Below are 57,187 nucleotides of genomic sequence, written 5' to 3'. Positions count from 1 at the left end.
ACTACTCGATCAAGCAGATCGACTCCGCCCTGAAGAAGACCGGTCAGAAGCTCGACTGCATCCTGTGGCACCAGGGGGAGTCCGACGGCCCGCTGTCGGAACCGGAGGTCTTCCAGCGCCAGTTCGACCGGCTGATCGGCGGCCTGCGCGAGCGGTACGGCCCGGTGCCGTTCATCCTCGGGCAGCTGAGTCCGGAGTACATGAACTTCGGCCCCCCGAAGCTCGCGGGTATCGACGCTGTCCACCAGGACACGCCGAATCGTTGGGACCACGCCCGTTTCGTCCCGTCGCCGCCCGGGATGCTCAACGGTGCGCCCGGCAGTGGCCTCCCCGAGGATCCACATTTCACCGCCGAGGCCGGCCGGATCATCGGTCGTCGGATGTTCGAGGCCTATCAGGGCGTCGATCAGCAGGGGTGACCGCGTCAGGTCAGACCGGCGACATCGCCGTTCTCGCGGCAGCGATCTCGTCGCGGATGCGAACGGTGGACGGATGGTCGTGACCGTCGATGTCGAGCGCATGATCCAGCAGATCGAGGTGGCGCCGGACGGCGTCGACCACGTGGTCGCCGTCGTGCTGTGACGCGGCGGCGGTGACCCCGATCCGGCGGGCGAGCGTGACGGCCCCGGACATCGCGATGGGAGCATCGAGCGCATAGATCCGCACGGACTCGAAGATGTCGTCGATCAGCTCGTCGACCGGGACGCGGACCACCACGAGTCTCAGGACGTCGTCCTGACAGACCCGTCCGAGGAGCGGGGTGGGTCGATCTGCGAGGCGGACCATCCCGGTCGCCAGCTCGTCGAGGGCGTTGCGTGCGGTGAACGGGTCGTTGGTGCTCGGCGACAGCGCGCGTACGGCCATCTCGACGAGTTGTTGGACTGCGAACTGTATGTCGTGCAGCGGAGTTCGCGTGTCCCCCAGATGCACCGCCGAGCAGATGTCGTCGGCGACATCGGCGATCTTCTCCGTCGGATGGACGCGCGCGATCGGTTCGCCCGCGACGACGTGATCGCCCGGACGGACACGCACCTCGATGCGGCAACCGTTCGTCGCTGCCGTCCGCAGCAGCGACACCTCGTCGACGTCGATCACGAATCCCGATGTGGCGCTGTGGATGTTCGCCGGGAGTGCCGGTGTCGAGTCGTGGGCGGGCCGCGCGTTGTCGGGCTGGGTCTCGGGATAGAGGGCGTCCACGACGTCGACCAGTTCGGAGCGGACACGTGCCGACAGCGTGGACACCTGGATGGATCCGGCGATGTGGTTGATGAAGTACACCAACACCAGGACGTCGACGACGGCGAGCAACACGGCGACGTTGACGGCGATGTCGGGGACGAACTGACCCTCGGTGATGGTCTCCGACCGGATCGACCGCAGGACCATCAAGGCGTACAGGAACGTGGCCCCGAACATCCCGAGGACGAACTGGTTGCCGCGGTCGTTCATGAAGTTGCGCACCAGGCGGGGACCGTAGGTCGAGCTGGCGGTGGCGAGGACGGACACGGTGATCGAGAAGGAGGTCGCGGCGACAGCCAACATCGATCCGCCGATCGCACCCAGGATGTCGCGGCTGCCGCTGGCCCCGACGCGGTAGAGCAGGCGTCCCCACACGCCGAAGTCGGCGTCGTCGAGCGCGCGGTCCACCGAGATCAGCGATTGCGCCAGAACCAGCGCCGTGACCCCCAATACCGTGGGTACCAACCAGAACAACTCGGCGAGACGGGCGAGCCTGGATCTCACAGAGTGTTCCCCATCCGGTCCGGCACGCACCCGGTGCGGCTATTGTCGGATTCATGCTACGTCGGGTGGGAGTGGCCGCAGCGCTGATCGCGATGACGTCGGTGGCGGCATGCGGAGAGGACACCGCGTCGGGGTCGAGCAATCGCGGAAGCGGCACCGACACCAACCCGATCTCTGTCGAAGACGCGTTCATCGTCCCGCGGTCGATCAACGGGTTCTGTTCACTTCAGGTGGGTGACAGCGCGTCCATGCGGTACGCCGTGTCCAACTCGTCGACCACCGCCGGGGACCAGTTGGTGGGCATCCGGACCGACGAGGCCGCCCGCGTCGAGACGACACCGAGCCTCCCCATCGCGGTGGGGGTCGGCGCCATCGTCAGATCCGATGTCGGTGCCGGCGCACAGCTCTCGACCCGGCTGGTCGGTCTCACGAACAGTGCTCGTCCGGGTATCTCGTTCGACGTGACCTTCCGTTTCGCCACCGCCGGTGACGTCGTGGTGCGGGTACCGGTGGAGGCGTGTCCCGCTAGCTGATCCGCCTCGGCCGACGTCGAGATCTCACCCGTCCGGTCGTGCCCCGGTGTACGGGTCGGGGTCGGGTTGCTCGTGCAGCATCATCGCGACCGGTGTGTCGGTGGCGCTGTGCGCTGCGATGGACAGCACGACGGTGACCGCGACGAGCGCGAGCACCTGGTCGGCGCCCTCGATGCCGGAGCTCAGCACGAGCAGGCCGTAGGCGACGCTGGCGAATCCCTTCGGCCCGAACCACGCCGCCGACAACCGTTCTCGACGGGGCAGCCTGCTGCCGGCGAGCGCGACCATGACGGGTAGTGGGCGGCCGACGAGGAGGACGAGCGCGGCGAACACCCAACCGACCACCCCCACCGAACCCAGCAGCTCTGCTGTGATCAGCGCCCCGAACGCCAGCAGCGCACCGTTCTTCGACAGTTCGCTGACGAGCTCCCCGACGGGCGCGAACGCCTCGGATGCGCGGGGGCTGACGGTCGCCGTCGTGATGCCGGCGACGAAGGCGGCGATGAACGGGTTGGCGTGGATGGTCTCGGCCAGGACGTAGAGCAGTACCGCGACCGCGAGCGGACCCACGGTGGCGGCGCGATCGGTCACGCCGAGGACGGGCAGGCGCACCAGACCCGCCGCTGCGACCGGGACAGCCACGCCCACCACCACACCGACGGCGATCTCGAGCACAAGCGGACCCAGAGATGTGCTCTCGCCGCTGATCTCGCCGCCCAACGTGCCGACCAACACGAGGACGACGGGTAGCGCGATCCCGTCGTTGAGTCCGCTCTCGATGTTGAGCAGGCTGCGCAGGCGCGCCGGGACGTCGTCGCGTCCGACGAGCGCGGCGGCGAAGACGGGATCGGTCGGCGCCAGGATCGCGCCGATCAGCATCGCCGTGGTCCAGTCGAGTCCGATCAGCAGGTGCGCCAGCAGGCTGACCACGGCGAACGTGAGGGGCATCCCGATGAGCAGGGCGCGGGCCGGGTCGTGCCACTGCCGACGGAGGTCGGAGAACGGCGCTCGTTGACCGTCGGAGAAGAGGACCGCGAACAGGGTCACCGATGCGATTTCGCGGACGACCTCAGCGGAGAGATGGTCGGCGTCGAGGACGAGGGGACCGGCCACGAGCCCGGCGAGCAGGAAGATGCCCGACGTCGACAGCGGGCTGCGTGCGGACAGTCGGGACAGCAGCACCGCGGCGAGCAGGGCGATCCCGAAGGTGGTCGCGAACGCTGTCATCGGCCGGTGACCGTGTGCGATCGTGGGTGCATGGCTGTCGATCCCCGTGGTGCCGATCTGAAACGTCTGCTGGCCGAGGATCCCGGGGGTCCGGTCGTCATGCTCAACCTCCTGCGATACGCCGACGGTGGCCGAGAACTCTACGAGCGCTACGCCGAGGCGTTGCGCACGACCTTCCTGCCACGGTACGGAGGCGAGGTCCTGTACGTCGGCGATGGGGGCACGGCACTCGTCGCTGAGGACGGTCAGGCGTGGGACACGGTGTTGTTGGTGCGCTACCCGACACGCCAGGCGTTCTGCGACATGGTGGCCGACCCCGACTACCACGAGGTGACCGCCTGGCGCACCGATGCGCTCGTCGAAGCCGTCCTGCAACCTACGACGCAGTGGACGACGGCGTCCTGATCCCTGGACGACGCCGAGTCCGGTGCGACCAGCTTTTCAGTGCCGACAGCGGCTCTCGCTCGAGCTGACCGCCGGCCGTGCGACGGCTCACACTGTGGAGTTGTCAAGGTGCTGTTGCGGTCCTGACCGGTGGTCAGGTGCGGGGAATGTGCTGTTGCTGGTCGGTTCTCAGGCGGCGATGGTGTCGAGTCGCAGGGTGCGTCGGTTGTAGGCGGGTTGCAGTTCGCGTCGGGGGTCGACCGTGGCGGGTGGTCGGATCCAGGGGTGGCGGTCAGGTCCCATGACGATGTCCCAGCCGTGCTGGTGCACCGCCACATGACAGGTTCGGCACAGCAGGCACCCGTTGTCGCAGGTGGTGGGACCGCCGTCGGAGTGGAAGACGATGTGGTGGACGTCGGTCCACGAGGCGGGGTTGCCGCACATGACGCACGACTGGTCGCGGGCGACGATGGCTTTGCGGGTGCGGCCGGTGAACAAGCGGGCTGTGGGTGAGATGTCGACCGGCGCCTGTTCGACGTCGACGGCGATGCGGGTGACCGAGGCATCACACGACAACAACGAGACGGCCTCGTCGGTGACGGTGCCCATCCACTGCAGATGCGCCGGCCCCGCCGGGGTGATTCCGCAGCAGTCGGTGTCGTGTGCGGGGACGGTCAGCAGGATCTCGGTCTTCGCCGGCGCCACCAGACCATCCGTGCCGAGCGCCCGGGATGCGGCTTCGACGACTTGTGCGAACGCGTCGGCTCGGCGTTGCGGCGCCGACCGCGGATCCGGCGAACCATCCGGCAGTGGTCGTGGGCGCGATGCCACATCCAGATTCGCGATGAGGCGTTCCCCGGTCACGACGTCGAGGTCGAACGTTCCCGCCAGTCGGCCGTCGTCGCGTTGCGCCCAGGTCACCTCGTTGAGCGTGGTGTCCTCCGCGACCGGCGTCGCCGGCTCGCCGTCGTCGACCGCGGGTTCGTGCTCGAGTGCGATCGCCCGGGCCCGGTCGTCGATCTCGACCGGCGAGCGTCCGGCAAGCGCGTGTCCGATCAACGCCGCCTCGGTTTCGACCGCGAGGTCCGATCCGAGCGGTGAGCATGTGCGTATCGCGACGTGGCGGACTCCGCGGGCGACGGCGTCGGCGAACTCCGCCGACAGCGACCCGTCCCGCAGATGTCGGGCCAGTGCGGGCAGGTGCCCGATCGCCCTACCGAGCCGGATCGCCCGCGACGCCACCACCGGCACACACCCATTACGGCGCAGGAGTTCGCGCACGGAGAACCCCAGGCGCTTCGCGGTGCCCCGGCACTCGATCTCCCCGGTCAGCCGGGCCAGCAAACCATCCGCGGCGTTACGCGCAGCCACCGCCGCCCGCACCCCCGCCAGCAACACATCATCGTCGGCGGGCACCTCGCACTCGCGGACGGCATCGGCGAGGCGGTCAGCCGCCTCCAGCACGTCGTCGAACATGTGTACGACACTAGCCAGGCCCACCGACAACTCCGGCCGAGAACGCCCGCAACCGGTCGAGGTGTGGACGCAGGCCGATCTGTGGACAACCGATCGTGTCGGACCGTCCCGCTACCTTTCGGACATCTCGGATCCGCACTCGGCGAATCCCGTTGTCTCGGAGGTCATCATGTCGGTCTGTGCGCGTTTCGTCTCTGTCCTCGTCCTGTCCGTCGCGCTGCTCACGGGCGGCGTCGGGGTCGCCGGCGCGGTGGTGACGGACTCCTACGACTCCGCCCGGCAGGTGATGTGCTCGGCGACGGGCGCGGCCGTCGACGTCTCGTACACGAACACGTACGGGAACACGACGTCGCGGGAGAACGTGTCGCTGCGGGGCCGCCCCATCGGTGGCGGGCACACGTGCATCAGCGTCGACTCCCGGTCCGGCGAGTACGGCGACTCCATCGGCACATCGATCTCCGACGAGAGTGGCGGCTACGTCTACTGCGCGATCTACGTGAACGGCCGCAAGGTGGCGGAGTCCGAGGACGACAGCTCGTACTACAGCAGCGCATTCTGTATGTGACCTGCGGTGTGTCCGGACCGTTGCCGACGTACGGCATCATCGTGCGGGTGCGACGAGGGACTCGATGGTGGACGGCGGCGGTCGTCGGGCTCTCCGCAGTCGGCCTGATCGCCGTCCCGGCGCCGGCCGTCGCCAAGAACTCGCAGTGCGCACCCGCCGTGGTGATGCCGATTCGGGGGAGTGGCGACGGTAGCGTCGGCGCCAAGCGCTACGGCGACATGGTCACCGAGGGCTGGGAGGGTGCGACGCTCAGCCACCTGCTGACCGAGACCTACCGCGACCAGCCGTCCATCCGCGCGGTGCCGGTGCTCTCGGTCGGTCGCGGCTATCAGGCGGTCGGCACCGAGGACGGGATCCGGCACCGGAGTTTCGGCCGGTCGATCGCGTCGGGTGTCTCGACGGCGGTCGCCGCCTACGACTCGGCGCGGTCGAAGGGCAGCCCCGGATGTGCACCGATGGTCGTCCTCGTCGGCTTCTCGCAGGGCGCCGCCGTGGCACGCGGGGTGGCCGTCGAGCTCGCGAAGCGGTCGGTGGTCGCCGCCGCAGTGCTGATGGGTGACCCGTTGCAGAAGCCGGAGGCCGACGGCGTGATGGGCACCGGCGACCGGGGACAGGGCATCTGGCGCAACCCTTTCGGAGCACTGGCCAGCGGAGTCGACGCTAAGGGAATCGACGCCTACTACTCGTTGCCGGGGATCCGGCGGATGTCCGTCTGCCACGTCGGTGATCCGGTGTGCGACTTCCGCCTCGGCACCGACATCTCCGGCCACCCGCACACCACGTATCTCGCCGACTCGACGAGGTTCCAGACGGCCTCCGGCGCGACACCGCTGGGACCGTCAGAACTCGACGTCCTCGCCGCGACACTCCGGGGTGACATTCTCTGGGCCGCTGAGCAGTACACGCCGGCGAGCGAGTCCTGGACGGGCTTCGAGCGGACCTGATCGCCATGGAGAGCGTGTCGGTGGTTGCGCTCGGTCGTCAACGGTGGTCGTCGAGCAAGCGAAGCCCCCGCCGCGGGCCGGACAGTGGCGCGGCCAACGATGGGCGAGGTATCGGGTGGTTCGACCGGCTTTCGAACGTGCGGTCGTGGATCCGGGGCCACAAGTCGATCTGAACCATGAAGTCGACAGTCGATCGCGCCCATAATCCGCGTTATGGGCGGGTCTATCGGGTGACTGAGAAATGCATCGGCGCCATCGCCGGTATTGTCTCCGGCATGGCGAGGGCGCGGACACGAGACGACGAGCGGACAGGTGAAGGCTCACCTACCGCGTCGGACGCGCCCCGATTCGCCACCGACGACGAGTTTGACCGCGCCTATGGGGCAGAGAAGCCGCGGTGGGCGGAGCTGGCCGAGCGACTGAAGTGAGCGCGGTCTACCTCACGGTGGACCAAATCATCGCCATCAACGCTGACCAAGACGGTGGCGTGGGGGTTCGTGATCACGACGGAGTCGAGAGTGCGGCGCACCGGCCGGCGACAGAGCACTTCGGTGTGGAGGCATTCCCCAGCATCTGGTTGAAGGCCGCGGCGTACGCGCACGGGATCGCCGGCACACAGCACTTCTACGACGGCAACAAGCGCACAGCGTGGTTCACTGCGGTGACGTTTCTACGAATGAACGCGTTCGCGCTGCCAGACGTCCCCACGATCGAGGCTGAACTCTTCATCAACTCGGTGGCGTTGGATGCGTGGCGGGCAGACGGCCCGAACGCCACCGTCGAGAAGGCGGCGGAATGGTTCGAGACGAAGTGGCGCTCGCGGACCGTCGGGCCGACGCGGTCCGACGAGCTCGAGTACGTGTTTTTGGCGGCAGAGGTGATCGAGACCGGGCGTGACAACACGGCGACGGTCCACCGCTTGGGATTGAGTGGGATCAGTGTGCCGAGCGATGCCCGCTATCCCGTCGACTGTCAGTTTCATGTGGTCGCTCGCTTCCACCCGGCCGGCGACGATGGGCACGGCCACCACATCATGGCGCAAATCCGACCAGAGGTATCTGTGATGAAGCCGCCGCGGCACTTCGTGTCCGTTGACGAAATTCCCTCCGCGCTGCCGACCGATCACCCGCAGCATCACAGAACAAGGCTGCTCCCGCTGCTGTTCACCTTGGGTCTCAGCCCGTCGTTCTACGAGGCCGGGCCCTACCGAGTCGAGGTGTTCATCGACGGCGCGCAGGTTGCAGAGCTGCCGTTTGTCGTGGTTGACGAAGAGGCGGTACCCGACTCCCCGGCAGGGCTCTTTTGAACGGGGCTCGAGGACAAGTCCGCCCTGGGTGGCCTTCGCCAAGCGCGGCGCCTCGACGGGGTGGGGCGGCACCAATATCTCCTGGGCGTCGTCAGTGACGCCGTAGATTCCAAAGGTGCCGTCCACGTCGCTCGCGGTCCGTTGGGTGGTCACGGCGCACCGAAGTGCGACCGCACTTGCTGGAGAGCTATTGATTCTGCTGCCTTCGCGCCTCATTTTCGTCGGGAACGCCGGGGCATAAGCCGCGTCGAGTACCGCTGTTGGCAGCTCCTTCGAGCACGACCTCGTGGTGCATCCTTGTGTCATGACGACGAGGTGGGGGACCGGTGTCGGCGCCGTGATCGCAGCGGTGGTCGTCGCTGCGTCGGGCCTGATCGCGACGGGAGGGACGGCCGGGGCGGTGACGCCGACGAGCGGCTGTCCGGCCACTGTGGTGATCCCGGCGCGGGGGAGCGGGGATCCCGCGGTGGCCCCGCAGCAGTACGGGGCCGGTCGCAGCGACGGCTACGAGGGTCCGCTCCTCTCGCGGCTGCTCACCGCGACCTACCGGGACGATCGCTCCATCGCCGCGGTGCCCGTCGTCACCACCGGGCCCGGATACCGCGCAGTGTCGGTGCCGGAGGGGACAGCCAACCACTCGTTCGGCGCGTCGATCGCCTCCGGCGTCGCAGCGGTGATCGCCCGCTACGACGCGGCGGCCGCGGCGGGTGGTCCAGGCTGCCGACCGAAGGCGGTTCTCATCGGGTACTCACAGGGCGCGGCCGTGGTCCGCGCGGCTGCGGTCGTGCTCGCCCCGCGTCGGGTGGTGAGCGCGGTGATGTTGTTCGGCGACCCTCAGCAGCGGCCGTCCGCGCCCGGTGTCGTCGGTGCGGGATCCACCGGCAGCGGAGTCTGGCGCGACCCGGCCGTCGCGCTGGCGTCGGGTGTGTCGACGGTCGGCATCGAGACCTACTACCAGCTCCCCGGACTGCAGCGCTGGTCGCTGTGTCACGACCGGGATCCTGTGTGCGACTTCGGCCCCGACGCCGACTTCGCCGGCGATCCGCACTTGACCTATCTCCAACCGAACCAGCAGTTCGTTCCGGCGGCGGGGCAGGCGGCGTCGTCACAGACCGAACTGCAGATGGCCGTCGCCACGCTCCGCGGGTTCATCGCCACCGCGACTCGACGCTGATCGCGCACAGCCGACGTCGGCCGTCGGCCTGGACCGGCGGTACAGCACGTGTGCCACGATGGACGGATGACCGTCCACCCGCTGGTGCGTGAGAACAGATCGACTGCATGGCGGTGACGGACCGGTCGATGACGGTCGAGGACGCGGTGACGACGCGGCGCAGCGTGCGGGCGTTTCGTGACACACCGGTCCCCCGGGAGACGGTCGAACGCCTGCTGGGTCTCGCAGCGAGGTCGGCGAGCAACTCGAATTCGCAGCCGTGGCATGTGCACGTCGTCACCGGCGGGGCCAAGGACAGTCTGACGCGCGCTCTCTGGGCGGCTCTCGACGACGGGCGGTTCGGCACCGATCCGCGGTACCCGTATCAGCCGGCGCCGGACGACTGGGTGGAGCCCTACCGCAGCCGTCGGTCGGCGTTCGGCCGCGCGCTGTACCAGGACACCCTCGGCATCGACCGCGGCGACCGGGACGCGCGTGCGGGACACCACCGACGCAACTATGCGTTCTTCGGTGCGCCGGTCGGGCTGATCCTCACGGTCGGTGCCGACCTGGGGTGCGGTGCGTTCGTTGACGCAGGCCTGTTCCTCCAGGCGCTCATGCTCCTCGCCCGAGCCGACGGCCTGGACACGTGTGCGCAGGCGTCGTTCGTCGACTTCGATCTGGTGATCCGACACGAACTGTCGATCCCCGACGACCGGATCGTCATCTGCGGGATGTCACTCGGCTACGCGGACGAAGCGGAGCGTGTCAACGCTTTTCGCTCCCGACGTGAGCCGCTCGAAGCCATCGCCACGTTCGTCGACGGGTAGCCGCTACCGCGGCTTCACCCGTCGACGCGGTCGGCGACGAGGGACACCAGCTTGCAGAAGTCGTCGGGGACGGCCGCTTCGGGCCGGGGGAGGGCGCTGCTGAGCTGGCCGACGGCCGTGCGGCCCTGGACGTACGCGGTGAGCGCCGTCGTGTCCGATTGCGACGCGGGGCCGGTGTACCGCGTGGTCGAGCGGATCACCAGCGCAGCCGACGGACAGCTCGGCGGCGCGGGAAGTATCGACGACGACGAGGTGTAGGCCTCGGTGGCGGTGCGTTGGCGGTAGTCGGGACACCGCCGGGCGACCTCGCGTGTCTGCTCGACGGATTCACCGTCGGTGACGAGCGACTGGGCGTATGTCGGCAGCGTCGTGTCCGGCGGCTCGGCGAGCACGCCGACCGTCGCCGCCCGCAGCTGCCGGTCGGCCTGCTCGGCGATCACGGGCCCGCAGTCCGCCGGCACCGTCGAGCCGCCGATGCCCGGCGGCGCGGTGTTCGACAGCCGCGACACCTGATACCCCGACGGGAAGTCGTCGGCGGTCAGGTACGGGCTGTCCGTGTCACCGCCCGATGGATTGCTCACCCGGTAGACCACGAACCCCACCGCGAGGATCACCACCGCGACGACGACGACCATGACCCGACGCCGCATAGTCGCCGTCCTTCCCGTCGATCGACCAGATGATCGTTCCAGTGTCCCAGGGTGGGGTGGAGCGACGACGACCCGTGCCTCAGCAGAGAGATCCTGAACGCAGGGCGTGGTCGCGTCCCCGGTCGCCCATTTGCTCGGCGGTTGGCGAATGCGTTCTGAAGTACTCAAATCAGTTGCAGAGCAACGCTCTACACCGCAATCACTTCGCGGTCACGGGAGGTGAACAGCTGTGCCGATACCACGCCCCTCCAGTTCGCAAGCCTCACTCGATAGTTCGTATGGCACAGGAAGTTCGAGAAAGAACCTTCCTCCCAGGCTCTGTCCACTGAACATGTGATTGATCGTCACGAGAGGGTCTCGTTACGGTCACTGGGCAGGCCGCTCGGGGGCGGGCGAGATCGACCGTGGGAGACGGAGTGGCCGAGATGAACTGTGCCAGTTGCAATGCGGAAGTTCGCGATGGTGCACCGTTCTGCGACACCTGCGGCACGCCGGTGCACGGTCGCGTCGTCACCGCGCCGCCACCGTCATCGACCGTGTTGCCGGTCGACGAGCCGTCGGCCGACGAGAGCCACGAGTCTCCCTCGCCCACAGGGGAGACCATTCCCGCCGGGGTGGGGGTTCGGATCGTCTGTGCCGCCATCGACGCCGGTGTACCACTGGCAGCCGGTGGGTTGGTCATCGTCGCGGGAGCGGCAACGGGGATCGCGGGACTGGGCTGGATCGTCGCACCCCTGGTCATGCTCGCCCTGGGGATCTGGAACCTGGCGTTCGCGGCGCTCACCGGGGCGAGTTACGGCCGTGCCGCCATGGGGACGAGGGTCGTCACGGGCGATCCGGACGCGCCTGCGCCCGGGTTCTCGCGCGTGTGGGTCCGTGCGCTGGTCGCTTCCCTCACGGGTGGCCTCGCGTGCTTCGGTGTCCTCGGCGATGCGCGTCGGCGAGGATGGCACGATCGCGCCGCGGGAGTCGAGGTCATCGACATCCTCAACGGGCCGAACCCGTTCGGCGAACGACCGGCCGCACCCGTTCTCCGACGTGCCCGGCGTGGTCTGGTCGACGTCTCCTCGCCGATCTCACGCCCCCTGCCGGTCGTCGACCCCGTCGACCAGCCGGCGACGACGTGAGGCTCGCCCTGGCGGTGCGCGGCGTCGACGAGTCGCTGGTGCGCGTCGCTGCGACGACCGACGCCACCGCGACGGTGCAGGATCTCGCCTTCGCCCTCCGCGACGGCGACCCTCGGGGAAGCGTGGACACGGAGTCGGTCACCGTCCGCCTGTGGCGGGACGGTCGCCCACAGTCCACCCTCCCGCCCGGGATGGCACTGGTGGAGAGCGGTATCCGCTCGGGTGCCACGCTCGAGGTCGTCGCAGCGCCCGCCGACGACCTCGTCGAGGGCACCGTGCGTGGTCGGTCGGTCGCCATGGTTCGGGTCGTCTCGGGGCCCGACGGCGGCAGGGAGTTCCTCGTGCCGTCGGGTGTCAGCACCGTCGGCTCGGCAGCCACCGATCACGTCCGCGTCGTCGACCCGGCCGTGGGCCCCGCACGCATGGTGCTGAACGTGGGCGAGACCATCGAGATCGTCGCCGGCGACCCGATCCGTCTGGGCACGCGGACCGTCACCCGGGCGCTGATCCGCCCCGACGACGTCGTCGGCGTCGGCGGCACGACGTTCGTGGTCCTCCCGACCCACCGCTCGGGCCTCGCCGGGGACGACAGCGGCATCGAGATCAACCGGTCGCCCCGCGTGGTCGCACGTTTCGCCGGGATGACGCTGCGTGCCCCCGAACCCCCGAAGCCGCCGCAACCGCAACGCTTTCCCCTCGTATCGATGCTGGCGCCGCTCGCGATGGGACTGGTGTTGTTGGCCGCCACAGGCAGCGTGCTCTCCGTGGTCTTCGTGGCGCTCAGTCCACTCCTGATGCTCGGGATGTGGCTCGACGGTCGCATGCAGGAGTCCAAGGCCCGGCGGGTCGGCGCCGAACGCTTCACTGCCGCGGCCGCCGCGTTCCGTGCAGACCTGGAGAAGCACTCCCGTGTCGAACGGGCGGTCCGGCTGTCGGAGTCGCCGTCGGCGCAGGACGCGATCACCGCGATCCACAGACACGGCCCGCTCCTGTGGACTCACCGGCCCGAACACTCGGGCTATCTCACTGTCCGACTCGGCCTGGGAGAGTGCGCCTCCCGCACTGTCGTGGAGCTCCCTGAACGGGGCGAGGCCGAAGAGTCGCACTGGACGACCCTCGTCGACCTCGCCGCGGAGTACCGCACCATCACCGACGTCCCCGTCGTGGCCGACCTGCGGTCGTCGGGCGCACTCGGCGTCTGCGGCCCGCGGTCGCTTGCCGACGGTGTCGCGCGCGCAGTGCTGGTCCAGCTCGTCGGGCTCCACTCGCCCGCTGAGATGGCCGTTGCCGCCGTCGTGTCCGAGGACCGTGTGGCCGTGTGGGACTGGTTGGAATGGCTTCCGCACATGGGATCGGTTCACAGCCCGCTCGAGGGCGAGCACGCGGCATCGACTCCGTCGGGGTGTGCGTCCCTCATCGCCCGGCTCGACGAGCTGGTCCGTCGGCGCCGCCAGGAGCGTGACCAGCGCGGTGTCGACCGCGGTGCGACGTCCCAGGCCGACACCGCGATGCCGCTCGTCGCGAAGCCGGTCGGAGCGGTGCCTGCGATCGTCGTTCTCGTCGACGACGCTGCACCCATCGATCGCGCGCGGGCGATCCGTCTGGCCGAGACCGGTCCGGACGTCGGTGTGCATCTCATCTGGGTGGCGTCGCAGCTGTCGGGGCTGCCGGCAGCATGCCGGTCATTCGTGCTCGTGGAAGACGCGGCGTCGGGGTCGACCGCGGGATCGGTGCGCGTCGGCACCCACACGTTCCCCATGGAGACCGAGTCGGTCGGGGTCGAGGCCGCCCAGGACATAGCGATCCTCCTGGCCCCGTTGGTCGACGTCGGTGTCGCCGCCGACGACCGAACCGACCTGCCGTCCTCGCTGCACCTCCTGTCACTCACCGGGGACGGGATCGCGACGGACCCGTCGGCGGTCGTCGCCCGCTGGGAGGCCACCGACTCGGTGATCGATCGCAGCGGTCGCCGTCGCCGTCGCTCGGTTGCGACCGGTCTGCGCGCGCCGGTCGGCTCCAGCGGTGCGGACACATTTTGGCTCGACCTGCGCCGGGACGGGCCGCACGCCCTCCTCGGTGGGACGACGGGTTCGGGCAAGAGCGAGTTCCTGCAGTCGTGGATCCTCGGGATGGCCGCCGAGCACAGTCCCGACCGCGTCTCGTTTCTCTTCGTCGACTACAAGGGTGGTACGGCGTTCGCGGACTGTGTGCGTCTGCCGCACACCGTCGGCCTCGTCACCGATCTGTCTGCCCACCTCGTCGACCGGGCGCTCGCATCGCTCCGCGCAGAACTGCGCTTCCGCGAGCACCTGTTGAACGTGAAACGCGTCAAAGACCATCGGACGCTCGAGGAGTCGGGTGATCCCGACACGCCGCCCAGCCTGGTCGTGGTCGTCGACGAGTTCGCCGCGCTCGCCCACGACGTCCCCGAGTTCGTCGACGGCATGGTCGATCTCGCGGCCCGCGGTCGCTCGTTGGGTCTGCACGTCATCCTCGCCACACAGCGACCCGCCGGTGTCATCAAGGAGAACCTGCGGGCGAACGCGAACCTGCGGATCGCGCTGCGCATGGCGGATGCGGACGACTCGGTCGACATCCTCAACGCGCCTGATGCGGCGCACTTCCCGGCCCATGTCCCCGGCCGCGCAGCGGCCAAGATCGGCAATGCGCCCCTGCGGTCGTTCCAGGGTGGGTACAGCGGCGGGTGGAGCGCCGGCCGCGGCTCTACGGCCCCCGTCGACATCACACCTCTCGCCCTCGGTGACGGACGACCCTGGGCGCCTGCGCGGTCCGACGACGTCGTCGACGACGACCTCGGCGCGCCCGACATGGTCCTCGTCGTCGACACGGTGATCGCCGCTGCGGAACGGCTGGGGATCCCGTCGCCCCGCAAACCGTGGCTGCCCGAACTACCACCGGCCTGCGACGTCCGTGAGCTCGCCGCGGACCTCCCGGGCTCCTACTCGATCGGGGTGCTGGACCTGCCCGAGCAGCAGCGCCAGCCGGTCGCGGTCTACACACCCGAGAAGGACGGAACCATGCTGGTGCTCGGCACCGGCGGGTCGGGCAAGTCCGCCGCCCTGCGCACCGTCGCGGTGTCCGCGACCCTCGCCGAGCCCCTCGGAGTCGAGATCTACGGGATCGACTGCGGGTCCGGCGGTCTGCGGATGCTGGAGCCTCTGCCGACAGTGGGCGCGGTGATCGCGCTCGACGACGAGGAGCGGATCGGTCGACTGTTGCGGAGGGTCTGGGCTCTCATCGAGTCACGGATCGCGGCGTTCGGCACGGCGGTGTCGGGGCTCGCAGAACACCGGGCGGCCGTTCCGTCGTCGACGGAGCGCCGGGTCCTGCTTCTCGTCGACCAGATCGGGGCGTTCCGTGACGCATACGAGGTGTCGACCACTGCGCCCTTCGTCGACCTGCTCACCCGCATCGCCGCGAACGGTCGTGCCGTCGGTGTCCACGTGATCGCATCCGCCGACAGGCCCAACGCCGTACCCCCGGCCCTGGCCGCCGTCGTCACCCACCGGATCACGTTGCGCCTGGCGGACGAGACGGCCTACACGCTCGCCGGCGTCCGGCCGGGTGCCCTCGACTCCTCCGCGCCACCCGGGCGCGGCATCGTCGACGGGGTGGAGATGCAGTTCGCCACCGCGGGCGGCTCGCAGGACGTCGGACGGCAGTCCACCGCACTGCGCGAGATCGTCGACGGTCTCGACGTGTCGGCACCGGCGCCGGGCGTCGAGCGGCTCTCCGAGATGATCTGGCTGGACGAGCTGCCCACCGAGAGCGCGGGAGAGGCGGTGGTGGGCGTCCGCGACCTGGACCTGCAACCCGCGACCATCTCGCCGTCCGGGGTTCTCATGGTCACCGGTCCGCCCGGCAGCGGTCGGTCGACCGCGCTGACGACGATCGTGGCGGCGGCGCGCCGTGCCCGACCCGGCCTCAAGACCATCCTCATCGCGCCGTTCCGGACGCCTCTTGCCGGCTCCGACGTCTGGGATGCGGTGGCCGTCGGCGACGAGGCACTCGTGGAACGTGCCGACATGTTCATCGCCGCTGCCGAATCCGCTCCCGCCGGCGATCTTCTCGCGGTGGTCGAGTCGGCGACCTCGATCCGCGGTGCGGCGGAATCCGAGCTGGCACGCGTGCTCAAGGTCCTCGTCGACCGGGACCACGGTGTCATCGGTGAGGCCGAGGTCTCGACCTGGAACTCGGCGTTCACCATCGGACCGATCTTCAAGGCCGCACGGCGCGGTCTGCTCCTGCACCCGGGCGATCTCGACGGCGACTCGCTGTTCGGGACACCGGTGCGCCGGCCCCAGACGGGCCCCATGATCCCGGGCCGCGGTTATCTCGTCGAACGAGGCTCCGCGACACGTGTGCAGTTGGCGATCGTCGGCAACTGACCTCCTCGAGAAAGGTTCTCTCCCATGGCTTTCATCGGCAACGATCCCGGTCAGCTGCGCAACCTCGCGGCTCAGCTGAACGGCAACGCGGACCAGATCCAGAACATCCTCACCCAGCTGACATCGCAACTGAACAACGTCCAGTGGCAGGGCGCGGACGCGGCACGGTTCCGCTCCGAATGGACGGGCCAGCACACGGCGCAGCTGCGCTCGGTCATCAACGCCCTCCACGACGCCTCGCGCACCGCGACCACCAACGCATCCCAGCAGGAGACGGCGAGCGCCTGATAGCGATTGATCCGAAGGGACGACCATGACATTCGACGGCGCGGACACCGCTGCTCTCACGACACTCGCCGGCCAGATGGGCCGCGCCGCAGACGACCTCGATCACGTCGGCGCATCGATGGGGTCGACCCTCGGATCGACGCAGTGGACGGGCGCGGACGCCGCGCGATTCCGCTCGGCCTGGGACTCGGACTCGGCCCGTGCTCTGCGCGCGGCGAGCAGCGCCCTTCGCGACGCCGGTCACCGACTGGTCGCCGAGGCCCGACAACAGGACCAGGCCAGCGCCGCTGACGGGGGATCCTCGAGCGGAGCGGTCACAGGGGGCGGCGGGGCCTTCATCGGCGGAGCAGCGAACGGACTCATCGATGCCTTCGACAAGGCCGTTCCCGGTGGCCTGGCGAACCTCGGCTCCCTGGGACTCTCCGCATCGGCGATGGGGCTCGACAAGGCGTTCGATCTCGTCACCAAGGATCTCAACATCAGCGCCGGCCTGAGCGCGGCGACCTCCGCATGGCATCTGGGCGAGGCCGCCGGTGCCCTCGCATCGGGCGACTACATGGGTGCTCTGGATTCGGGCCTCCACTCGGCGGCGGACGGTCTCAAGGCAGCGCCGAACCCGACGCTGAACCTCGCCGGCTCGGCGCTGGGGATCTGGACCTTCGTCGGCGAGGAGGCGGTGAAGGCGGACTTCCCGAACACGTGGGGCCCGACCATGGACTACATCCGCACCAACCCGATGGACGCCCTGGGTGGTGCGTTCGACGGGATAAACAATTCGTGGACCTCGATCGCCGGAGCTGTCTTGTGACGAATCTCGCCTTCACCCATGACGAGGTCGTCGCAGTCGCGTCTCTGCGCGACAGCGGATGGCCGACGCGGATCGACCTGAGCGACATCGGGACCCCGACAGCCGCCGACGCCGCGGCCCGCCGTGGCGCCCGCTCGTTGCTCGCCCGGGGATTGCTCGGCATGACCGTTGGACGGGCAGAGCTGTCGCACGAAGTGACGATGCCTCTCGAGCGCATGTCCGACCTACGCCACGTCGTGGTGTACCCGGCGCGCAGCTCCGATCCGACAGATGCGCTGTATCCCCTGCTCTACGTCCATCCGTCCGTCGACGGCGAGGTGGTCGTCGAACTCGACTCCGGTGACGGGATCCGCGGTGTCACGACGATGTCGAATGCCACTGTGGCCGATCACCTGACCACAACGGCGAGATCGGTCTTCCGGCGGGAGCAGTCCGGTGACCGCCCGGTGCTCCACCTCGCCCGGGTACATCCCGACGGCGTGGAACTCACCGTCGTCTCACCGGGAGAGATCGTCGTCTCGACGATCGAGTCCGACGGGTCCGCCACACCGTCCGCGGTCACCCCTTTCTTCGACACAGCGATCATCCGGGCCCTGCTTGAACCGCTGGGCCTCGAGCAGGAAGAGCAATCGGCATGAGCGAAACGCCCCCCGTCCCCGTCCCGACCGCGGCAGCAGCACGTCGTCGCCGGACGGTGATCCTGTCGTCCCTGGCAGGCTTCCTCGCTGTGGTCGTCATCGCGGCGACGGTCATGGTCGTCACCATGAGGTCGGACTCCGCGGGAGCGGATCCACAGGTCGATCTCGCGTCCGTGTCGAGTGTGGGTCCGAACCCGTTCGCCGCGTTGACCAATGCCACCGCGACACCGGTAGATGCGGTCCGCGTCGACACCTCGCTCGCCAAGCCGGTCTCCGGAGCGGCGCAGCTCGCCGGGACCACCCCCGGTCTCTACGCAGGAGGTGAGGAAGGACGGTGTGACCCGGCCGCTCTGGCTCGCTACCTGGGCTCGGACTTCACCCGCGCCCAAGGATGGGCCGGTGTCTTCGGCATCACCGCCGACCAGATCCCGTACTTCCTGAACAGCCTGACCCCAGTCACGCTCACCGCGGACACCTGGGTGACCAACCACTCGTGGGAAGACGGCGTCGCGCGGCCGTTCCAGTCGGTCCTGCAGGCCGGCACGCCGGTTCTCGTCGACTCCGAGGGCGTGCCCCGCGTCCGATGTGCCTGCGGCAATCCGCTGGGGCCGCCGGCGAGTGCCCCGCTGTCCGGGTTCCGGACGTCGGGCGTCGCGTGGCCGGGATATCAGACCACTCGCGTGGTGCACGTGCAGACTGCCGCGCCCGCTCAGGCATCGGCACCAGGCCTGGTGCAGGCGGCGGCGCCCGCGACACTCACGGTCCGCAACCCGTCGACCGGTGACCTCGTGCAGCAGGTGTTCAGCGCACTGCTCAACGTCGCTTCGCTACCGCCGTTGGCCAAACCGCTTCCCACGGCGGCGTCGATGAACGTGCCTTTCCGGTCGTCGGATCCCGCTGTCGCCGAGTCGAACGGAGTCACGACACAGGGAGTCGCACTCCCAGAGATGACCCGCGCCGCCGCGGCAGCGACGGTGACGGAGACCTCCACCTCGGCACCCGAGTCCTCTGCTCCCTCCACGGTCGCGGCGGCACCGGCGACGTCGACTCCGCCGTCCTCGATGGCACCGGCAGTGGTCGAGCCGCCGGCTGCACTGGCGGCACCTGTCGCCCCGCCGGTGGAGTCGTCGGCTGCTCTGTTGCCTCCGCCGGTCGAGTCGTCCGCACCGGTCGCCGAACCGGCGCCGACGAGTGAACCGCCGAGCACCTCGGTGGGCCCGGTGCCCACGAAGTTCACCGGGACGGGTTCCGGCATCACGGGATTCACCTACGCCGACACCTCCGGTTCGCCGGTCCAGTGTTCGGTGCAGGCCGTCCCGGCGTCGACGCCGACCGAGGTAGCGCCGACCTCGACCGACCCGTCGGCGTCGGACACCCCCGCGCCGGCACCGGAGACGACCGAGTCGACACCGACAGACGCCACGATCAGCTGCTCGAACGGATCGTCGACGACGGTTTCGCTCGACAGCCTCTCGCAATCGTCGGTCCAGTCGGCGACCGATTCACAGGGGATCTGGACCGTGAGCCTGGGCGGTGCATCCGTCCCGGTCACGGAGGCGACCTGGGGCTGACGGCCCGCTCGGCGAACGCCGCCCACACCCGATGTCGGGTGTGGGCGGTGCCGTGTCCACGGGACGCCGAGTTCCCGACGCGGAGTGTCGGGGGGACCGCTGTTCAAGCGAGGCTGACTGGATAACCACCGCGTCTGCGAGGAATGACCGTTCCCGTGGTCGTCGTACGGCGACGCTGTGCTCCGCCGTATGCGTTAGCGTCCGATCATGTTCTCGGAGATCGCGGTCGTCTACCCCCGCGGGCTGCGTACCGGAGGTCCGGAAGCGCTGCACCAGCTCGTCGACAGTCTGAGGCGGCGCGGCCAGGAGGCGTACCTGGTCCCGAGCGACGACACGGTGGGCCCGGACCGGGTCGCGGAATACGCCGTCTACGACGCGCCTGAGCGGCCCACCCTGCCAAGGGGCCATGACTCGGCGGTCGTCGTCGCCGAGACGGCGCCGGCGCCCGACCGCGGTGACGCGGTGGTGTTCCGGTGGTGGCTCAGCATCGACAACCACTCCGCTGAGAACGGACACATCCGGCGCCTCGAATACGGGCTGGGAATGCGTGGCGAATGGCAGGAGATGCCACGTCACCATCGTGTGGGGACCGCGTTCAAGCAAGCATTGAGGAACTTCAGCGCACCCCCGGAGCTGCCCCCCGAGATCGATCTCGCGCAGTCGCAGTACGCGTGGGCTCACCTGTTCGGCAGGACACGTCGGCCGCCGAGCATGCTCGGCGACTACACACCCTCGCCGGACGCGTTGATCGCCGCCGCTGTTCCGGTGGCACGGCGCAGGAGAGCAGTCTGCTTCAACCCGAAGAAGTCAGGGAGCCTCGCGCGCGAGGTGTCGGCCGGGTTTCCCGACGTGGAATTCGTCCCGATCGAGAACATGTCGCGCGCCGAGGTCACGCGGAGTCTCGGTGAATGCGCGGTGTACCTCGATCTCGGCAGTCACCCGGGGAAGGATCGGATTCCCCGCGAGGCGGTGCTGGCCGGCGCGGTGGTGGTGACCGCGATGCGTGGGTCGGCGGCATTTCACGTCGATGTACCGATACCCCTGCACCACAAGGTCCCGTCGGACGGCGACGTGGTCGCATCCGCACGTGCTGTCCTGTCGGACGTGTTCGCGGACCTCCCGTCGGCATACGCCCTGCAGGATTCTTATCGCGACGTCATCAGCGGCGAGCGCGAGGTGTTCGACGCGCAGGTGCAGGCGGTGTTCACACGGGGCATGCGCGGTTTCGACCCGAGCTACCCGATCGTCGCCGACATGGCACGCTTCGCCGACGAGTGACGGACATCGCGCACGCCGGCGATCAGCGACGCGACCGCACCCGAAGGACGGTCCAGGCGGCGACGAGTACGGCTGCGACGGAAAGCAGATCGGACTCGGTGACCCCGTGTACCGGTGTGAGTGTCAGCAGGATGGAGCCCTCGATCGGTTTGTTCCAGATGACCCAGGCGATCGCGACCACCACGCAGATGACGGCGGCCACGATGCTGGGGCGCAACATCGCCCACAGGGCGGAGGCGAACAACAGATTCATCAGCACGAGGGCATGGAGCATGCTGGGATCACGCACGTCACAACCTCTTTCGTGGTCCGCTCACGGTGGTGGCTGCGATCGTGATCAGGGAGGTCCGCATCTCGCTCCGGCGACGATCGTCTGGGCGGGACGGGTCAGCGGCTGGGTGGCCATCGTGACGGGCAGACCAGAGCGCGGCTCGGAGAGATCGAACTGTACCGTGACCGGGGTCTGGGGTGGCAATGTCGCGACAGCAACGGTCACGGGATGGCCCAGCTCGGATCCGGTGCCGAACCCCACAGGTTGACCGTTGACCGATACGCGGGTCACCGACGACCCCCACGACGAGTGGAGGTACACCGACACCTTGTTGTCGCCGCGGGGGATGGACCCCGAACCAGGCAGGTACGTGCCGAGCACCTCTGGCGACAATCTCGTGATCGACTGGGCCGGAACGGTGTTCGTGAGCGTGACGTCCACCCGCACGGCCTGGCGTTCGTCGGTGCAGAGGCCGTACCGGTAGTCGATGTCCCGGTCGAGGTAGTAGTCGAGCTTGCTACCGTAGGCGTTGTTCACGACGATGGCGGCGTACGGGGTGGGCGAGTAGGGCGTCACATGGGCGAGGGTGGTGGCCGCCAGATCGACCTGCTCGTCGGGGCGCGCGCTCCACACGGCGACCCGCGACTGCGCGACCGCGTCCCGCACCGCCCCCGCGAGCCCACCGAGCTCGAGCCGTCCCGACAGGACCCGCGACAACGCTCGTTCGGCGACCTCGCCCAGATAGCCCTTGCGTCCCGACCGGTTGTCATCGAAACGCGCGTACACATCGGACTCCGTAAGTCGGACGACATTCTCCGCCGTCACGACGGTGCCGTCGGATGTCGAGATCGGCCCGATCGACGCCAGCACTCCGGCGAGGACCTGGGGGTCGACACCGACGACGATGTCCGGGCGGAGGCCGGTCTGCTGCACGGCAAGGCTCTGCCAGATCCGCGCGGCATACGGGAAATGGGGACTGAGGTTCGAGTTCTGCCAGATGCTCGTCGGCTCGAAATCCCCGTATAGCTGCGAGTACGGCGCCCCGAGGTCGACCGGGCGGGACGGCGGGACGGCCAGATCGGTCAGTGTCCGCTGCTCCGTGATCCGGCCGTTCTCGGCGGTGAGGACGACGACGGCTCCTGGCAGACCGCCTGTGGCGCGCGCCTCGGCCGGGTTCTGGACGACCACGGCGATGGTGCGGCGACCGTCGTCCCCGAGCATGGCCGGCAGCAGGCGCACGGCACGCTGCGCCGACAACAGGATGGAGCGCAGCGTGTCCAGGTCTCGTCGGAATCCGGCCGCGGCCGAGTTCACCTGCGACAGCCACGTGTCGTCGCGGACTCGGCGTACGCGGTCATCGACCTCGCCCGCCGAGGTCAACGCGCTCTGCAGTGGTCGATCTGCGGACTGCAGGGCGCGCAGGTCGACACGACCGTCCGTCACCAAGGGCTGCGCCAGCACATCCCGAGCGGCGCCGGCCGCAGGGGGTAGGACAGTGCGCGACAGCTCGTCGGCGGCGACGGAGAGGTCACGAACAGTGACCACCGGGGCACCCGCCCACGGCACCGCCGACGCCCACCGCAGGGGCAACCGGTCCCCGGCTGCGACGGCGCTGCTGGACGAGGTGCGGACCTCCTCGATCGCGCGATCGATCGCCGCCTGGTCGCCGGATTGGATCGCGTCCTGCACCGCGATCGTCTGCGTCTGCGCGGTCAGCAGGTCATCGCGCACAGTTCTGAAGTCGACGACGACCCAGATGACGAATCCCGCTGCCACCAGCAGCACGGTGAGGACGCCCCACCGGGCCGCCTCCGCGATGCGGGAACGCACACGCCTGCGATCGGACGGCCCGCGCGAATCCGTCATCACACTGCTCGATCCTCGTCCGCCCTGCTCCGCGTCCCCGGGTCCGGTCGCCCCAAGGTCGGCCGTCCGCACCACACGCTGCGGTACGATTCAAAGTCAGCGCACCCGCGATTGAATGTAGTAAATCACGACGAGGACATGACGATGCCGGATCAGACCCGCTCGCGGAGCGGACGCCGTACGCGGGTCGGCGTGGTCACCGCTGCGATCGGTGTCGCCGTGTCCGGTGTCCTGGTCGCGACACCTGCGTCCGCCGCCCCGTACCCGCCGGTGCCCCCCACGGTTCCGGTCGGGAGTGGCGGCATCCCGGTCGTGGTGCCCGGCGCGCAGCCGGTCGTTACCGGTGGCGCCGTACCGGTCGTGCAGCCGTACCGCGGCGGCATCGCCGTCGACCCGGCCTCCTTCCCCGTGCAGGCGCAGACCGGATCGGGTCCGGGGCGCGAGTCGGTCGACGTCGCCGTCCCTCTCGGGCTCGGGCTCGCCGGGCTCGGGGCGGCCGCAACTGTTGCGGCGGGCGTCGCGGTGTCGCGTCGTCGACGCGCCTGACATCGCCGTCCGTGGTCACGAAGATCGTCGCGGCGCTCATCTCGTCGGTGTTCGTCGTCCTTGCGGCAGCGTGCTCGGCAGCCGCACCATCGGCGGTCAGGCCGTATCCCGAGGGGAATCCCACTGCAGCGTCCCGGTCGCTGAGCCCGTCCGCGTCGTCCGTGGTCCCGACGATTCGTCGTCCACTCACCCCGGGGCACATCGTCATCCCCGACATCGGGGTGAACGCATCCGTGGTCGCGCTCGGCACCACGGTCGCCCCGGCACCCTTCCTCGGTGGGCGGCAGGTCTCCAGCTTCGAGGTCCCGGCGGATCTGTCGACCGTCGGCTGGTGGCGTGACGGTGTGCGACTGGGGCGAGGTGGGATGGCCGTGTTGCTCGGACACAGTCAGGTGGGTGGTGGGTATGCGGTGTTCAACCGCATCGGAGAACTCCGCCCGCCGGACGAGATCGTCGTCGAGACGTCGGACGGTCGGCAGCGCGCGACAGCTGTGGTCACCAAGGTCGTGACGGGCATCCCCAAGGACGACGCGACGGCGCTGCAGACCACTCTGGCGAGCAACGCGCCCTCCTCGGATCTGGCGCTCATCACATGCAGCGGACCGTTCGACACCGGCCGGTCGGAGAGTGAGCAGAACACCGCCGTGTTCGCGCGACTCCGGTGACGATCGTCAGGACGCCCGCAGCCGGGCGACGACAGGCTTGGGTGACCAGTCGAAGTGATAGAGACCGAAGTTCAGCTCGCTGACGGACGGGTCGGGTGACCAGTCTTTGCTCGTGAAGAGGAACACCGGTCCGATGCCCGGCTGTCGTCGGAGATACCGCACTCCGTCGACGATGATGTCGGCCTGGCGTTCCGGGGTCACCGATGTCGCCCCCGTGCCGGTCGACTGGCCCCATTCCGTGACCCACATCGTCTTGTCGGACTGCCCGTTGTCCACCATCACCGACCGCAGGGCGCCGATGGCCGCTGAATGGCCCCGCGGATCCGCGTCCAGAGGATACGGGTACGTGTAGGGATGGATACCGATGGCAGATAACGACTTTCCCCCGCCCGCAGCGTAGATGCCGCGAGCGAATGCGGCCACGCCGACACCGCCCGGCCCCGTCGACAGTCCGCCCACCACGACCGTCGCCGTCGGTTGCACCCGTCGGATGGACCGGAACGCCGCGGACAGTGTCGCCGTGTACCGAGAGGGGTCCGGCGTCGACCAGAACTGGGGTAGGTTCGGCTCGTTCCAGATCTCCCAGTGTGAGACGGATCGCGAATACCGTTGTGTGGCAGTTGCGGCGAAGGTCGCGAAGTGAGCGGGATCGGCCGGCGGCGCCGAGGCCGGTGGTGCGCCGGGGTTCTCCCAGGCCGGCGCCGGCCCGCTGAGCAGCGCGAGAATTGACAGCCCGTGGGCACGGGCCGAGGTCACTGCCGCGTCGATGCGCCCCCAGTCGAAGACGCCGGGAGCGACCTCGATCTCGTTCCAGTTCATCACGGTCCGGATCCATGTCGCTCCCACGCCTCGGATCGCATCGTTCTCGACGTCGTACCCCTGGCTGGTGCGGTCGGTCAGTGTGGCGATGCTGGCGACGCCCAGCACCGGCGGTGTCTCGGCACGGACGGGCGCGCACGCCCCGACGGCGACCGTGACGACGAGGGCGGCGAGTGTCCGCGACCACCTGTTCACGACATCACCTCCGTGGACGGCTCCCGCGGTGCCCGCACGACGGGACGGGCGAACCGGACCAGCATCACCATCGTGGTGACCTGCGTGAGGACGGGAGCCACCCAGAGCCAGCCACCGTTCAGCATGGTCCCGCAGACGAGCAGCACCGACAACCCGACGACAGCGCCGGCGATGATCGCCGACGCCGAGAGGGAGGCCTTCCCGACGGCCAGGAGCACTGAGTTCGCGGCCTGTCCGAATGCTGCGATCCCGGCCGCGACGACGGTTGCGAACACGAGTCCGACCGCATCGGCGTACTGCGCGCCTGCGGCGCCGACGACCAGCATTGCGGCCGGCCACGCGGCGACGACGACGACACCGAGATATGCGGCAGAGATCCGCATGGAGAACCGGTAGAGCGCCGCGAAGTCCGCGGGGTCGTCGGCGCGTCGGGCGAGTTCGGGAACGAGGACGGCCGACAGGGATGCCGTCAACAGCGTGATCGGTCCGATCACCCGCGTCGCGAGCGAGAACTCGCCGACGACCTCGGGAACGGTGACGAGGGCGAGGAGGGGGATCTGCAGTTGCGGGATCACCGCCGCGAGCGAGTACACCCAGTACCCGGAGGACCCGCGGAAGGCATCGTGTCGTCGCCGCCAGGCCGCGCGGCTCGCGTCCGCGATCGGGGCGAACACGCCCAGGGCGACGGGAACCGTGTAGGCGACGATGAGGATGTCGTAGTCGACCCGGCCGCTGATGGCGATGGACGCGGCGACGGCCACCACGGGTGGCAGCCGGTGCGACAGCACGAGAAGGTTCGCCGCCCACTGTCGGTCTCGAGCCGTCAGGTGGGCCTGCGCGTAGTTCTGGACGGTGTCGCCGATCGCGAAGACGACGCCGACGAGCACGACGGTGCCCGCTCCGGAGATCGCGACCGTGACGCACGCGATCACGGACACCACGGTCACCAGGAATGTGTGCACCGCGAAGAGTCCGCCGGCGAGTTCGGAATCGCGGACGCCGATCTGCAGGATCCGGGTGGGAGCCCCGAACCCGACGGCGAGTCCGACGATGATCCCGACCGTGTATGCGGTCATGAAGTGACCGAACCCGTCGACCGTGGTTCCCCGGGCGATCAGCAGCAATGAGACGCCCAGCATCAATGAACTCACGACGCGCGAACCCACCCGACCGAGGGCGAGCGAGGCGACCCTGCGGGTCCCCGCGGCCCCGACGGTCACCGGCTCTCGCGTCGGACGATGCGGCGTAGACGCCGGTAGGTGTCGGTCAGCTGGATGCGGAACGTCACCGCGTACGCGATGTGCAGCCCTGTGAGCCCGACCGTCCGAACGCGGGCGGCCAGGGTGTCGGAGTGGGCCATTCGGACGCGATGGCTCTCCCTCACGAACTGTGGCCAGAGGGTCGCGGACTTCGACGAGTCGTGGAACCGCAGGGCACCCACCGGATGGTCGACGACCACCTGCCGCGGAGAGTGTCGGGCCAGGCGCAGCTGGAGCTCGAGGTCCATGACGGTGTTCAGTGCGTCGTCGAACCCTCCGACCTCCCTGAGGAGCGCGGTGCGCATGAGGATCGAACCGGAGAAAGCGGTGCAACCGCGGCGCAGGATGGCGTCCACGCTGACAGCCCGCCCCGGGTACACATCGATCACGTCGCCGTTCTCGCGCAGCATCTGATGTGCCCCCACGACCAGGTCGACGGACGGATCGGCATCGATCGCGGCCCGCACGGCGTCGATCCCGCCGTCGACGACGATGTCGTCGGCGTTCAGCCACAGCACGAATTCGCCCGTCGCGCGGCCGAGGGCACGGTTGAGGGCGTCGGACTGTCCGTCGTCGCGTTCGGAGACGACGGACAGTCGCGGGTCGCCCTCGCCGACCCGTGCGAACACCGCGGCGGAACCGTCTGTCGAGCAGGCGTCCTGTACGACGACCTCGTCCCCGGGACCGAGCTGCGACAGGACACTGGTCAGTGCGGTCTCGAGGTGGTCACCAGCGTTGAAGCAGGGCATCGTCACGGAGATACGGGGCGACGTGGTCACGGTGACTCGTCGCCGTGTCGGACCGACCGGTGCGCACGGTTCTGATCGTCCTCGACCGAGGACGGCGAGAACTGCCACGAACCGCTCTCGCGACGGTGCCGACGCGGACTGTCCTCGATCGGCCGGAGGAGACCGGACGGATCGGTGAGGTCTTCCCATCCGGGTCTGTCGGTCGCCGGAGGCGGTGGCGTGGGTCTCGGGCGGGCCAGTGGGGGTACCTGCTCGCGGCGGAGACCATTGGTCGGCACCGGCCGGCCGGGACGTGTCGAAGTGTCCAGGGTGTCGAACGTCGTCCAGTTGGGGTGTCGGTCGGCGTCGGCGGGGGAGGCGCCTTTGAACGAGGCGCCGTGCTCGCGCAGCGACGGTTCTGTGGCGTCGGGTGCGACTCCGTTGACCCCAGTCGGACTCGACGGGTCGTCGCGGCCGATCGAGTCGGGTGTGTCGCGGGCACCGGTCGGCGCGGCGGCGACAGTCGGTACCGATGTGCCCGTAGCCGGATCCGGCGTGACGGCGTGGCTGTCGGCGGCGTCGCCGCGGGTCGTGATGTCGGTGTCGGTCGCCGTGCCGCGGTTGCGACGACGGAGTCGGAAACGTCCCGGGACGAGGATCGCGATCACGGCGCCGACCACGAGACCGGCGACGCCGAACAGCGCGAGTTGCGTCGGTACCACTCTGGGCACCTTGGAGATCCCGGCGTCGGCGGGTTGAAGGATCAGCAGCCCCAGGGAGGGGCTGCCGCCGCGCAGTGGCCGCTCGGCCTGCGAAACCAGGGTCACCAGTTCCTGGGACACCGCGTCGGACAGTGCCGCCGCCTCCTGCGGTGTCCCCGCGGTGGCAGCGATGTCGAGGAGAACCGTGTCGGGGGGAGTGGACACAGAGATCCGCTGCGCGAGAGCCCCTTCGCTGATCGACACCCCAGACCTCTGCGCCGCGCGCGCCAGCAGTTCAGGCCCCATCGCGAGCAGGGCGTAGGAGCGCACACGCGACTGCGCCGCGAGATTCCCCTGGTTCGCCGCGGTCACGTCCTGTGCCGCGGTCGCGACAAAAAGCCTCGCCGTCGCGCGGTAGGAATCTGGTGACGTCGTGGCCAGGGCCGCCGGCACGGCTGCCGCGATGAGACCGCACACGACGATGAACACGAGTCGTCGGCGTATGAGGTCGAGGATCTCGCTCATGATCGACTCCCGACGATGGTGGTTGCTTCGACCTGATCCGTGGTGTGACGACGCGAGATTCGGCGTCGACGACGCCGCGGGACGAGCAGACGGCCGGGCCCGAGCATCAGCGCGAGGACGGGGGTCGCGGGGAGGATGCCGAGGAAGTAGGGCGTCATCAGGCTCTCCAGAGTCGAGATCCCCAGGAGCCCACAGAGGAAGACGATCAGCGTCGAACGTTCCTCACCGTGCACGAGGAAGACCTTCAGCGCGAGCGCGATCACGATGACGACGACGCCGGCCACGCCGACGGACACGGTCATGTCCAGCCATCCGTTGTGTGGCGAGTAGTTCGCGTCGTAGACCGAGTTGGCGCCGAGACGCTCCCATGCCGCCGGACCCTCGCCGAGGACGAGGTTCCGGGCGATGAGTTCCTTCGCCTGGTTCCACAGGGTCCCGCGGAAGCTGAACGCCTCGTCGCCGTAGGACAGGAGAACCGGCAGGAGCGACAGCATCAGGGACCCGACGAGTCCGAGCGTGAGCACCGCGCGACGCGAGGGCGTGACACGCAGGCCGACGGTCATCGCGACGACGATGACGACACCGATCATGGCTGTCCGGCTACCTGCGAGTTCTCCGATGGCCAGGACGGCCACGACGAGTGAGACAGCCTGCGGCCAGCGGCGGTTCACGAGCGCGAACGGGAGCAGCAAGGCGACCGAGAGCCCCAGGATGTTGCCGTTGCCGGCGAACGCCGAGGTGAGAGCCACTCCTGCCGTCCCGCACTTGTCGGTACGGCAGTTCCCCACGCCGCCGGGCACCACCGTGGCGGTCGCGAGGACGGTGAGCGCGATGACGAGAAGGCTGGTCCGCGACGCCCAGGCCAGCGCCGGCAGACCTACGCGCTCGCGCTTGAGCAGGGGGATCGCGAGCAGCACGGCGCCGAGCGCCCACCGCTGCAGCTCGCTGAACGTCCCGCCGTCGAGCAGCAACGGGGCCAGCGCGAGTACCGAGACCGCTGCGGCGAGCGCGACCGGGAGGTCGACGCGAAATGCCCCGGACTCGAACGCTCGCCGCATCATCAGCACCGCCATCGCGGCCCCCGGGAGATACCAGACCGCGGGGAAGAGAGGGGATGCCGGGGTCCCGACGACGACCGGTCCGAGCACGAAGGTCCAGACCATCGGCCACGCGGTCACCAGGACCACCGCGATCGCCGCCCACCGGTCCTCGTCCCCGAGGGCCCGGAACTCGCCGCGGCGAACAGCTGCGAAGGCGACCGCGGCGACAGCGACGAGTGCGTAGGCGATCGCGATCATCGGACTGTCTCCGACGTGCCGTCCAGCTCGACGGGCGTGTGGACGACGTCGCGGTCGAACCACGCCCACCCGCTGATGTCCTTGCATGCCCTCGCCGGGGTTCCCGCGTAGAGCTGACCCGGCGGGTCGCCCGCGGCCGTCCGGGTGCGCGTGGATCCCGAGGCGAGCAGTGACCGGTCGGGGAGGTAGGAGTTCTGCAGCATCTGCACCCCGGTGGCCGTGAAGCACCGATCGCCGACGACGATGTCGCCGGCGCGCGCTCGGTTGTCGACGAGGTCGAGCTCATGGGTCTGGAAGACCGATCGGACTCCGGCGATCATCGAGAACGTGCCGACCATGAACCGTCCGGAACAGTCGACGTAGTGACGATTGGTCATCCCGGCGCCCGGCGACAGGTGGAGGAGGCCGAAGGCGGGGTCGTGGGCGCGGTAATCGGGGACGGCGGTGATTTGGTTGAGGTTGCCGATGTAGGCGTCCTCGTCGAGGCGTACTTCTCGCAGCGCCCGGAAGACGTTGAGGGAACCGATCGACGCGCCGTCGGCGAGGACGAAGCGGACGTGCCCGAGAACGAGATTGGGCCCGAGTCGTACGCCTGAACCGACGCTGTCGCCGAGGAGGCGGAGGAGCGCGTTCTTGAACGGACCCGGCGGCAGCAACCAGACGATCACGCGGAGCGCGCCCAGAACGGCGGTCATGCCGCGACCCTGTCGCCGGTGCGCACGCGTGTCGTCGCCAGGGACAGCAGGAACCCGCCGACGAGTCCGAGCACCCCGTAGAGGCCGATGACCTCGCCCGTCCCCTTGTTGTCGGGCCGCGTCGGTGTCATCGCGCTGTCGACGACGGTGACGCGGACCGGGAGCAGACTCTCTCGCTCCGAGATCACCCGCGCGAGGGTCTCCGCCGCAGCGTTCGCGAACGACGCGGCGGACGCGGGATCCGTTGCACGGACAGTGGTCTCGATGAGGGAACTCATCTTCGGCGCAGTGACCGAAAGGTTGTCGCCCAGTTGGTCCCGACTGAGCGGGAGCCGGAAGGTGGCGATGACCCGTTGCAGGAATGAGTCGGTCGTGCCGAATGCCGCGTATTCGGGGACTCGCGACTGGATGAACACCGACTGCGCGAACCCGCCCGGATCCGAGGTTCCGCCACCGACGGCGGGCAGGATGGTCGCCGTCGCGGAGTAGTGCAAGGTCTGGTGCGCGGCGACGTTCCATCCGATGCCCGCCCCGACGGCGACGCCGAGCAGCAGCACGACCGCGCGGGTCAGCAGCAGGTGGCGGAGGTCGGCGATCGTCATCCGGCATCCTCCCTCGGTCGGGACGTGCACTCGTCGTAGATCGCCTCCAGTGTGGCGGCGACAGCTCCGACCGAGTAGTCCTTTCGCACCCGTTCGCGCCCGCGGACGCCGCGACGCGTGGCGTCGCCGGGGTCGGCGAGGAGTGCGGCGACCGCGTCCCGCAGCGCGTCGTCGGAATGGTCGGTCACCACGCCGCACCCGCAGTCGTCGATCACCGGCGCGAGTCCGCAGGACGCGGTGACGACGACGGGGACACCCACCGACATCGCTTCGAGCACGGTCATCGGGAAGGGTTCGTCGACCGACGGCAGCACGTAGATCGATGCGCGGCGCATCCGGTCCGCGACGTCGTCGGACTCGATCGCGGGCTCGCGGTGGATCGCGTCAGCGCGGCCGGACGCAGCGATCGCGGCGTCGACGTCGGCAGCCTGCCCACCGTCGGGTCCGATGAGTGTGAAACGCGCTCGGACACCCCGGGAGAGCAGCGTGGCCGCCGCCCGTACGAAGTGGAGCGGTCGTTTGCGTTCGTCGAGGCGAGCGAGGAAGAGCACCTCCGGTGGATCGGAGGGAACGCGGTTGGCTGCCGTGGAGGGCACCCCGTTGACGACCCGACGGAACGGCAGCGCTCGTCCGGCGACGGCGGTGAGGCCGGTCTCTTCGGTGTCGGTGAGGGTGAGGACGCGCGCGGCGCCGGTCAGCACGGGCACTGTCGCGTATCGGTCCAGGGGCCCCGCCAGCACCTTCGACGTCGGGTCCACCATGCCGTGGCACTGAACGACGTACGGCACACCAGATCGTCGGATCGCCCGTGCCGCAGGGATGGTCACGAGGTCTCGGGCGAGGTGGATGTGTGCGACGTCGAAGTCACGGACGTGCGATGCCACGAACCGCGTGACGGAGGGGCTGCGCAGGCCCGCGATGCCGATCCCCGGTACCGATCGCTGCGCAGGGAAGAAGCGGCACTCGATGTCGGGTGGCAGCTCGGTGTCCGTGTGCCATCCGCGGCCAGCGCCCGTGACGGTCACGCAGTGCCCGCGACGGGCGAGTCCGGCCGCCTGGTGCACGGCCACCCGGGTGGGTCCGCCGAACTCGCCGGTGGGGGTGAACAGAGTCGCGACGTGCAGGATCCTCATGGACACGCACCCGCTGGCGTCTGACCGGCGAACCGCTGGCCGACCCACTGGAGGTCGGAGGCGTCGAGGAGGGCGTCGGCGTGGCCCTTCCCGGGTACCGCTCGCGGATACACCGCGCTGCCCATCGCGCAGGCCTGCGCGATGGGTGCGGTCACCCACGCCGGGGGGATCAATGTGTCGTCGAGTCCGTAGACCACCCGCACCGGGACGGCGGAGCGTCGCTGGGGGAGCGCCTCGCGTCGCAGTTGTGTGGTGTACGCGTCGACCGCATCGGCACGCGGTGCCAGTCCTGCTGAACCGAGCGCGTCGACCGTCCGCTGACGCGCGGCGACGTCGCAGCCGACGAGATCGCGCAACTGGGCGGCCGAGACGTCGGGCAGCAGACTGCCCAGGGTGAGAGAGCCGTTCGACGCGCGCGCGGCGCCCTGCGCCACCAGAGCCGCGACCTCACGCTGCTGCGCCGAGAGCGCCTTTCGCTCCGCGAGGTCGGCGAAGGCCGTGATGTTCGCGGCCGGCTTGGTCGCGAGCGCGCCGACCATGGTCATCCCGGCACCGTATGTCGAGTCGAGCTCGGCGGCAGACCACACGGCCTGACCGCCCTGCGAGTCGCCGTAGGCGAGCCACCGCGTCGAGGCCGCGGGCGCGAGTCGTCGCAGGGCGCGAGCCGCGTCGATCACGTCGTAGGCGGCCGAGGCCGGATCGAGGTAGAGGTGCACCCCGTCGGGTCCCAGCCCGCGGTAGTCGGTGACCGCGACCGCGAAGCCGCCTGTGAGCAGACCGGCAATGGCACCTGCGTACCCGCGCAGGTCGGCCGACCCCGACAGCCCGCATCCGTTGGTGGCGCCGGTGGTGCCGTGGGCGAACGAGATGACGGGCCAGCCAGCGGGGGGAGGTGGGGTGCGCGGGACGAAGAACGTCCCCGTCACCCGTACCGGCTCGGTCGTCCGCGGATCGGTGGACACATATGTGCCGCGCACTGCCTTCGATGACGCGGCGAGCAGCGTGGGCTGTGCGTCCGAAAGTGGCTCGACGGAGACCAGCGCGCCCCGCGACGCGGAGTCGGGAACGGCCTGCACCGTCTCGGGGATGGGGTCACGAACGATGTCGGGCGACGGGGCGGGGTCGCCGGAGCACCCGGCAACGATCACCGCGGCGACCACCCCGATCGATGCTGCGACGATCGACCGTCCCGTCACAGAGCGTCGGCCGGTTCCAGGAGGGCCTCGCGGATCGCCGATCCGATCGTGGTGGCGTCGTGGTACCCGTCGAAGAACCGCGCGGTGACAAAGAGGCGGTCGTCGACGCGGGTGTAGACGAGGTCGATCTCGTCGCTGCGGTTGCACAGCGTCGCGATGCCGAACGTCCGCGGGTGGACGGAGTCGGGGTTCCAGCGTGTGGTCGGTATCGCCGGACTGCCGGACAGATCGGAGACCACGAGGCGCACGGTGCGATCGTGCACGGCGCGCTTGTGGTGCGGTTCGCGCATCCGCTCGGGCCGCACGGCACCCAATGCGTCCGAGAGTGCTTGGTGGACGACGAGATCCGTGGAACGCAGCCGCGCCTGGACCGCTTGTGTCATCTCCTGCGGGGACGTCGTCGGGGCGGTCACCGCCCCGACGAAGTTACCCGTGCATGCCGTCCCGGCGGGGAGATGGCGGCGCAGGTTGACCATCATCGACAGGGTCGGCGCGAGGGGGAGGCCGGCGCCGCGCAGGTGGCGGTCGATCGTCCACGACAGCGTGGCTGCCGCGGTGGCCCCGGGGAAGCGGTCGTCGCGCAGTCGGCGCAGGCGGTCGGCGAATCCCGGCTCACTGCCGATCACCACCGTCTGTCTCCGCGCGTCGGGGGCCAGGGAGGTCTGAGGTCCGGCCGCACCGGCGGTGCCGTGGACGACGGACCGCATGGACCGCGCCGTCGACCCGGGGTGCCGTCGGATCGCCGACGCGAGAGCCCGCACCGACGGATGGCGCGTGACGGTGTCGCCGGCGACGACGTGGCGGGGGAACGGTCCCGCGGTCACCCGGGTCAGGGCGGGCAGCAGTTCGGTGACGAACACGCCGTCGCCGATGCCGTGGTCGACGGTGGCGAAGAGATGGTCGTCGACGAGCGCGATGTCGATCGGGGCGGTGGCGGTGTCGTTCGCGAGTTCCATCATCGTTCCGATGTCGTCGACGCGTCCCCAGTCCGGTTCCCGTACCGCGACTGCGCGTGTGACGTCATGGTCCCACCGGGCGGCGGTCGGGTGGGGGATCAGCCCGATCCGCGTGTGCCGACCCTGTCCGGCGATGGCCAGGAGGCGGTCGCGCACTCCGGGCGCGCCGCCGACGACGTCGACGGGTCCGATGGCCGCGGTGTACCGCCCACCGGCGAACCGCCGGTCCCCGATGTTCTGACGGAGCGTGGTCATGCTGCTCCGCCGACCAGGTCGCGACACCACAGCGCGTACGCGTCGAGTGCACGGTCGGCGCCCAGGAAGTCGGCTGCGTATCGTCCTCCGTTGCGGGCGAGCGTCTCGCGCCGATCGGTGTCTGTCGCGAGGTCGAGAATCGCCTCGACCATCGCGGCCGGGTCACCGGGTGGCACCATCACGCCGGCCTTCGATCGTGCGATCTCGTCGGCCGTCGCGCCTTCCGGGTCGACGGCGGCGAGAACCGGTCGACCACTCGCGAAGTAGCTCGTGAGCTTGCTCGGCATCGCCATGTCGGCGACGCCGTGACGCTCGTTGACCAGGAGAACGTCCGCTGCGGCGAGCATCGCCATGTAGGCGTCTTCGGGTACCGGGTCCAGGAACGTCAGACGATCGACGCCCTGTGCCATCGCCTCGAGGCTCCGTCGTTGATTGCCGTCGCCGACGAGGACGAAGCGCACCGGCGCGTTGGTCTCGTCGGCGAGGCGAGCGGCCTCGACGACGCTCTCCAGGCCCTGCTTGACCCCCATGTTCCCGGAATGCAGGGCGACCACCTCGGTGGGAGACCACCCGAAGGCGGCGCGTGTGCGGATTCGTCCGTTCGGGTCGGCCTTGACCACGTGCGTCCAGTTCTGGATGGTCGCCATCCGAGCGTGGAAGATCCCGAGGCGCTCGACGGATCGGGCAAACCTGTCGTGGATCACGACCACGGAGGTCGCGTTGCGGAGTGACCACGCCTCGATGCGGGCGATCAGCGCGCTGGTGCGTCCGCGTGCGAGACCGGTCTCGATGGCGCCGAGGCTGTAGAGGTCCTGCACGACGAGTCCGACGGGGACGCGCAGCAATTTCCCGTACAGGGTCATCGCGGCAGCCGCGATGAGCGGCGGACTGACGCAGACGATCGCGTCGGGCCGTCCGAGACCCGCCGCGATGGATCTGATCGCGAAGCTGAGCTCCATGCGAGCACGTCGAGACGCGGTGACGATGGGCGGTACGTAGTGGTTGACACGAGTGACCGCCAGGGAACCTCCCGCCGCGTTCGGGACGACAGCTTCGGCGGGCGGTGCGACGGATTTACGCCACTGCGGGTAGTGCGGGACACCGGTGTGCACGGAGACCGCGAAGCCTCTGTCCGACAGCCCCGACGCAAGGCCGGCCGTGTAGGGGCCGATGCCCGTGACCTCTGGGGCGTAGTTGATGCCGATGATCGCGACGGAACCGGAGGCACTCGACGCCGTCACCGCGGGGCGCTGCACCTGATATGCCGTCATCGGGCCACCTCGAACTCTGTTCAACGCCCCGAAAACACACCCTGCGTGCGTTGTTTCACATCATAGGTTCACGATGCCGAATTTTGTACGAGTCAGGCGTCCGATTTCCCTCGCACGGTGGTCTCGGCCGGCAGGGAGCGTGCGATCACTGCGCCTGCGCCGACAGTCGACCGGTCACCGATCGACACCCCACGGAGGACGACGGCCCGGGCGGCGATCCAGACCGCGTCGCCGATGACGATGGGCGCGTTGTCGAACTCGAAGGTCGGGGACCGGCGGTCATGACTGCCCGTGCAGAGCAGGGCTTCCTGGGAGACGACGGTGTCGTGTCCGATGCGGATGGGCTCGAGGTTGAGCAACCACGCCCCCTCGCCGATCCAGCAATCGTCACCGATGACGAGCTTCCACGGCCAGTGGACGCGGACCCGATGACGGATGAGTACCCCGGACCCGATCTCGGCGCCGAACGCACGCAAGAGTGCAACCCGCATGCGCGCTGGGCACCACCATTTAACGAAGACGAGGTTGAGGCAGGCGAACCACGCGACCTGCACCCCCGGCGATCGGCCCTTGTCGTATCCGCGACCGGTGAATCCCGAAAGTCGCCGACCTGCCCCGGGGGCAGTCACAGCGCGCCAGGTCGCATGTAGACGGCGTCGACCTGCATCATCCGGCCGGTCGTGAGGTCGGTGAATCCGGGGAAGATGCTGACCGTCTCGAAGCCGAATCTCGCGGCGAAGTCGTCACCGTCCTGCAGCGACATCCCCTCGCTGTACATCGGCACCAACGACAGCTCGAGCTGAACGCCGAGGCACCGATCCCGGATGAGGCTCTCCGCTCCGGCGACGACGCGGCCCTCGAACCCCTGCGTGTCGACTTTGAGGAAGCACTGACTGTCGGCCGGGAGGACATCCTTCGCCAGGTCGTCGAGCCGACGCACCTCGACAGACTCCTCGCCCACGAGCGTGATGCCGGGCGCCGCGCGCCGATGCTCGTCGCGCATGGACAGCAGCGAGCTGCTCTCGCCCGCGTTGCTGGCGATCTGCATGGTGGCGGTCGCCGACTCGTCGCCGAGGGCGAACTGGTGCGCCGTCCACAGCGCGTCACCGTCGGCGGCGGCGTGCAGGCGCGTGAACGGTTCGGACAGCGGCTCGAAGGACACGATGGGTCCGGACCAGCCGACCTCGCGGATCTCCTCACCGAAGCGGCCGCCGTTCGCGCCGGCGTCGATGACGACGTCCACCCCGGCAGCGTGCAGCATCTTGACCAACATCACCGGGGGTCCATATCCCGGGTACCGGACGACGTCGAGACCTCGACGGCGCAGTGCTCGGCGCACGGAGGACACGATCGGCATGAGCCATCTTAGGACGCACTGATCGCGCTCACGGGCAAGGACGGGTTGCGGTGCGTTCATTCATGCTCTCGAACTGCGAGACCGTTCGACGTCGCAGATAATCACGCAGTGTTGACGAACGCAGAGTCATACCGCAGCCTCGCGACAACTGGTCGATTCCTTGCTGCCAATCCCTCGCAGTTGCGTTACCTACCGCGCTGGCTGAGGGAGCGCCGCGTCGAGACGCTGGAACTGCGGCAACCGTGGTGGCCATACGCGGTGGCGGAGCACGTCGAGGCTCACCTCCCAGCGCATCCTCGGGTGTTCGAGTACGGGGGCGGCGGGTCCTCGCTATGGCTGGTTGACCGCGGAGCGGACCTGACCGTGGTCGAGCATCACCCCGAGTGGGCGGCCGAGCTCCGGGCGAAGCTGCCGTCGCAGGTCGAGGTCCTCGAGGTGTCGAAGTCGACGACCGGGACGGCTGACAGTCCCGTTGAGGACGGGTACTTCGATGACTACGCCGCATCGATCAGCCGTTACCCGAACGACGGCTTCGATCTCGTGATCGTTGATGGAAGGGTACGAGTGAGTTGCGTTGAGCACTCAGTGAACAAGGTGAAGCCAGGTGGGATGCTGTTGCTTGATGATTCGACCCGTCCGCGCTATCAACTTGCTCATGAGATGCTGTCGAACTGGGTAAAAACTTCGCTCATCGGGCTCAAGATCGGCTATTCGACGCCAACAACCACGACCGTGTGGCAGCGCGTGAATGCCAGCAATTAGAACCGTTTCCGGCGCACATTTGGTCTGTATTCGGGCAAGCTGGCAGATGCTCGAGAGGGTGGTTCCGTCGGACCAGTTCAAGTCGGGAAGGGTAATGCCTAGACTCAGCGCAGCCCGGCATCAGCCAGCATCTCTGCAAAAGCCGGACTGATCTCAGTTGCGTAGGCAGGACTCATGTGTACAAGATCGATCTTCGTCGGAGTTTTGCCCACGAAGGCGGGACAAATGCCCTGTGCGGTGCAGAACAGCGGCCTAGTGTCCAAATACTGCCCATCATGGTAGGTCTCCATGAGACCGCGGTCTGCCGCCGCGCGCTCGGCCCACCTCGTCGAGACTCGTGATGCGCACGTGTTTGGGCTGTTGACCCGCGCGTAACAAGACGCGATCGCAACATCGGCAGGCGGTGGCGACGCGAGTAAGAGCCTTCCGGTGTCTGGTGCGATTCGGTCGGTTAGGCGGCGGACCCCCCGCTCCCACGCCTGCTGCGAATACTGCGGGAACTGGTCGGAATTCACGATCATCACCGCATCCGGCTTTTCTCGACGAATCAACTCAATGTTGTCGTCAATGCGATGGGGACACGCTGCACCTATCGCGGACGATGGGTCACGGGTTTGTATGTCGACGAAAGGACACCCGAACATCGAGCGAACCTGAACCTTCCACCGACCGTCGCTCGCATCTGCAAAACGCTCAAGCGGGCGCGCGAATGTCATGGCGATCGAGTCACCCACGAGGACGATGGTTCGAGGCGCCGAAGCCGTTCCGAAAGTGCAGTCGGCCACAGGAAGCGCCACGACGTCCCCGCACTCGATGAACCGGCTCGGAACTTGCTCGCCATTTCGGATCATCCGGTCGACGGCCGAGTCGAATGGGGGCCAGCGCGTCGCATCGGCTGCTGAGGTGATCTCGCCTTGCAGCGACTTCAATGCTGTCCCGGACACCGCGGTGGCGAACCCAGACTGTGCCGACGCCGACGCCGACTCCGGCCGGGAGTGCGCGGTGTACACCAAGAACGACGAGCTTAGAACGAGAGCTGCGACTACGGCGGAAACGAGCAGCCGCGGGGACGAAGGTGGCCCCTTGATGTCGGTGTACGTCTTCTTGCCGAGCTTACGGAACGGCTCCTCGACGAACCGAAAAGACCATGCCGACAGAGCAAGAGTTGTCACCAACATCGCAGCTTGAACAGGCAGCGTCGGCGAACACGAAGCGGTGACGAAAACGACGATCGGCCAATGCCAGAGGTACAGCGAGTACGAGATGTTTCCGACATATGTCATGACACGGTTGTCGAGGACCCGGGTGAGAAATGCTGCGGGCGAGCCAAAGCCGCTCGCGATGACAGCGGCCGTCCCCATGACCGGCAGCGCGGCGAGCGGTCCTGGGAATCGAGAACTGCCGGCAGCAGTCTCGACAGCAGAAAACGCCACCAACGCCAGTCCGCCCACGAGAAGGGCCGAACAGAGAGGAGATCCGAGGCGATGAGAGATGATCTTTTCGCGCGTTGCCGAAGGAACGGTTGCGAGCACCGCGCCCGTTGCGAACTCGAACACTCGCGACGACGTTGCAAAGTAGGCGAAGTTGCTGTTTGACGCGGTCTGGTAGATGGCGAGAAGGAAGCTTGCTGCGGCGATAGCGGTTATCAGTCCGGGGGTCAGCCACTGACGACGACGTGACTGTCCGGCGCGGCGATCAATCATAACCACGAGCACGATGGCCAGTGGCCAGAAAAGATAGAACTGCTCTTCCACCGCCAGTGACCAATAGTGTTGAAAGGGTGACTGATAACCGATCGGCGAGAAGTAGTCGACACCGGCGGTAGCGAATTTCCAGTTGATGGCAAAGACCATCGAGAACAGCGCGTCGATCGCTGATTGGTTGGCGCGCGACGGGAAGAATATTGCGTAGGAGAGCGCGACGGTGACCGCGGCAACAAAGATCGACATCGGTAATATCCGCCGGGCGCGATGGGTATAGAAGCGCCGAAAGCTGATGCGGCCGCCATCGGTCTGTTGCTTGAGCAGCTGCGACGTGATCAAGTAGCCGGATATCACGAAGAAGATGTCTACGCCGACGTATCCGCCGTGGGGGCGATGGAAGACGTGGTCTGCGATCACGAGGCCGACGGCAACTGCCCGCAAGCCCTGTATATCGGGCCGCTTGCCCGTGCGGGTCGGCGAATTTGTCATACGAGTAGATGACACTGATGACAAGCTCCGCTCGCCTTCTCTGAGTTCTTGGTTGTTCAACCCCGACGAAGAGTAAGTGACGGCTATCCGAAGCGCATCTTCACGGTCGACGATCGTACGGCCAGGAATCTTCCATTCCTTCTACACCGAATTTGTAGGTGTTTCGGGTTCACCGCGTCTAAACGACGTGATGCCGGTACCACTCCACGGTGCTCGCCACTCCGTCACGCAACGAGATGCGCGGGCGCCATCCGCTGTTCGAGAGTGTGCTGACGTCGGTCAACTTTCGAGGCGTGCCGTCGGGCTTGGTGGTGTCCCAATGGACATCGCCGGTGTAGCCGACTGCTTCGGCCACCATCTCGGCGATCTCGGCGATGGTGTGGTCGACGCCGCTCCCGACGTTGACCTGCTGGGGCCCGTCGAAGTGGTCCAACAGGTGTAGGCAGGCGGTTGCCATGTCGTCCACGTGCAGGAATTCTCGCCTCGGCGTTCCTGATCCCCAGTTGGTCACCGAGGACGCGCCCTCTCGGCGGGCGGTCTCATAGCGTCGGATCAGTGCCGGCAGAACGTGACTCGTTTCCGGCGAGAAGTTGTCGCCGGGTCCATAGAGGTTGGTGGGCATGGCCGAGATCCAGGGCAACCCGTACTGGCGTCGGACGGACTGGACGTGCAGGATGCCTGCGATCTTGGCGATCGCGTAGGCGTCGTTGGTCGGCTCCAGAGGGCCGGTCAGCAACGCGTCCTCGCGGATGGGTTGTGGGGCGAATTTTGGATAGATGCAGGTGGATCCGAGGAAGAGCAATCGCTCGATACCGTACTCGAGCGCGGCATCGAGCACGTTCACCTGGATCTGCAGGTTCTGGCTGATGAAGTCGACGGGATGGGCGTTGTTCGCGGCGATGCCACCAACTTTCGCCGCGGCGAGGATGACGGCCTGGGGACGTGTCTCGGCAAAGAAGGCGAACACCGCAGGTCGATCGGTGAGGTCGAGCTCGGCGTGGGTGCGTCCGATGACGGTGGTGAAGCCTTCGGCTGCGAGGGTCCGCGCGATTGCCGAACCCACAAGACCGCGGTGGCCTGCGAGATAGACGGTGGCGGAGCGATTCAGTGGGCGTGGCGTGGCCGTGCTCATCGTGGTGAGGTCCACCCGGGCAATGCCGGTCTGTCGATCCATGGCGTGCCGGCGCATTCCAATGCTGCGACGTCGGCATCGACCATGATCCGCGCCAGGTCCGATGCCGTCACCGTTGCGCTCCACCCGAGAACGGACCCCGCCCGTGTGGCGTCACCGACCAACGCGTCGACCTCCGTCGGTCGGAGGTAACGCTCGTCGAACCGTACGTGCTTCTCCCAATCCAGGCCGGCATGGTCGAAGGACGTCTGCAGGAACTCTTTGACGGTGCAGGGTGTCCCGGTCGCGAGCACAAGGTCCTCGGGCTCGTCTACCTGCAACATGCGCCACATGCCCTCGACGTATTCGGGCGCGTACCCCCAGTCGCGGACGGCGTCGAGGTTGCCGATGTAGAGGAGTTGCTCGATGCCGGCCTTGATGCGGGCGACCGCGCGGGTGATCTTGCGAGTCACGAAAGTCTCACCGCGACGGGGTGACTCGTGGTTGAACAGGATCCCGTTGACCGCGAACAGTCCGTACGCCTCGCGATAGTTCCGGGTGACCCAATAGCTGTACACCTTGGCGGCGCCGTAGGGCGAGCGAGGGTAGAACAGGGTGTCCTCGTTCTGCGGGGGCGGTGACGCCCCGAACATCTCCGACGACGACGCCTGATAGAACCGGCATTTGACGCCCGCGACGCGGACGGCCTCGAGGAGTCGGATGGAGCCGATCCCCGTGGTGTCCCCGGTGTGCTCGGGTTCGTCGAAGCTCACTCGAACGTGCGACTGAGCGGCGAGGTTGTAGACCTCGTCGGGGTCGATCCGGGCGAGCAAGGTGACCAGCCGCGCGCCGTCGGACAGGTCTCCGAAGTGCAGGAAGAGTCGAGCGTCTTCCTCGTGCGGGTCCTGATAGAGATGGTCGATCCGGCTGGTGTTGAACGACGACGAACGGCGGACCAGCCCGTGGACCTCGTATCCCTTCGTGAGCAGCAGTTCGGCCAGGTAGGACCCGTCCTGTCCTGTGATCCCGGTGATGAGTGCACGCTTCATGGGTTCTGCTCCCGTCGCTTTCCTGCACCCATTACACATGCCGCGACGCACTTCTCCCCGTGATCCGTCGGGACCGCGGGGAGAAGTGACCGAGCTGCTGCCCTCAGGCCGGCGTCAGCGCGAGGACGTTCCCGCCGATCCGTTCGCCCCCGGGGTCGACGAGCCGGAGGTGCCCTGTGCGGACCCACCCGCCCCGCCGGTGCCGACGTCGCCTGACTTCGTCGCGTTGCCCCCGTTGCCGCCGCTGCCACCGACCGCGGTACCCCCGACTGCGGAACCTCCGGACCCGCCACTACCGGCGGTGCTGCTGCCGGACACGTTGCGCGGGTTGCTGGTGTTGCCGCCGGTGCCGCCGGTGCCACCAGAGGCTGTCCCCGACGGGTCGCTGGTTGCGGCATTGCCACCGTTACCGCCGTTGCCGCCGGCCAGTCCGGTCTGCCCTGTCGTCGGGTTGGTGTTGCCGACCTCGCCGACGGTGGAGCGTCCGTCTCCGCCGTTTCCGCCGTTTCCGCCGGTGGCATCACCGTGCTCGACAGTCACGCTGCCGCCGTTACCTCCGTTTCCGCCGACGAACAGCGTGCTGTCACCACCGTTTCCACCGTTTCCGCCGGTTCCGTTCGTGCCGTTGGACCCGGCGCTGCCGGCCGTCCCCGTTCCGGAGGCTCCCCCGGTCCCGGCGCTGCCGCCGGCCCCGCCGGCACCACCGCTCGCCCCGTTTCCGCCGTTTCCGCCGTTTCCGCCGGCACCGGTGTAGGTGGTGCCGCCGAGCTTCTGCGAGGTCGCGTCGCCACCGTTCCCACCGTCGCCGCCGCTACCGCCGTCGCCACCTGCGGCGCCGTTGCCGCCGTTGCCGTTGGCGCCTGCAGTGCCGTTGGTGGAGCCGGTACCAGCCGCTCCGCCGCCACCCCCGTTGCCACCGTTGCCGCCGTTGCCGCCGACCGTTCCTATCCCACCGGCAGCTCCGTTCTTGCCAGCGACGGTGAGGTCGTTCACCGACGTGGCACCGGGCGTCTTCGTGCCGTTGGCGCCGTCGGCGCCATCGGCGCCGTTCGTGCCCGCGGTGCCCGCTGCCCCGTTGCCGCCCTGCGCGCCGATGCCCCCGTTGCCTCCGGCGCCCTGCATGCCCGCAGTTCCACCGCTGCCGATCGTGCCCGCGGAACCACCGGCCCCGCCGTTGCCACCCTCGCCGCCCTTGCCGCCGTCCTGGCCGTCGGCAGAGGGAACAGCACCGTTCGCACCCGCGACGCCGTTCCCGCCGTTCCCTCCGGCGCCGCCGGTGCCGCCGCTGCCGTTGGAGCCGGTGGCACCGACCGACCCGAGGAGCACGCCGCCCCCTCCTCCGGCGTTTCCTCCGTTCCCGCCTTTGCCTCCGTCAGTACCCCCGACGCCCGAACTGCCCGGGCTGGTTCCGTCGGCGCCGTTCGTGCCGGCGGCACCGGTGCCGCCGATCCCGCCGTTGCCGCCCGCGCCGCCGATGCCGAGGATCCCGCCACCTCCGCCTCCGCCGCCGTTGCCGCCGCTGCCACCGGCAGGGTCGTTCACGCCGGGCTGACCGGTCGCACCGGCGGCTCCGTTGCCGCCGTTGCCGCCCTTGCTGAGCAGGAGGCCTCCGAAACCGCCTGTGCCACCGCTTCCTCCGTCGGCCACGCCGTTGCCGCCGTTGCCGCCCTTGCCGATCAGGAGCGCGCCGGCTCCTCCGGCTCCGCCGTTTCCGCCGGTGGTCGAGCCGTTACCGCCGTTGCCGCCCTTGCCGAACAGCAGGCCGCCGAAACCGCCGGCGCCTCCGTCCCCTCCGTTGACACCGTCGCCGCCGTTGCCTCCCTGGCCGTAGATCAAGCCGCCGTGCCCGCCGGATCCGCCGTTGGCGCCGTTGCCACCCTTTCCGAAGAGCAGTCCGGCGTTTCCTCCGTTGCAGGCCGCGCCGGTGCAGTCCGGCGCCGCCGACACACCGTCGCCGATGAAGATCGCGATGAGGCTTCCGAGTCCGCCGCCATTGGGTGTGGCCGGCACCAGGGCATAGGCGGATGGGGTGGTGGTCACCGTCGCGATGCGTGGTGCGAACTTGGTGCTCACGGTGGTTGTGCCCGACGGCGTCACCGTGGTCCACGCCGGGGACGGTGGGAACGCGCTGAACAAGGTCGTGGCGAGATTCGGCACGATCGACGTCGACGGGCTCGTGGTGGAGGACGGACCACCCTGCTTGCCGACGCCGGTGAGCGTCGGGGACGCGGTCGCAGAGGACGATCCGCGCACGGCGAGGATGGCTGGGGGAACGCTGGTCGGAGCCGCGTTGGGAGGGAGAACCTTCGGCGGGAGCAAAGACGCGACGAGGTTCGCGCTCGATTTGACTCCCTCGTCATAGGCGACCGGCTTCGATGGCGCTGCGGCGGCCGGAGCCGCCACGAGCGCGAACCCTGCAGTCGCGAAGAGCGCTGCGACCGCAGCGACAGTAGCGGCGGTGGTGAGTTCGATGGGATGTGATGCCGGTCGTGCGGGGCTGTGCTTGCCCATGCGCATGCTCCAAGGTGTCGATTGTGTGCCCGGAGCATATGTGCAGTTGGCGTTCCTTCGCCGTCCACCAACCGGACGACCACGGGCCAAATCTATTTCCTTGCCGCAACTTTCGTCCTGGCCGAGGTCAAGTCGGGGACCAGCTGCCCGATCACCACCCCTGCCACCGATCCGAGGACCGCACCTGTTGCCCCGAACATCGGAACCGACACCACCGCCGAGCCCATGCTGACAATCGCCATCGCGACCACACACCATGCCTGCCAACGCAGCTCCGACGGTGTCGTCAGGAGTGAGCCTGTGGGGAGGTGGACGCTCTGGACGAGGAGCAGCAGCCCGTATGCGGTGGCCAACCCCGTCGGGATGGTCACCTCCCCACCGGAGACGATGGTCGCAACCCATGGGGCGGCGAGGGTGAACACCACACCGATCGCCGCGCCGGTTGTGCTGAACCACAACAGGCTTGCTCGCCACAATCGCAGTGTTCGCCGCGGATCCACGCGTCGCCGGACGAATATCGGCCACATCGCCGTGCCGGCGGTCGAGATCACCATCCATCCCATTCCATAGAGCTGGGCGGCGAGACCGTAGGATGCGAGATCTGCGGCATCGCCGGAGTGCGCGACGACGAGACGACCCCACTGCAGGCCGACGGGCAGTCCGATGGAGATGACGAACATCGACGCCGAACCCGCCAGCAATCGCTCGGGCAGGACGGGTCGACCGCCATCGGCGGCAGCGGTCCCGGTCTGTCGGACGATGTGCGCCGCGACCACGAGGGCGACGAACCCGGACAGGGCGAGTCCGATGACGGGGGGGACGGCGTAGAGCAACCCATGCGCGTCGACGCCGACGAGGAGTGCTGTTGCCATCACCGTGAACGCCGCCGCGCTGAGTGAGACACCGACGGCGATGTGGTTGCGTCCCAATCCCGTCAGGAGTCGAAGGCCTGCGCTGAGCGGCACGGCCAGTCCGAACACTGCCAGCGCGATCGACAATGGTGTGCTCTCGGATCTGCTGATGCTGTCCCCGAAGAGCAGTCCCCATCCGTCGAAAGCCCATGCGGCTGTTGCCAGCGTCCATATCCCGACGGTCACGGAGGCCAGCACCGAGCCGGCGCGCCGCAGCACACGGAGGTAGTGCGCCCGGGTGATGGCCCCGTCCGTCCACTGCGCGCTGGCGGTGGTGACCGCCGCCCCCACGCCCAGGTCGGCGAAGGGGAACAACAGCGCGACCGCTGCGACCGTGCTGACCACGCCGAAGGTCCGCGCGTCGGTGTGGTGGATGACGAGCGCGGTGTTCAGCAGACCCAGCAAGCCGACGGCTGGGGTGCCGACCGCGCGTATGACGACCCCGAGGACGAGTGAACGTCGTTCGGCGGCGTCGAGGCCGTGGCCACCACGCCTCGGTGCGACTCCGCCTGAGGATGTCATCGCGTGCGCACACGCATTCGCAGACGCGCGTACGCCATGTGGCTCCTCGCCTCGACGATGTAGGAGCGCGCCAGGTGGGCCAGACGCGCCGACGCGGACATCTCGATGTGAGCGCGCGCGGCACGACGCATGTCGACGAAATGAGGATGGACACCGCGGGTCGACCCTGCGCCGGAGATGTCGAAGTCACAAAGGATCTCGTCGATGACGATGGGTGGTCGGCGCAGAGCTGCGCGCAGCATGAACTCCTGGTCTGCGGCGAGTCCGACCGAGAGGTCATGCACGCCGATCTCGTCGAAGAGGGCGCGATGGAAGAAGGTGGCCTGGTGGGGGATGGCCACGCCGCCGGCAGCGAAGCGGGCGAGGTTGAACTCCTTCTGTCCCATCAGGCCGCGGGAGCGGCCGGCGCGATCGACGAGTCGCGCCATCCCGTGTGCCCACCACCCGGCAGAGGGTGCACCCACCGCGCCTATCGCCGTCGAGATCGACTGCGGAGAGGCGAACGTGTCACCGGAGTGCATGAACCAGATGATGCTCCCGGTCGCGTGGGCGAGTCCGATGTTCATCGCGTCGTATCGTCCGCCGTCGCGCTGCGACTGCCAGTACGCCATGTTCGGCGTTGCCTCGAGCATGGCTCGGACCTCGGGTCCCGAGCCCCCGTCGATCACGATGTGTTCGACCGCCTCGTGATCCTGCGCGCTGACGCCGGCGATGGTGTGTCGCAGTCCCCGAATGTCGTCGAGGCTGATCGTGACCACGGACACCAGGGGAGTGGTCACCGGGGCGCCTTCCTCCGGGAGATCGACGATCGCACCACTGCGCGCGTGTGCTCGATGACTGCCCGTTCGAGCGCGTGACGGGAAGGACGTCCCACATGGACGGCTTCGCGGATGAGGGCTCTGATCCGACGGTGATCGGCGAGGTCGACAGCTCTGGTGACCGGGAAGGTGAGGAGGAAGTCGGCCAGCAGATCCGGCCGGTCCGCGAGGCGCGTCCTGCCGAAGCGGACGCTCTTGTCGACGGCGAAACTGTGTGAGATCCCGTTGTCCGAGGCGGCGTAGGCGACCAACGGCTCGGATGTCTGCAGGATCGGCGCGGTGGGAAACGCGTCGCGGAAGTCGAGCATCCAGGCGAAATCGTCGTGGATTCCCGTCGACGGGTCGAACCGGACAGCGTCGCGTCCGATCCAGCGGGGGAACAGCATCGTGGACGTCTGGAGAAAGCTCCCGCCCATACGCACCGAACGGAGCCGGAACATGTACTCGGCGTAATCCTCGTGTGCGGTGATCACTCTGCGGGGCCACACCTTCGTGCGCCCGTGCGTGGTGACCGTCGTCGAGGTGGCCGACACCCACGGGTGCGACCCATGGAGGTCCACCCGCATCGCGGCGTGGCGCAATTGGCAGGCGATCTTGTCGGCACGCCAGACGTCATCGTCGTCGAGAAGGGCGATCACGTCACCGGAAGAGGCATCGATTCCGCACTGCCGTGCTGCATTCGCACCCGCGCCAGGACCCACCCGGAGACGACGAACTCGGTTGTCGGCCGCCAACTCGGGGATCACCACGCTGTCCGAGACCACGATCAACTCGAGTTCGCCGTCGAACCGTTGCGCCAGAACGGAATCGATCGCGGTCGACAACGACGCTCGACCGATGGTGGGGATGACGACCGATACCTTCATGCACCGACTCCGCGGTTGTCCGCCGAGGGACTCGTCGTGCACCGCGGCTCCCCGGTACGCCGCTCGGCCAGAGCGCGGCACCACGCCTCATAGGCGTCGATCGCCTCGGTCTCGCCGAGAATGCGGCGGGCATGATCGGGACCGCGCAGCGCCGCCTGCCGGACGAGGGATTCGTCGGCAGCGGCGGTGACAAGCGCGTCGAGGAGACCGGCCGGATCGCCTGGCGCGACGACCATCCCGGCACCCGAGGACCTGATCTCGTCGGCGGCGACGCTCTCCTCCGGCGTCGCGGCGACGATCGGGCGCCCCACGACGAGATAGGACGTGATCTTGCTCGGCAGGGCCATCTCGGTGAGACCCGCTGTCTCACTGACGAGCAGGACGTCGGCCGCCGCGAGGACGGACACGTACTCGCGTTCGTGCAAAGTGGGTGTGAACTCGACGCGATCGATCGCATGCGCGAGTCGTTGCAACGACGCACGTTGATTCCCGTCGCCGATCAGGACGAAGCGGACGCGCGAGCGTCGACGATCTGCGAGACGTGCCGCCTCCACGACCGTCTCGAGGGCCTGTTTGCGGCCCATGTTCCCCGCATGGACGACGACGACGTCATCAGGCCCCCACCCCCGTTCTGCCCGCGTCGCCTCTCGTGCGGCCGCGGCGTCGGCGGAGACGTGAGACCAGTTACGCACCACCGACACCGCGTCGCGCTCCACTCCCGCGCGGGTGAGGGTGTCGATGAATCGGTCGTGGATGGCGACGACGCCGTCCGCCCCGGCGAGCGTGCGCCGTTCCAGTGACTGCAGTGCAGCCTGTGCCGGGCCGTGCAGGACCCCCATCTCGGCGGCACCGGTGGTGTAGATGTCCTGGACCACGACACCCACCGGGATCCGGGCTTTCCGTGCCCGCGCGGTGACGGCGGCTGCGGAGAGCAGTGCCGGGCTCACCGCGATGACCACGTCGGGGCGGTGCCATCTCGCGGTCATCGCGCGAAGGGCGAACACCGCCTCCATCCTGATGCGACCCAGAGTTCCCGGCGACCGGGGGACGGGGTGGCTGACGCGGTGGACCCGCACGCCGTCGTCGGTCATGAATCGACGCGGCCCGGAGCGGTCGGCCCGCCACTGGGGGTAGTGCGGGACACCGGTGATGACGGTGACGCCGTGACCGCGTCGCGCGAGGCCGGCGGCGAGGGCGGTGGTGTACGGGGCCACACCCGTGACCTCCGGGGTGAAGTTGATGCCGATGATCGTCAGCCGCATGTCAACTCGCCCACATCGACGTGATCGCAGCAGGGGTGACACCCGGACGGGGCTCGTAGAGCTCCCATGTCGCCCACCTCCCTGTCCATGCGCCGACCCGGGGATCGGCCACGCTCGACCGGCGCCCGTCGGGGAGGGTGACGGTGAGCACCGACCCCGTGCGGTTGATCTCGAATGCGACGGGACCATCCCCGCCGTCCGGCCTGGTCCACTCGCCGCGGGCGATGGTGTTGGCTCCGATCTCGGGATCGAAGACGCCCAGATCCCACGTGTGGTCGTCGGCGACGAAGTGGATCCCCGCATACGGGAACGTCCGGCGCGCGGCCATCGCGTCGACGACGGATCCGTCGAATGCGACGGCGGCGACGAAGCCCCCGGTGCGCGGGAACGCGGCGGTCAGTCCGAGCCGCGTCACCGGCCGCGGCAAGGGTAACTCGATGTAGCTCGCGGCGTCGGTTCCCGTCGGGTTCCCATGACGGAGCGCGCCCTGCTCGACGGCCATGGGTCTGCTGTTGCGGCCGCTCTCCAGGGTTCGCGCCGCAGGGACGTCGCGGAGCGATCGCGTCGTCGCGAAGTCGACCACGACGGCGGCGCCGGTCGGGCCGGGCGGCGGCCCGATGCTCGGAGACGGGATCGAGACGGCGTCCGTGGGACCCTCAGCGGCGTCGTTGTCGTGATCGTCCACGACGATCCATGTCCCGGCAACGAGAAGCACGACAGCGAGCAGGGATCCCACGGTCCACAGCACGCGACGGCGCGCGCGGAAATCCGGGCTCATCGCTATGCTGCGGCCGCGCCGATGGGGCTGCCCTGGTCGATCATGGGGTCATTCTGGGGCACCGCACGCAGTGTGGTCCCTGTGAGCGCCGGTCGTGTGGTCTCTTCGGAGTACCTTCCTCTGCCGCAGCCTCGACCGCCCTCTTTTCGGTGGGCGATGCAGCCATCGTGCTAGTACCGTTCCGCCATGGCCGCCGGTACGAGCGCGCCGAGTCATGCGGCCCGGACGGGTTCGCCCGGGGGAGGGGGAGTTCGGTGGAGGCGTCTGACGTCGATCCGGCCCTGGGTTCTCTTCGTGTGGCCTGCGTCGCGCTCGACGACCTCAGAGCAGCATGACTGCAGCCGTTTCGGCCGGGGGCGAACGGTTTCTTCTGACCGACGCCTCGTCCGCCGAACCGGTGCCGCGATCGTCGATCCGGAGCCCAGCCCTCGCGCTCACGGGCGCGACATCAGCTCTCCCGCTGATGACGTTCACGGTCACCGGCTTCTCGCTGGTCTGTTTCGTCTTCGCTGTGAGTGCGATCCATCAGTGGGTGCGCCGTGAGCTTGCCCTGCCGCTGCTCTTGTGCCTCGCAGGATCGCTTGCCTACCTGGTGTCGGCTCTGATCAACGAGACCTCGTTGTCGGCAATCGACGTCCCGGCATTCCCCGCTGTCGCCCTCTACATCGCAGGGATCGCCGTTCTCGCCCGTGATGTCCCGGATCTGATGGCACTGTTGGCCGGCATCTCGGCGGGCACCATCGCCTTCTACCTCGCCGTCGGCACCGCGCTCACCGCCGGCGGGTCCACGGCCGATCTGTGGAAGTACGGTCTCGCACCGTCGGTCACTGCCCTGGCTCTGATCGCGGTCGCGCGCCGCAGGCGAGCCCATCCCGCGGCGGGCTGCGTGGTGCTGATCCTGCTCGCATCGGTGAGCATCGCCTTGAACTTCCGCTCGCACGCGCTGATCTGTCTCGCTGCGGCGCTGTTGGTGACGGTGGATACGCTCCGCGGACGGCCACTACCGCTGGCAGCAAAGGCCGGGGTCGTCGCGGCGCTGGGTGTCGGTTCGTCCGCGGCGCTGTCGGCGGCGGCGAACACCGGACTTCTCGGCAGCGCGTTGACCGCGAAGGTGGAGATGCAGTCCGCGCAGCATGTCCCGGCCATCCTTGCCGGGCGCACCGAACCGCCGCTGTCGATCACCGCCATCGCACATCGGCCGCTGCTGGGATGGGGTGACGCCAATGCACTGTCCGCCAGCGTGTTCGACCACGCCTATCAGCTCGCCTACCGGTGGGGTTTCGACCTGTCCTATCCGCTGCAGACGCTCTGGCGGACCGCGGACGGGGCGGTGTCGCTGCATTCGATCCTGCTGGGTTCGTGGGCCGAGGCGGGTGTGCTCGCGGCGCTCGCCGCGGCCGGGTTGGTTGTCGCCGCGGTGGCTCTCGTCGTTCGCGCCCATCGTCTGCCTGCTCTCGCACCGGTGATGATGTTCCTGGGTATTCAGGCACTGTGGGACCTGGCGTTCTCGCCCTGGAGCTACAACCTCCCCGCGGTCTTCGCGATCATCGTGGTTCTGGCCGTGCGTCTGCGGGCGACGCGATGACCGGCCCCGCCGAGGTGCGGACCGCCGACGACGACGCGGTGCGGTCGGTGGTGCGAGCCCTCCGGTCGGGATGGATCGTGATCGTCCTGATCGCCGTGATCTTCGGTGGGGTGGCGCTGGGTGTGAGCGCGGCGCAGCCGGCGAAGTACCGGGCGACCGCGATCATGTACGTGACCTCCGGTGGCGGTGACGCCGGTCAGAATGCCTACCAGGGGCCGCAGGCCTCGCAGCAGCGCGTGCAGTCCTACACGAGGCTGGTCACCACCGATGCCGTGGTCGGTCAGGCGTTGCAGACGTCCGGGGTGCCGCTCTCGCTCGATGAAGCACGGAAAGCCGTCAGCGCCACGGCATCGGTCGACACCGTGCTGCTGAACATCGCGGTGGTGGAACACAGTCGATCGATCGCGGAGCGGCTCGCCGGGGGAATCGCCACCGCGATGACGACGTCGGTGGCGCGGCTGGAGACACCGAGCGGTGGCGGGCAGCCCCTGGCGAAGCTGACGTTGGTCACACCCGCGACGTCGGAGTCGACACCGGTGTCGCCCAAGCCAGTTCGCAACGTGGCACTCGCTGTCCTCGCCGGCCTTGTCGTCGGTGCGGTAGGCGTGGTGATCCGCGCCCAGACAAGTAACAAAGTTCGCAGCTCGGCCGACCTCGCTCGCGTCACTGACACGCCTGTGCTCGGCGTCATCCCGCGCGACGACCTGTTGCGTCGGCGGGGAGTGATCGACTTCGGCGAGGGCGCGGCCCCTGCCGCGGAGGCGTTCCGCAAACTGCGCACCAATCTCAGCTTCGCCCGAGTCGACGACCCGCCTCGGGTCATCCTCGTGACCAGCCCGTCGGAGGGTGAGGGCAAGACGACAGTGGTCATGAACCTGGCGGCCGCGATCGTCGAGTCGGGGCGTCGAGTGGTCATCGTCGACGCCGATCTCCGCCGCCCTCAGGTCGACCAGCGGTCGGGCTCGGTGGGCTCGGTGGGTCTGACGAACTGGCTTCGTGGTGACGGTGATCCGCATGATCTGGTGCAGCCGAGTCAGGTGGAGGACCTGTGGATCCTCAGCGCCGGGACACGTGCGCCGAATCCGGCCGAGCTGCTCGGATCGACTCGTATGCGGGAGGTGGTGGACGACCTCAGCAAAACGTTCGACGTCGTCATCATCGACTCTCCTCCGGTGCTGCCGGTCACCGATGCTGTCGTGCTCTCTGCGTGGGTGGACGGAACCGTGATCGTCGCACGATCTGGAGCGACACGATTCGTGGATCTGCGAGACACTTCTACTCAGTTGTCCGCTGCAGGCGGGCGGCTGTTCGGTGCGGTGCTCATAGGAACTGCGTCCGGTCCGTCGGCCTACACCTACGGACCTCAGAAGGCGCAGCGATCAAGGTTCCGGCGTCGGGACCGGGGGCGAAATGTCACAGAGGTCTTGAGGTGATGTAGTGGTGGTGAAGATGTCTGTGTCGACCGTGGACATGAAAGCGTCGGTCGTCCGTGGCAAGGACCAGTCGATCGAGTCGTTACGCGGCCTCGCGGCCATCTTTATGGTCGCCGGGCATGTCATTGGCGGAGGCGACGGTGCGCGCGGCATGCAGGTCGGTCCCGGATCGGGATGGGCGGTGTTCTACGAGTGTCTCGAGGACATCCGGATGCCGCTCTTCACGATGTTGTCCGGGTTCGTGTTCGCACTTCGTCCGCCGATGGCGGCCGCCGCTTATCCGGGACTGGTGAGATCGAAGGTTCGGCGGTTGCTGGTCCCCATGCTCGTGGTCGGAACGGTGTTGTTCTTCTCGCAGTACCTCATTCCGGCGTCGAATTCGCGTCCCCACCTCGGTGACTACCCCTGGATCTTCTTCTACAGCTTCCAGCACCTGTGGTTCTTGCAGGCGGTCTTCCTCATCTTCTTGGTGGTCGGGATCCTCGAGGTCGGCGGTGTGCTCGCAACTCGCCCGCGCTTTCTGATCGTTCTCGCCCTCACCTCGGTGGGCCACATGTTCGCGATCATCCCCTCGCCCTTCAACGTCTTCAGCGTCAACTCGGCAATCCAGTTGTTGCCCTTCTTCCTCATCGGGTATGGACTCCGCCGTCACGGCTTCTTCGCGGGGTCCGCGGGGTCCGTCGCGGGTGTGGTGATCGTTTTCGCTGCCGCATACGGGTTCCGGCTCATGCAGATCACCGGTCACGCGGAGGTCGGCCATCGGTGGGAAACCAAACTCGCTGCTTTCGCCGTCGGTGTGTCCGCGGTGATCCTGCTTTACGTCCTCCGTCATCTGATTCGCAACAGGGTGCTTTCGTGGATGGGCGGATTCGCGTTCGGTATCTATCTGCTCCACGTGTTCGCCACGGCCGGATCCCGCGTGGTCGTAACGCATCTCGGGGTCGGCAACCTGTTCGTCGTGTTCACGGTGTCGCTCGCCGCAGGCGTCGCGTTCCCGATCGTTTTCCAGATCCTGCTGGGACGCTTCGATCCGGTGCGTGTCCTGGTGCTCGGCGAACGTGCCAGGAAATCCGGGCGCCACCGCCTCCGTTCTCGGGAACGCGCTCAGGCGCGTAGCAGCGGGGTCAGGTAGTCGACCACCGCAGGGGGGATCACGGCGTTGGCTTGATCGTCTGTGGGATGTAGCCCGTCTCTGAACCTCTCTCGCGGATCCCAGCGGTCTCTCAGGTCGAGTAGTCCCACGCCGGCACGGCGGGCGAGCTCGGCGTACATGCCTTCGAAGGCGGGCAGGCGATGTCGCAGCAAGCCGCGCGCTCCGTGCACGGGATTCATCGTCATGAGCACGATCGCCGGCTGTTGGCACCCGCGGATTCGTCCCCGTAGTGATCGGATGATCGCGACGTGATTCTCCCGGCTTTCTCGCACCGTCATCCAGTCGAGAAGATCGGAATCGTTGGCGAGAAATTCGACGAGCACGACGTCCGTCGCCGGTAGGTCGGCTGTGGTGGTGACCACAGAGCGCCCCCAGCTCGACGTTGCACCCGGCCGCGCGATTCGCACGAGATCGACATCGCGGCCAAGCCGTTCACCGAGTCGGGCCGCGACAGCGTCCGGCCAGGTGTAGTCGTGAGTGAGGCTTGTGCCGAGTGCAGCCAATCGTATCGGCGCCGGGGACGGCGCGCTCGGACGACACCTCATGGCCACGTCGTGAACTGGGGTGGGTGGCACAGCACGGATGATCGACCCTCGGAAGTCGCCGACGAGAGTCGCCGCCATCAGCAGTACGACTGCCGCGAGGACACCGCGTCGGCGCGGTGAGGAGGTCAGGCGAGTCCCTGTTCGACAAGGGCGCTCTCCACAGCGTCCGCGTCTCGCATCCTTCCGTACTCGATCACGTCGATCTCGCTCTTGATGACGCGCGCAGGGTTGCCCGCCACGATCGACCGGGGCGGCACCGACTTGGTGACGACCGCTCCGGCGCCGACGACGCAGTTGTCCCCGATCTCCACGCCCGGCAGGATGATCGAACATCCACCAATGAAGCAGTTGGCTCCGATCCTGGTGTGGAGGAACATCCCTCGTACCCGGTCGTGGGTGAGGATCCGCGCGTCGAAAGCCACGTAGCTGTACGGGCCGATGTGGACTCCCACCGGGAAGGTGAGGTCGAGCTTCGCGGACATCGACAGTTGAGCCGTCGGGTGGATGTCCATCTTCAGCGCACGGACGAGCACGAATCGCCGCAGTGACACGACGACGTTTCGCAATCGCCACAAGCGGTTGATGCCCAATCGCTTCGACTTTCGCAGTGTCGTGTCATCCGTTGAATGCATGGAGCCCCCCTGGTGCTGTCGGTTCACTCGAGTAGATGTGTGGCGAGTCTTTGTGAACGATCAGCCCCGCAGAACCTGTCGACGGGAAGGTCCAGACCAGGGCGTAGAGGACGAACAGAGTCAGAAACGACTGGGAGAAGGTGAACTCGTCGAAGGTGCTGAACCCGACGACCATGGCGGCAAGTCCGCCTGCGAGCGCGAACACGAGATCTCGGTGTTCGGAACCCCGACGCGTGTGCCTGACGCTGTGTGCCACCCCGAACACGGCGCCGACGACGATCAAGAGCAGAGCGACCACGCCCATGACTCCGCCGGACAGGATCGCCTGGAGCCATTGATTGTCGAGATAGCGCTCGGTGGTGGCGGAGTTGCCAAACCCGTAGCCCAGCCATGGATTCGCGCGGAACAGGTCACCGACGTAGGCGTAGTCGTCGGTGCGCCCGGTGATGCTGTCGTCGCTCCCTGTATTGCTGAACAATTTGGTGACGGCGTCGAACAGCTCAGGTGCCACGACCGCATAGACGGAGACAGCGGTCGCCAGCACGAGGAACGCGGTGATCATCGCCCGGATCGGGAGGACCAGTGCGTAGATGACCAGGGAGGTCGCGACCGCGACGATGGCGGTGCGCGAGACGCTCGCCGGTACGGCGATGAGGAGAAGCCCGGTGAAGATCGCTGCGATCACACGTTGGTTGCGTGAGCGCGAATAGCGCGCGAGGTGCGCGGCGAGCGGCAGGATCACGGCGACGGTGAGTGAGAACCCGATGGGATGTCCTGCGGTTCCCATCACGCGGGTGAATCCCTCGCGAACCGTCGTCTCTTTCTCGAGAATGATGGAAAAGCCGGGCGGTACCAGGATGTATCGATAATCGGAGGTCGACACACCCTGGATCAATCCGATGACCACCGACACCATGGCGCCGGACACGAGCGCCCAGATCACTGTGCGCCGTGCTCTGGCTGTCGTCGTGGTCAACGTTACGTACGACACGACGCCCACGGCGATGAGAACACCCATCACGGCGCGAGTCGCGAGAGCGCTCTCATTCGCGGACACGAAATAGTCCGAGTACGCACGTGCGTAGGAGAACAGGGACAGTGCGCCATAACCGATGATGCAACCCACACCTGCGACGGAGGCCGTCCGAGAGGGAAGAAATCGTCGGCCACCGACAAGGGCGAGGATGCTCAATGCGAGCATCATTAAGCCGATGAAACGTGCGGGGGAACCGTTGCCTTTCAAAGGGCCCGGGAGAACCGCTTCATACGGCAACGCGAAGAGCAGGAACGCGAAAGCGATCACGAGCGGGTTCGCGCGCGGCGTCACCACTGGGGCGCGCAGGAAGCTGTCGTCCGGGGAACGGGAGCGGAGATCCGAGGCCGTCACCGCGCCGCCGGGCTGGGCAGTCGCTCGGGATCCGCCTTCGTGAGGTCGTCGCTGTCGTCAAGCGGTTTACGTCGCCTCCGTGCGACGTAGGCGAGGATGGCGTCGACGGCGACGGTCACCACCACGCTGATCAGGATCCCGCCCAGGATCGTGGCCAGAGCCTCTCGGGTTCGCGACGGGTAGCCGCCACCGGGTGTGGGGATCTCCGCCGGGGTCAGGGCCCGATACTGATTCGCTGCGGGCACACCGGCGTCCGATTGCACACTCTGCGCCACGGGTTCCGCCTGCGCGACCGCTGCCCTCAGAGTTTCCTGGACTGCTCGACCTGATGCGCCGGAGGCATCGATGACGAGGATGGGGATCTGTGTCCCGACCGGTGCGGTGAACAGCTTGGTGTTGTAA

General features: G+C 68.3%; 55 protein-coding genes and 1 pseudogene (2 of these 56 cut by a window edge). 24 read left to right on the top strand and 32 right to left on the bottom strand.

The annotated features are described in order from the left end of the window. On the top strand, positions 1-419 hold the 3' end of the coding sequence (locus Q1A98_RS18735) for a sialate O-acetylesterase (RefSeq protein ID WP_299576248.1). It extends 490 nt beyond the left edge of the window; 419 of the gene's 909 nt are visible here — the last part of the coding sequence; its start codon lies beyond the left edge, outside the window; its stop codon occupies positions 417-419. Positions 420-429: 10 nt separating this feature from the next. Here Q1A98_RS18735 and Q1A98_RS18730 read toward each other — a convergent pair whose 3' ends face one another. Next, positions 430-1,743 carry a DUF2254 domain-containing protein gene (locus Q1A98_RS18730; protein WP_299576246.1) on the bottom strand — a complete coding sequence of 438 codons (1,314 nt, stop codon included), beginning with the start codon at positions 1,741-1,743 and terminating at the stop codon, positions 430-432. A gap of 65 nt (positions 1,744-1,808) precedes the next feature. Between Q1A98_RS18730 and Q1A98_RS18725 the strand changes: the two genes are divergently transcribed. After that, entirely contained in the window at positions 1,809-2,276 is a 468-nt protein-coding gene (locus Q1A98_RS18725) for a hypothetical protein (RefSeq protein WP_299576244.1), read from the top strand. A 24-nt stretch (positions 2,277-2,300) separates the two neighbouring features. Here the strand turns inward: Q1A98_RS18725 and Q1A98_RS18720 are convergent, their stop codons facing one another. After that, on the bottom strand, positions 2,301-3,503 hold the full coding sequence (locus Q1A98_RS18720) for a cation:proton antiporter (RefSeq protein ID WP_299576242.1): 1,203 nt from the start codon (positions 3,501-3,503) through the stop codon (positions 2,301-2,303). A gap of 30 nt (positions 3,504-3,533) precedes the next feature. Between Q1A98_RS18720 and Q1A98_RS18715 the strand changes: the two genes are divergently transcribed. Continuing rightward, positions 3,534-3,908, top strand: a complete 375-nt coding sequence (locus Q1A98_RS18715) for a DUF1330 domain-containing protein (protein WP_299576240.1) — start codon at positions 3,534-3,536, stop codon at positions 3,906-3,908. 168 nt (positions 3,909-4,076) lie between these two features. Here Q1A98_RS18715 and Q1A98_RS18710 read toward each other — a convergent pair whose 3' ends face one another. Next, on the bottom strand, positions 4,077-5,363 hold the full coding sequence (locus Q1A98_RS18710) for a DUF222 domain-containing protein (protein WP_299576238.1): 1,287 nt from the start codon (positions 5,361-5,363) through the stop codon (positions 4,077-4,079). 169 nt (positions 5,364-5,532) lie between these two features. Between Q1A98_RS18710 and Q1A98_RS18705 the strand changes: the two genes are divergently transcribed. From Q1A98_RS18705 to Q1A98_RS18680, 6 genes are all read left to right on the top strand, one after another. Next, complete coding sequence (locus Q1A98_RS18705) at positions 5,533-5,928, top strand: hypothetical protein (RefSeq protein WP_299576236.1); 396 nt, start codon at positions 5,533-5,535, stop codon at positions 5,926-5,928. A 47-nt stretch (positions 5,929-5,975) separates the two neighbouring features. Further along, positions 5,976-6,872 carry a cutinase family protein gene (locus tag Q1A98_RS18700; RefSeq protein WP_299576234.1) on the top strand — a complete coding sequence of 299 codons (897 nt, stop codon included), beginning with the start codon at positions 5,976-5,978 and terminating at the stop codon, positions 6,870-6,872. A gap of 176 nt (positions 6,873-7,048) precedes the next feature. After that, the gene (locus Q1A98_RS18695) at positions 7,049-7,300 is read left to right on the top strand and encodes a hypothetical protein (RefSeq protein WP_299576232.1); all 252 of its coding nucleotides are present in this window, start codon (positions 7,049-7,051) and stop codon (positions 7,298-7,300) included. Then, a complete protein-coding gene (locus Q1A98_RS18690) occupies positions 7,297-8,178 on the top strand; it encodes a Fic family protein (RefSeq protein WP_299576230.1) in 882 nt (293 codons plus the stop codon). The genes Q1A98_RS18695 and Q1A98_RS18690 overlap by 4 nt, the downstream gene beginning before the upstream one ends. A 304-nt stretch (positions 8,179-8,482) precedes the next feature. After that, positions 8,483-9,352, top strand: coding sequence for a cutinase family protein (locus Q1A98_RS18685; protein WP_299576229.1), 870 nt, complete (start codon positions 8,483-8,485; stop codon positions 9,350-9,352). 128 nt (positions 9,353-9,480) lie between these two features. After that, positions 9,481-10,161, top strand: coding sequence for a nitroreductase (locus Q1A98_RS18680; protein WP_299576227.1), 681 nt, complete (start codon positions 9,481-9,483; stop codon positions 10,159-10,161). Between the two features lie 14 nt (positions 10,162-10,175). On the opposite strand, the gene Q1A98_RS18675 is transcribed toward Q1A98_RS18680, so the two are convergent. After that, a complete protein-coding gene (locus tag Q1A98_RS18675) occupies positions 10,176-10,811 on the bottom strand; it encodes a hypothetical protein (RefSeq protein WP_299576225.1) in 636 nt (211 codons plus the stop codon). 425 nt (positions 10,812-11,236) lie between these two features. On the opposite strand from Q1A98_RS18675, the pseudogene Q1A98_RS22395 reads away from it, so the two are divergent. From Q1A98_RS22395 to Q1A98_RS18640, 8 genes and pseudogenes are all read left to right on the top strand, one after another. Further along, a pseudogene (locus Q1A98_RS22395) lies at positions 11,237-11,302 on the top strand (zinc-ribbon domain-containing protein); the annotation flags it as partial. 45 nt (positions 11,303-11,347) lie between these two features. After that, a complete protein-coding gene (locus Q1A98_RS18670) occupies positions 11,348-11,938 on the top strand; it encodes an RDD family protein (protein WP_299576223.1) in 591 nt (196 codons plus the stop codon). Next, positions 11,935-16,347 (top strand): FtsK/SpoIIIE domain-containing protein, encoded by a 4,413-nt coding sequence (locus Q1A98_RS18665; RefSeq protein WP_299576221.1) that lies wholly within the window; start codon positions 11,935-11,937, stop codon positions 16,345-16,347. The genes Q1A98_RS18670 and Q1A98_RS18665 overlap by 4 nt, the downstream gene beginning before the upstream one ends. Before the next feature lie 24 nt (positions 16,348-16,371). Further along, positions 16,372-16,635: a WXG100 family type VII secretion target gene (locus Q1A98_RS18660; protein ID WP_299576219.1), complete on the top strand. Its 264-nt coding sequence runs from the start codon at positions 16,372-16,374 to the stop codon at positions 16,633-16,635. A gap of 25 nt (positions 16,636-16,660) precedes the next feature. Continuing rightward, on the top strand, positions 16,661-17,443 hold the full coding sequence (locus Q1A98_RS18655; protein WP_299576217.1) for a hypothetical protein: 783 nt from the start codon (positions 16,661-16,663) through the stop codon (positions 17,441-17,443). Continuing rightward, positions 17,440-18,081 carry a hypothetical protein gene (locus Q1A98_RS18650; RefSeq protein ID WP_299576215.1) on the top strand — a complete coding sequence of 214 codons (642 nt, stop codon included), beginning with the start codon at positions 17,440-17,442 and terminating at the stop codon, positions 18,079-18,081. The genes Q1A98_RS18655 and Q1A98_RS18650 overlap by 4 nt, the downstream gene beginning before the upstream one ends. Further along, positions 18,078-19,652 (top strand): DUF6777 domain-containing protein, encoded by a 1,575-nt coding sequence (locus tag Q1A98_RS18645; protein WP_299576212.1) that lies wholly within the window; start codon positions 18,078-18,080, stop codon positions 19,650-19,652. The genes Q1A98_RS18650 and Q1A98_RS18645 overlap by 4 nt, the downstream gene beginning before the upstream one ends. A 207-nt stretch (positions 19,653-19,859) precedes the next feature. Next, complete coding sequence (locus Q1A98_RS18640; RefSeq protein ID WP_299576211.1) at positions 19,860-20,930, top strand: hypothetical protein; 1,071 nt, start codon at positions 19,860-19,862, stop codon at positions 20,928-20,930. Positions 20,931-20,952: 22 nt separating this feature from the next. On the opposite strand, the gene Q1A98_RS18635 is transcribed toward Q1A98_RS18640, so the two are convergent. Together Q1A98_RS18635 and Q1A98_RS18630 are read right to left on the bottom strand one after the other, a co-directional pair. Continuing rightward, a complete protein-coding gene (locus Q1A98_RS18635) occupies positions 20,953-21,219 on the bottom strand; it encodes a hypothetical protein (RefSeq protein WP_299576209.1) in 267 nt (88 codons plus the stop codon). A 48-nt stretch (positions 21,220-21,267) separates the two neighbouring features. After that, positions 21,268-23,067, bottom strand: a complete 1,800-nt coding sequence (locus Q1A98_RS18630) for a DUF4012 domain-containing protein (protein WP_299576207.1) — start codon at positions 23,065-23,067, stop codon at positions 21,268-21,270. A gap of 144 nt (positions 23,068-23,211) precedes the next feature. Here Q1A98_RS18630 and Q1A98_RS18625 point away from each other — a divergent pair, with 144 nt between their 5' ends. Beyond that, a complete protein-coding gene (locus tag Q1A98_RS18625) occupies positions 23,212-23,613 on the top strand; it encodes a hypothetical protein (RefSeq protein ID WP_299576205.1) in 402 nt (133 codons plus the stop codon). A gap of 11 nt (positions 23,614-23,624) precedes the next feature. Beyond that, on the top strand, positions 23,625-24,278 hold the full coding sequence (locus tag Q1A98_RS18620; RefSeq protein WP_299576203.1) for a class F sortase: 654 nt from the start codon (positions 23,625-23,627) through the stop codon (positions 24,276-24,278). A 6-nt stretch (positions 24,279-24,284) separates the two neighbouring features. Here the strand turns inward: Q1A98_RS18620 and Q1A98_RS18615 are convergent, their stop codons facing one another. The 13 genes from Q1A98_RS18615 to Q1A98_RS18555 form a co-directional block, all read right to left on the bottom strand. Beyond that, positions 24,285-25,292, bottom strand: a complete 1,008-nt coding sequence (locus tag Q1A98_RS18615; protein WP_299576201.1) for a cellulase family glycosylhydrolase — start codon at positions 25,290-25,292, stop codon at positions 24,285-24,287. Further along, positions 25,289-26,443 carry a hypothetical protein gene (locus tag Q1A98_RS18610; RefSeq protein WP_299576199.1) on the bottom strand — a complete coding sequence of 385 codons (1,155 nt, stop codon included), beginning with the start codon at positions 26,441-26,443 and terminating at the stop codon, positions 25,289-25,291. The genes Q1A98_RS18615 and Q1A98_RS18610 overlap by 4 nt, the downstream gene beginning before the upstream one ends. Positions 26,444-26,508: 65 nt before the next feature. Next, positions 26,509-27,330: a glycosyltransferase gene (locus tag Q1A98_RS18605; protein WP_299576197.1), complete on the bottom strand. Its 822-nt coding sequence runs from the start codon at positions 27,328-27,330 to the stop codon at positions 26,509-26,511. Continuing rightward, entirely contained in the window at positions 27,327-28,505 is a 1,179-nt protein-coding gene (locus tag Q1A98_RS18600) for a hypothetical protein (protein ID WP_299576195.1), read from the bottom strand. Before Q1A98_RS18600 ends, Q1A98_RS18605 begins: the two co-directional genes overlap by 4 nt. Then, positions 28,502-29,803 (bottom strand): O-antigen ligase family protein, encoded by a 1,302-nt coding sequence (locus tag Q1A98_RS18595; RefSeq protein ID WP_299576193.1) that lies wholly within the window; start codon positions 29,801-29,803, stop codon positions 28,502-28,504. Before Q1A98_RS18595 ends, Q1A98_RS18600 begins: the two co-directional genes overlap by 4 nt. Next, positions 29,800-30,498 (bottom strand): hypothetical protein, encoded by a 699-nt coding sequence (locus tag Q1A98_RS18590; RefSeq protein ID WP_299576191.1) that lies wholly within the window; start codon positions 30,496-30,498, stop codon positions 29,800-29,802. Before Q1A98_RS18590 ends, Q1A98_RS18595 begins: the two co-directional genes overlap by 4 nt. Continuing rightward, positions 30,495-31,100, bottom strand: coding sequence for a hypothetical protein (locus Q1A98_RS18585; protein ID WP_299576188.1), 606 nt, complete (start codon positions 31,098-31,100; stop codon positions 30,495-30,497). Before Q1A98_RS18585 ends, Q1A98_RS18590 begins: the two co-directional genes overlap by 4 nt. Further along, entirely contained in the window at positions 31,097-32,233 is a 1,137-nt protein-coding gene (locus Q1A98_RS18580) for a glycosyltransferase (RefSeq protein WP_299576186.1), read from the bottom strand. Before Q1A98_RS18580 ends, Q1A98_RS18585 begins: the two co-directional genes overlap by 4 nt. Then, positions 32,230-33,429, bottom strand: a complete 1,200-nt coding sequence (locus Q1A98_RS18575; protein ID WP_299576184.1) for a lipase family protein — start codon at positions 33,427-33,429, stop codon at positions 32,230-32,232. The genes Q1A98_RS18580 and Q1A98_RS18575 overlap by 4 nt, the downstream gene beginning before the upstream one ends. Then, positions 33,426-34,640 (bottom strand): hypothetical protein, encoded by a 1,215-nt coding sequence (locus Q1A98_RS18570; protein ID WP_299576182.1) that lies wholly within the window; start codon positions 34,638-34,640, stop codon positions 33,426-33,428. Before Q1A98_RS18570 ends, Q1A98_RS18575 begins: the two co-directional genes overlap by 4 nt. Beyond that, positions 34,637-35,911: a glycosyltransferase gene (locus Q1A98_RS18565; protein WP_299576180.1), complete on the bottom strand. Its 1,275-nt coding sequence runs from the start codon at positions 35,909-35,911 to the stop codon at positions 34,637-34,639. Before Q1A98_RS18565 ends, Q1A98_RS18570 begins: the two co-directional genes overlap by 4 nt. Positions 35,912-36,003: 92 nt before the next feature. Beyond that, positions 36,004-36,402 (bottom strand): DapH/DapD/GlmU-related protein, encoded by a 399-nt coding sequence (locus Q1A98_RS18560; protein WP_366943479.1) that lies wholly within the window; start codon positions 36,400-36,402, stop codon positions 36,004-36,006. Between the two features lie 134 nt (positions 36,403-36,536). Further along, the gene (locus Q1A98_RS18555; protein WP_299576176.1) at positions 36,537-37,268 is read right to left on the bottom strand and encodes an FkbM family methyltransferase; all 732 of its coding nucleotides are present in this window, start codon (positions 37,266-37,268) and stop codon (positions 36,537-36,539) included. A gap of 108 nt (positions 37,269-37,376) precedes the next feature. On the opposite strand from Q1A98_RS18555, the gene Q1A98_RS18550 reads away from it, so the two are divergent. Further along, positions 37,377-38,030, top strand: a complete 654-nt coding sequence (locus Q1A98_RS18550) for a class I SAM-dependent methyltransferase (protein WP_299576174.1) — start codon at positions 37,377-37,379, stop codon at positions 38,028-38,030. A 104-nt stretch (positions 38,031-38,134) separates the two neighbouring features. Here Q1A98_RS18550 and Q1A98_RS18545 read toward each other — a convergent pair whose 3' ends face one another. The 4 genes from Q1A98_RS18545 to Q1A98_RS18530 all read right to left on the bottom strand — a co-directional run bounded on the left by Q1A98_RS18545 (position 38,135) and on the right by Q1A98_RS18530 (position 44,422). Next, the gene (locus Q1A98_RS18545; protein ID WP_299576172.1) at positions 38,135-40,222 is read right to left on the bottom strand and encodes an acyltransferase family protein; all 2,088 of its coding nucleotides are present in this window, start codon (positions 40,220-40,222) and stop codon (positions 38,135-38,137) included. A 178-nt stretch (positions 40,223-40,400) separates the two neighbouring features. Further along, positions 40,401-41,354, bottom strand: a complete 954-nt coding sequence (locus tag Q1A98_RS18540; protein WP_299576555.1) for a GDP-L-fucose synthase — start codon at positions 41,352-41,354, stop codon at positions 40,401-40,403. Next, positions 41,351-42,382, bottom strand: a complete 1,032-nt coding sequence (gene gmd / locus Q1A98_RS18535) for a GDP-mannose 4,6-dehydratase (protein ID WP_299576170.1) — start codon at positions 42,380-42,382, stop codon at positions 41,351-41,353. The genes Q1A98_RS18540 and gmd overlap by 4 nt, the downstream gene beginning before the upstream one ends. A 114-nt stretch (positions 42,383-42,496) precedes the next feature. Next, a complete protein-coding gene (locus Q1A98_RS18530) occupies positions 42,497-44,422 on the bottom strand; it encodes a hypothetical protein (protein ID WP_299576168.1) in 1,926 nt (641 codons plus the stop codon). On the opposite strand from Q1A98_RS18530, the gene Q1A98_RS18525 reads away from it, so the two are divergent. Beyond that, positions 44,412-44,744, top strand: coding sequence for a hypothetical protein (locus Q1A98_RS18525; protein WP_299576167.1), 333 nt, complete (start codon positions 44,412-44,414; stop codon positions 44,742-44,744). The two genes, Q1A98_RS18530 and Q1A98_RS18525, sit on opposite strands and share 11 nt — an antisense overlap. A 241-nt stretch (positions 44,745-44,985) precedes the next feature. Here the strand turns inward: Q1A98_RS18525 and Q1A98_RS18520 are convergent, their stop codons facing one another. The 5 genes from Q1A98_RS18520 to Q1A98_RS18500 are packed head-to-tail and all read right to left on the bottom strand — an operon-like array spanning position 44,986 to position 50,050. Beyond that, positions 44,986-46,326, bottom strand: a complete 1,341-nt coding sequence (locus tag Q1A98_RS18520) for a hypothetical protein (protein WP_299576165.1) — start codon at positions 46,324-46,326, stop codon at positions 44,986-44,988. Beyond that, positions 46,323-47,105: a glycosyltransferase gene (locus tag Q1A98_RS18515; protein ID WP_299576163.1), complete on the bottom strand. Its 783-nt coding sequence runs from the start codon at positions 47,103-47,105 to the stop codon at positions 46,323-46,325. Before Q1A98_RS18515 ends, Q1A98_RS18520 begins: the two co-directional genes overlap by 4 nt. Further along, positions 47,102-48,010 (bottom strand): glycosyltransferase family A protein, encoded by a 909-nt coding sequence (locus tag Q1A98_RS18510; protein ID WP_299576161.1) that lies wholly within the window; start codon positions 48,008-48,010, stop codon positions 47,102-47,104. Before Q1A98_RS18510 ends, Q1A98_RS18515 begins: the two co-directional genes overlap by 4 nt. Further along, complete coding sequence (locus tag Q1A98_RS18505; protein WP_299576159.1) at positions 48,007-49,272, bottom strand: glycosyltransferase family 4 protein; 1,266 nt, start codon at positions 49,270-49,272, stop codon at positions 48,007-48,009. The genes Q1A98_RS18510 and Q1A98_RS18505 overlap by 4 nt, the downstream gene beginning before the upstream one ends. Before the next feature lies 1 nt (position 49,273). After that, positions 49,274-50,050: a hypothetical protein gene (locus tag Q1A98_RS18500; protein WP_299576157.1), complete on the bottom strand. Its 777-nt coding sequence runs from the start codon at positions 50,048-50,050 to the stop codon at positions 49,274-49,276. Positions 50,051-50,381: 331 nt separating this feature from the next. Here Q1A98_RS18500 and Q1A98_RS18495 point away from each other — a divergent pair, with 331 nt between their 5' ends. Genes Q1A98_RS18495 through Q1A98_RS18485 form a run of 3 tightly spaced genes read left to right on the top strand, consistent with a single transcriptional unit; the run spans position 50,382 to position 54,200 of the window. Next, positions 50,382-51,635: a hypothetical protein gene (locus Q1A98_RS18495; protein WP_299576155.1), complete on the top strand. Its 1,254-nt coding sequence runs from the start codon at positions 50,382-50,384 to the stop codon at positions 51,633-51,635. Beyond that, positions 51,632-53,068, top strand: coding sequence for a polysaccharide biosynthesis tyrosine autokinase (locus Q1A98_RS18490; protein WP_299576153.1), 1,437 nt, complete (start codon positions 51,632-51,634; stop codon positions 53,066-53,068). Before Q1A98_RS18495 ends, Q1A98_RS18490 begins: the two co-directional genes overlap by 4 nt. A 16-nt stretch (positions 53,069-53,084) precedes the next feature. Further along, positions 53,085-54,200, top strand: a complete 1,116-nt coding sequence (locus Q1A98_RS18485) for an acyltransferase (protein ID WP_299576151.1) — start codon at positions 53,085-53,087, stop codon at positions 54,198-54,200. Here the strand turns inward: Q1A98_RS18485 and Q1A98_RS18480 are convergent. The 4 genes from Q1A98_RS18480 to Q1A98_RS18465 all read right to left on the bottom strand — a co-directional run. Beyond that, on the bottom strand, positions 54,173-54,766 hold the full coding sequence (locus Q1A98_RS18480) for an SGNH/GDSL hydrolase family protein (RefSeq protein WP_299576553.1): 594 nt from the start codon (positions 54,764-54,766) through the stop codon (positions 54,173-54,175). The two genes, Q1A98_RS18485 and Q1A98_RS18480, sit on opposite strands and share 28 nt — an antisense overlap. Positions 54,767-54,891: 125 nt before the next feature. After that, on the bottom strand, positions 54,892-55,317 hold the full coding sequence (locus Q1A98_RS18475) for an acyltransferase (RefSeq protein ID WP_299576149.1): 426 nt from the start codon (positions 55,315-55,317) through the stop codon (positions 54,892-54,894). A 64-nt stretch (positions 55,318-55,381) separates the two neighbouring features. Then, positions 55,382-56,785: an O-antigen ligase family protein gene (locus Q1A98_RS18470; RefSeq protein ID WP_299576147.1), complete on the bottom strand. Its 1,404-nt coding sequence runs from the start codon at positions 56,783-56,785 to the stop codon at positions 55,382-55,384. After that, positions 56,782-57,187, bottom strand: the 3' portion of a protein-coding gene (locus Q1A98_RS18465; protein WP_299576146.1) for a hypothetical protein. The gene runs 311 nt beyond the window's last position; 406 of the gene's 717 nt are visible here — the last part of the coding sequence; the start codon falls outside the window, past its right edge; the stop codon is at positions 56,782-56,784. The genes Q1A98_RS18470 and Q1A98_RS18465 overlap by 4 nt, the downstream gene beginning before the upstream one ends.

It is taken from the genome of uncultured Williamsia sp. (assembly GCF_947494875.1).
Lineage (GTDB): Bacteria > Actinomycetota > Actinomycetes > Mycobacteriales > Mycobacteriaceae > Williamsia_A.
Note: the sequence above shows the minus strand (reverse complement) of the source record. Positions and strands in the feature narration are given on the sequence as shown.

Excerpts from the sequence above, each read along its gene's own strand:
- Q1A98_RS18505 (WP_299576159.1), bottom strand. The coding sequence starts at position 49,272 with ATGCGGCTGACGATCATCGGCATCAACTTCACCCCGGAGGTCACGGGT.
- Q1A98_RS18540 (WP_299576555.1), bottom strand. The coding sequence starts at position 41,354 with ATGAGCACGGCCACGCCACGCCCACTGAATCGCTCCGCCACCGTCTAT.
- Q1A98_RS18500 (WP_299576157.1), bottom strand. The coding sequence starts at position 50,050 with ATGAGCCCGGATTTCCGCGCGCGCCGTCGCGTGCTGTGGACCGTGGGA.
- Q1A98_RS18545 (WP_299576172.1), bottom strand. The coding sequence starts at position 40,222 with ATGACAAATTCGCCGACCCGCACGGGCAAGCGGCCCGATATACAGGGC.
- Q1A98_RS18510 (WP_299576161.1), bottom strand. The coding sequence starts at position 48,010 with ATGAAGGTATCGGTCGTCATCCCCACCATCGGTCGAGCGTCGTTGTCG.
- Q1A98_RS18720 (WP_299576242.1), bottom strand. The coding sequence starts at position 3,503 with ATGACAGCGTTCGCGACCACCTTCGGGATCGCCCTGCTCGCCGCGGTG.
- Q1A98_RS18520 (WP_299576165.1), bottom strand. The coding sequence starts at position 46,326 with ATGACATCCTCAGGCGGAGTCGCACCGAGGCGTGGTGGCCACGGCCTC.
- Q1A98_RS18625 (WP_299576205.1), top strand. The coding sequence starts at position 23,212 with ATGCCGGATCAGACCCGCTCGCGGAGCGGACGCCGTACGCGGGTCGGC.
- Q1A98_RS18590 (WP_299576191.1), bottom strand. The coding sequence starts at position 30,498 with ATGACCGCCGTTCTGGGCGCGCTCCGCGTGATCGTCTGGTTGCTGCCG.
- Q1A98_RS18710 (WP_299576238.1), bottom strand. The coding sequence starts at position 5,363 with ATGTTCGACGACGTGCTGGAGGCGGCTGACCGCCTCGCCGATGCCGTC.
- Q1A98_RS18645 (WP_299576212.1), top strand. The coding sequence starts at position 18,078 with ATGAGCGAAACGCCCCCCGTCCCCGTCCCGACCGCGGCAGCAGCACGT.
- Q1A98_RS18705 (WP_299576236.1), top strand. The coding sequence starts at position 5,533 with ATGTCGGTCTGTGCGCGTTTCGTCTCTGTCCTCGTCCTGTCCGTCGCG.
- Q1A98_RS18685 (WP_299576229.1), top strand. The coding sequence starts at position 8,483 with ATGACGACGAGGTGGGGGACCGGTGTCGGCGCCGTGATCGCAGCGGTG.
- Q1A98_RS18675 (WP_299576225.1), bottom strand. The coding sequence starts at position 10,811 with ATGCGGCGTCGGGTCATGGTCGTCGTCGTCGCGGTGGTGATCCTCGCG.
- Q1A98_RS18570 (WP_299576182.1), bottom strand. The coding sequence starts at position 34,640 with ATGACCACGCTCCGTCAGAACATCGGGGACCGGCGGTTCGCCGGTGGG.
- Q1A98_RS18555 (WP_299576176.1), bottom strand. The coding sequence starts at position 37,268 with ATGCCGATCGTGTCCTCCGTGCGCCGAGCACTGCGCCGTCGAGGTCTC.
- Q1A98_RS18660 (WP_299576219.1), top strand. The coding sequence starts at position 16,372 with ATGGCTTTCATCGGCAACGATCCCGGTCAGCTGCGCAACCTCGCGGCT.
- Q1A98_RS18600 (WP_299576195.1), bottom strand. The coding sequence starts at position 28,505 with ATGAGCGAGATCCTCGACCTCATACGCCGACGACTCGTGTTCATCGTC.
- Q1A98_RS18485 (WP_299576151.1), top strand. The coding sequence starts at position 53,085 with ATGTCTGTGTCGACCGTGGACATGAAAGCGTCGGTCGTCCGTGGCAAG.
- Q1A98_RS18630 (WP_299576207.1), bottom strand. The coding sequence starts at position 23,067 with ATGACGGATTCGCGCGGGCCGTCCGATCGCAGGCGTGTGCGTTCCCGC.
- Q1A98_RS18560 (WP_366943479.1), bottom strand. The coding sequence starts at position 36,402 with ATGCGGGTTGCACTCTTGCGTGCGTTCGGCGCCGAGATCGGGTCCGGG.
- Q1A98_RS18565 (WP_299576180.1), bottom strand. The coding sequence starts at position 35,911 with ATGACGGCATATCAGGTGCAGCGCCCCGCGGTGACGGCGTCGAGTGCC.
- Q1A98_RS18480 (WP_299576553.1), bottom strand. The coding sequence starts at position 54,766 with ATGAGGTGTCGTCCGAGCGCGCCGTCCCCGGCGCCGATACGATTGGCT.
- Q1A98_RS18490 (WP_299576153.1), top strand. The coding sequence starts at position 51,632 with ATGACCGGCCCCGCCGAGGTGCGGACCGCCGACGACGACGCGGTGCGG.
- Q1A98_RS18715 (WP_299576240.1), top strand. The coding sequence starts at position 3,534 with ATGGCTGTCGATCCCCGTGGTGCCGATCTGAAACGTCTGCTGGCCGAG.
- gmd (WP_299576170.1), bottom strand. The coding sequence starts at position 42,382 with ATGAAGCGTGCACTCATCACCGGGATCACAGGACAGGACGGGTCCTAC.
- Q1A98_RS18680 (WP_299576227.1), top strand. The coding sequence starts at position 9,481 with ATGACGGTCGAGGACGCGGTGACGACGCGGCGCAGCGTGCGGGCGTTT.
- Q1A98_RS18580 (WP_299576186.1), bottom strand. The coding sequence starts at position 32,233 with ATGAGGATCCTGCACGTCGCGACTCTGTTCACCCCCACCGGCGAGTTC.
- Q1A98_RS18495 (WP_299576155.1), top strand. The coding sequence starts at position 50,382 with ATGACTGCAGCCGTTTCGGCCGGGGGCGAACGGTTTCTTCTGACCGAC.
- Q1A98_RS18655 (WP_299576217.1), top strand. The coding sequence starts at position 16,661 with ATGACATTCGACGGCGCGGACACCGCTGCTCTCACGACACTCGCCGGC.
- Q1A98_RS18695 (WP_299576232.1), top strand. The coding sequence starts at position 7,049 with ATGAAGTCGACAGTCGATCGCGCCCATAATCCGCGTTATGGGCGGGTC.
- Q1A98_RS18595 (WP_299576193.1), bottom strand. The coding sequence starts at position 29,803 with ATGATCGCGATCGCCTACGCACTCGTCGCTGTCGCCGCGGTCGCCTTC.
- Q1A98_RS18585 (WP_299576188.1), bottom strand. The coding sequence starts at position 31,100 with ATGACGATCGCCGACCTCCGCCACCTGCTGCTGACCCGCGCGGTCGTG.
- Q1A98_RS18640 (WP_299576211.1), top strand. The coding sequence starts at position 19,860 with ATGTTCTCGGAGATCGCGGTCGTCTACCCCCGCGGGCTGCGTACCGGA.